Origin of the sequence: Mesorhizobium sp. IMUNJ 23033 (assembly GCF_044778005.1) — a bacterium.
Classification (GTDB): Bacteria; Pseudomonadota; Alphaproteobacteria; order Rhizobiales; family Rhizobiaceae; genus Mesorhizobium; species Mesorhizobium amorphae_A.
Genome location: NZ_JBJACT010000024.1, coordinates 1 through 57,671 on the forward strand (window position 1 = coordinate 1; position 57,671 = coordinate 57,671).

Sequence of the window (57,671 nt, forward strand, 5' to 3'; positions counted from 1 at the left end):
GATGCGCTGCCATTGCCGCTGGCTCAGTTCGTAGCGCGACACCATCCATTGTCCTCCAGATCGAATCTGGAAGCCTATGAATCATGCATCAACGCAATTTTGAATCCTGAATGTCGATTGGTCCTAGGACGAGGCGGCCAGTGCCGCGGCCTTCGCCATCGGTGAGGCTCACTTGCTTTCCCGACTTCTCGACCCGTTTGATAGCGTGGCGGATGGCTCCGTCGGTGAGGCTGGGCATGACGCGGGCTCTTGTAGATCTGGGGTCGGTAAGGCCTCGCGGATCGGGGGCAGTTAGGCCTCCGATCGGCGAGAACAGCCCCCAATATGCAAAATGCCGCTCCCAGCACGCAAGTCCAAAAAAGCCAGTGATTCAACAGCACTGGCCGTGATCCAGCGTGACTCTCAGGGGCCGAGTAGGATGGTTGTGGTCAAACCACTCAAGCCATATTCATAATATTTATCAATTGCTTGTGACCTTCTTGTAGAAAGGTGGTGCCGTTAATTGGGGCATGTGTCAAGTGACCATGTGTGATCTTTCACGCTTGGGCACGATCGCATTTGCTCAGTCCTCTGACGTACCGATCAACCACGGATTCCGAATGCTTATCTGTTCCAAGCCAGCGACCTCGGAACGACTGAAAGGCCTCTCTGCTACTCTGTTGGTGCTAACTTTCCTAGGGCAGTTCGGGTGTGGGTCTGCAGACAACGAGCACGGATTTGTTTCCAGCCGATCGCCTTTGGCGACATCAACCAATCGCGACGCTCGGACTGTCCAAATCGTTTTTAAGTGAAGTCCCCTGCTGCGCATTCACACAAGCCCGCTACCCGGACGCTCTCCCCTTGGACCCGATCAGTCGGGACCGAACCACGGCCAATTCTCGATACCGTAGTACGGTTCGTTTGAATCATTATTTACATTGAACAGACTCGCGATTGTCGCCAGTTCGCAGCCATTCTCCTCGCGAAGGGTGGGCAGGGCTGGCACGACCTCGTTGCGTGGCGGCGCCGGCCAAGGACCTCCCTCAGGATTTAGCTTCGCCTGCAACTTGACGCATTCCGCGATGGGTAGGGCAAAATCGCGTATGATGTCCGAGCGGGTGCTCGACAAGCTCCATCCCAAGGGCAACCCGAGCCGCACCGCCGGAACGACATCCATGTGGAAGCCGACGTTCAGGGTTGGCGTCTCGGTGCAGGGCAAAAGACTGCAAAAGCTTCCGCGCGCGTTGCGGATGGCTTCACTTCCCCGCGCCACGCGGGTGTTCAGCATCGTACGAAGGGGGTCGAACAGGAAGGATTGATCTGGTTCATCCTCAACGAAGTCGAATACCCCGGAAGAGTTCGTCACCGCTAGGTAGGTGAGATGGATGACCCGGTTGCATCCCCAGTCCACCGGTTCTGTAAAGGTCTTTGCGACAACAAGCTTGCAGCCGTCGTCAAATTTCAGGATGCCGCACTCTGGTCCTAGGTCGCCACAGTCCAAGGCAGCGGTCTGGAGACCGCGCAAGCCCTCGACGATATCCATCGCTGTCTCGGCTCCCGAATTCTCGTAGTACCCGCCATCGGCGACGGTCGTGGTGTCCTTCCCGTCTACCGTCCTGCCGGACGGTGTGATCCAGGGGAATCGCGCGCTGAGCGCGACGGCACTGCTCACACGGACACTGCTCTCGATGCTGGGTAAATACCACTCGATTGGCGCCAAATAGAGAGGAGAAAACATGAACCGTTCGCCCGTCGCGACGCGTGTGGAGACAAAAACTTGGGCGGGAACAAGATCCTTTGGGCGCCAGGAGTCTTCGATCGGCGTCCGGTAGAACGCCGCGGCCTGGTCTCCGCCGGACGCCTCGATCGCGGCTTCCATCGCGGTGGCTCTGTCGGCAGGAAAGACTTTGCCGGGCATTAGGGCATTCGGGATGTCGACATAAAGGAAGGTTCCGAGAACCGGCGCGAGATAGTCACCGGCATCAAATCGCGCCTCATCCCAGTTGGGAACGGGCCGGCAGGGTTGGACATCCACCCGCGCGTGCTCACCCCGGTACTTGGCGGCGAAGAGGGAGTTGCCCAGACTGCCGCCCGAGACGCCGACACTGGCGAAGACGTGCTGAGCAAAGCTGGGGCAGAGGTTCTCAAGCCCGGTCAGGACCGTATAGGCATGGGCGGCCGCGATGATGCCCCCGCCTTCGGCTGACGTTACGATTACCGGGTAAGGCTTTCTCGCTGTCTTGTAGGCTGCGAGATCGGGGCGTGATTCAAGCCACTCTTTCAAGGCCTGGTCCAAGTGCGGTTGAATATTCTCGCCATGGGGAACCTGGCGGACGAGGCTCCGCGCGGGATCCAGCCATAGGCTAAAAACCGCGATCGAGGCGGCTATCATGGCAAACCGGGGTCTCAGGGCAAGCGCCGCGGCGGCCACCGTGTATGATCCAAGGGCGAACACCAGAAGCGGCAGCGATCCGACCGCCCTCGTAAAGCCTACGGGGTAAATTGCCGTCAAGACGGCGCACAGGACAAAGCCAACCGTCACCGCGATCAAGCCCGTCCTGGCCCATCTTCGCGGGCTTCGCGCAATTGGGTTGGCCATGAGCCAGAGCGACGCGATCGCGATTACCGCACAGGAAAGGGCAAGGACCTTGGTGCCGGGTACGGCCTTCGCAAAACACAGGCAGACGGTGACGGCCGGAACGGACACCGCGGCGACATCTGGCAACCGGCTGGTGTTACCGCGCTGGGCCAGCAGCGCGTAGTGCGTTGCGCCGATGGTGATCAGAAGGCCGGTACTGGCCGCCACAAGGCGGAGAGGTGCGTCACCAGCCGCCAGCAAAACGTCGTCAAGCTGCCCTGGATAAATCCAATAGAGGAACGCGAAGCACAGGGCGAGCAGCAGGATCGGAAGCCGATGCAGCACCCTTGTGATTGACCTCACCGCCCCCACCCTCGCCTGTGGCGATCATCGCGCAGTTGACCATGAAAGCAAGGGACTTGTCGACGATGACCGTGCGACCTCATGCGCAAACTTGGGGAAGGTCGGCCCACTGCGTCGCGAGCGCGTGCGAGCAGAAACTGACCTGGCGGCGAACGGGCTCGATCGAGGGGCGCAGCTTAGTTTGGAAATGTTGATGTGGACATTCCAGGGTGCCGAAGATTGTGGTTCTCCCCGGATCGCGGACTTTCTCAGGAGTGCATACCAAAACGCCAAGGCGGTTGCATAGCCGAGATTGGCAAGTCAGAAAATCTTTATGATTCAAACGTGCTCAAGCATGACAAAGAACGCCGGTGGGGTATCGAGCGGGATCGTTGTGCAACTTCCTCGCGCTGCACGCTATCTTATTGAAAAATATTGTAAATATCACAATCGCCAAGAGTAAGGGGAGCGGCTTCTGGGGGCGTTATGGATGATCCTCCGTCAACAATCACGCTCACTCACCGGCGTCCATGGTGGATCGCGTTGACGCTCGGCACGCCACTGTATTCTTTTGATCCCACATTTCGAGCTCCTCAATTGGGTACAACACTGCTTTGCCAAGCTTGAGGTACGCCGGTCCAATCCTCTTGGCTCGCCAATTTCGCAGCGTTCCAAGAGAGATGCTGCCGCGATAACGATCCGACACTTCCTCAGCCGTCAAAAACTTCTTGTCATCCATCAGGCTCTCCAATGTCGGACGTCGGTAGCATGTGAGCAGACTCAAGCACGCTCTCAAACCGTGGATCATGCGGTTTCACGCCTATGAGTGGGTATGTGTGTAAGAAATGGAAGCCGCTGAACCAGGGAGTAGAAGCAGCGGATATGGCCGGATAGAAATCGGATCTACTGCCAACCAAATTCATAAGGTCGGTCGAGACAGGCTAGCTCGAAAATGGGGAGGGCGGTTTTCCGGCACCATTGCCTCGACCGACCATATGCGTCGCCTGCGGGTCTCAAATTCGCTAGGTGCGCCAACTCCATTGTTCGGTCTAGGCGACAATCGACTTCATAGCGGTTGACCGCATGCAACCCGTACGCCGAACCTACGGCCGTCTCTCGGGACTACGCCAAAAGACCTTGCAAGGAACTAGCCGAGCAGTTGTCGCAGAATCGCCGCTCTTGTGGGAAAGCGTACGCATGCTGCGTGACACAAAGGAACGATATGAGTTTCTCGGTTCGTAGCGGTCGCGCCCACCAACGCCGCTAAGGCCGGCCGGCACAACGGCCAGTCAGAACCTCAGCAGCGCTCCTCTGCTCTCTCCGCTCGGCTTTAAATGTCCTTCGGGAACGGCCGGTACTTTGCCGTTCGCAGCCCTTCGCGGTCGTCTTCGGTTATGTCGATGCCGGCCCAGTACCCGACCGTTAGATCAGTCTTCCAAACCGGCTGACCTGCCCGAGTGACTTTGACACGCTGGTTGGGATCGACGCCTCGCTTGATCAGTTCACGACACAAGACAGGCACGGGGTCTTTACGGGTGGTGATCTTGATTTCCTCGCCGGATAGGGTCGCGGCGGAAGTGTATGATCCGATTAGTTCGATGTGGTGCATGTTCTCCATTTTTGATTGGTAGAGGGGCGGGAGTGCCCGGATAGGGGATTGTGCCGGGGAGGGACGTGAAGCCGCTCCACGGTCAAACCGTTGGGTGTTCTGAGGGGGTTGCGAGGGGGCAGACCAGCAGTGGGTGGAAACGGCGTCGCCTGGGCCAGCTCAAGCAAGCTGCTGCAAACGGCCAAGTTGGGGTGGTGGAATGCTACCGTTCAAAAAGCCGTAGGCGACTGGTGTCGCGTTCCGCTTCGTCTATCTTCTAAGCCGAGCGCCTAAGCTCGCCAAAAGCGTCAAATATAAAATGGCTATTCCTGGCGCCAAAACTTGGTTATCGGCGAGGCCAGAACCTTGTAGCAGCGTAAAAATGATCGCAGTAAAGCAAAGAAACAGTGTCGCCGCAGCGAACGCATAAAGGCCAATAAGTCCCCAAAAATGCAACGGATTTCGGTCGCGATTAACAGGACCAATTCTCGTCTCGACATATCCAAGCTTATATGCGGCCATAACGTCACGCGTTCCTGACTTCATCCAATAGTAAGCGGCCCATGACAGGATAAGGAGCAAAAGCACGCTGGCCGTGGTGTCGGTCATGATTTTTGTTTCGGGTGACATGATATGTCTCGACTACGCTCGCAATTAATCAGGTTTGATTCCGGTGTGCAAAGGGTGGAAAGCGGTCGTCAGGCTACCAAGAAGCGCATCAAAACTCTTGCTCCTGCACGACCTCCCATGCCGACGATTGCCCCGACAATCCAGCCTGCCAAACCGAGCGCTATGGCCCCAGTGTATCCGGCGTTTTCGTAGCCAGTCATGCCGCCAAGCAACATCCCTGCCACGCAAAGCGCGACAATCCATACAGTGCGTAGGGTTTTCCCCAATTTGCTCATTCATCAAGACCCCTTGCTGATCTCGATCCGTACCTGGCGAACGTTACTGAGTACCTGATTGGAAGTGTCAATTTGGTCCAATTGCCGGACGTTGATCGTCGGCAAAGGGTCGAACTCGGTCGTTTAGAGCGATTGGGTTTTGATCCTAAAGGCCTTCCGATAGTGTTGGACCCAAGACGTCTTTGGAGCCGCATTAGCGGTCCCGAAGCGACAGAGGTGGTCGAGGTGCTGGCCTCCGCTCTCATCATCGTACCAGCCGAAGTCACGATTGGCGTCCCACATCGGGCCAATCCAAGCCAGCGCCTTGCGGCTCAGGTCCCCATATTCGCCGAGCGCGGGGTTGGCCTCACGCGACCAAGCAATGACACCGGCATTCCCCGCCAAGCCCTTCGCAGTCCTTATCGCCCGGTCCTCGGTTTGCTGCTCGGCTGGCCCGTAGACGGGTTGGAGGTCGCCGGTCTCATCTCGATCAACGCGGTGACGACGATCAGCTTAGAGGCCTTCTGCTGGGGAAGGATGTGGTCATGCCCTCCATGGGTTCAAGCCTCCGGTCCGACGTCGCCTATCCCAACTTCACACCCGCTAAGGCGATTCTATGGTTGACAAAGCCAAAGTGCGATAGGAATATATACCTGGCCAATTATCATCGCCCTTTGATAAATAATTCAAATAGAGTTCCAACTATTCCGAGAATAATAGCACCGTGAAACGCCACATAGGCATATAGATCACGTTTGCTCTCGACTGGTCTCCATTTGTTCGTCTTTTTATCCATAAGATTGAAATATATTAATATGGCAACCGAGGTCACGCCGAAGAAAAGCATCGAAACCGGCATAAGCCCCTCACGTCAATTGAAAGATACGTTCGGCGAGCTGAGGCGGGTGCATCTCCCAGGAGTACACTCGTCCGCCTACCGGATCCACAAAAGGTGGAGAAAATACGCCATCCCAATGCACATTCCTGTGAGCAATAAAGCAAGCAGGTAAAACACCCAGCGTTCATCTCCTTGGCGCGCAGGATCGTGCCAAAGCCTGCGCAACGTCCATAGCGCGTAAACCGAACAGCCGCTCGCGAGCAGGGAAATGGCAACCTTGAACGCAAAAGGATCGTAACGCTGCAGGATAATTCCGCCGACAGCCAGAGGAATAACGATCGCAAGGTGCTTCAACGTTTCCGGAACCTTTCCCGTTGGCCGGGCTGCGGGTGGCCGAACGAGAGACGGATAGGCGTGCAGCAGCTTCGTGTACGGATAGGCGTGCAGCAGCTTCGTGTATTGGGGAGGGATTTGCCGGAGAGCGCGGTCGTAGGCGTCTGGCCGAAGCAACACCCCGAACCTGCTTCTCAGCAACAGGTGGTCCATGAACGTGGGGTTCTTGCGCACTACTGCGATTGCCGGAAACGGCGAGGTGGCGCGATAGAGAATGCGATCAACGTCAGCCCAACGTGCCTCCTGCCATCCTAACACGCTCTTTGCGCGTATTCCGTCCAGTCTGACATCGATTTGATCAATGTTAAGCCTGATCCGCGCAAGCCCAATTCCAGCAAGCCCGCAGAAAAGGGCCAACGCTGCGTGAAAAGCAAATCGAGCCATCGGCGGCATAAGCGCCACCAGACGCGCTAGCGAGGAATGAGGATGCCAGTTCGGATCAAGCGAGGCGATGGCCATCCAAATACACCAAAGCGCGATAGCCAGCATCAGCAGCGCGCCCTTCATTATAGGATCGGATTTAAGCCAGTTCGCCACAATATTCTCCGCCATGCATGCCGAGGGGCGATACGACAGAACCGGCGAATATTCCGTTGTTCAGACGCTGAAGAATTTAAGGACTGCACAAGATCATAAAGGCGTCAGTGCCGCCCGTTTGTTCGCTGAGCGAACAGGTATCGTCGCCGATTGGATGCCGATACTTGGGTCATGCCCGACACTGGAGGAAGAGGGAAGCGCGGTGGCGCTTGGAAGCTCAGCAATGCCCACGAGGTCGGGCAGCGGGTGCTTGTCCGTTGCGGGCTCTGCAACGTCAAACGCTGGTGTTCGTATGCTTCAACACTTCTTTATTCGGCTGGAATAAATTTGACCGACGGCGGTTAAAAAGCTTCAACTGGCTGCCGGGCCGGCCGTCGCATCTCAAAGGCGACGGTGACGAAGGCGGCCACGACAGCCACCAGAGCGGCGCCGAGGGCCGGGTGCAAGCCCATGGCGCGAGATGCCTGTAGGACGGGCACGTGTGTGGCATAGAGCGGGTATGATAGCGCGCCGGCCCAAATAACCCACCTCATGCGAGGCAGCCCGAGCGAAGCTCTGATGATGAGGGGGCAGGCAACAAGCGCCATCATTTCGAGTGAGGCATTGATAGACGCCAGGCAGAGCATGAGCACGAAAGCGCCGATCGCCAAGATGGGTCTACCTCCTAGCGGTGCGTCGCCATACTGTCGAAACGTCCACATGCCCGCGAGGTAGCAGGACAACTCGCGCGGGATTAGCCATATGATCGCGGTGATCCCCGGCCCCCAATGCGTGAGACCTTTCGTGGAGCAGGCGACGAAGAGCAGGATGCTCGCCACGGCGGCTACCTTTAGCTGCATATTCGATAGTTTCGAGAAGAACGAGCCGTGGAGGGCATTGCAGACGATCTCGACGAACAGCGACCAGGCCGGCACGTTGAGGGGGAACGCTGCAGGACCAATCGAGGGCAGGAAGCACAGGACCAGCGCGTAGGACGCAAAGGCCTGCGCATAATGTCCATACACAGCCACGACCGACGCCAGACCGATGGTCGAGCCAATGGCCAGCGGTAGGAACAGACGCCGATATCGAAGGGTAATGAAGCCGCGGGTACTCAGATCGTTGCGCAATCGATCTTCGTAAGTCCTGGCCATCACGAAGCCGGACAGAATGAAGAACAGATCAACCGCGATTGAAGGGCCCAAGGGTAGCAGTGGAAAACCGTAGATGCTCACAAGATGATGTGCCGCGACAGCAATCGCCGCGACACCCCGCAACGCGTCGAGTCCGTAAAGCCTTCTGCTCAACGCAGTATCCCATCATTAGCGCTTCGCTCGGCGCCATCCCGCAGCCCGAGCCTCAGCTTCACTGCAAAACCACCGTTTGCCCTTCAGCAGGTGATTAGGGTCTCATCGCAATCTTCCTGCCCCGGAACGTGCTCGCCGAGGTTGTAGCTGATCTTTCCCTACCGCCGTGTAAATCCGGGGCGAGTCCCTATTCTGACGACGAGCAGCACCGAACCTGGCGCATATCGCGCCCTGCCATGCTGGAATGACATCATTGGGCGTTGGAGCCACCATATTCAGAGCGAACTCGCCGATCTGTAGCGGGTGATCAAACAGGAGCGAGGCCGGTTACTGGATCTGTTGGCGATGGCGACCGCCGCAAATCTGAACGCCGTGCTGGGCCGCTACAAGGGGCCAGTCTCAGCAGGCTTGGTCAGGCCGATGACATTGAGTCGTTTTTTTTCATTTTTGCGGCAATGTTTGTCACTTTTGCAGACAGGTTGGCGCGAGCAGCGTGCGTGGTTCCGAACACCCTAATGGCCAGCCGGCCGATGCTACTCAGGTTATGGTCAACTTCGGTTCGCTGATGGATCGGACAAATAGAGAAATAAAACCAAATAGTTATGCGAGTTTGTGTGCAAAAACTGCACACAAAAATTCTGCTTCTCTTCCATTTTCGTTTGCTCGATGGGACCGCAGTCCGGCGCCGCTAGGGACATTTTTTGACGCTGGATAGCGCCAGTCCCTGAACTTGCGCTCGTGCGTATCCATGTCCAGCAGAATGCCGCCTGGCAACATTCTAATGGATGCTGCTCGAGCCATGACCCCGGCGCGCTCACCTCATAGTCGCGAGCGCGAACGGTCTACTCAGTCGACTTTGAAGCACGCAAGGAACTCGTGCGATTGCGGATTCTGCAAACATTAGAAGTCCATACAAGTACCGAACACAAACCGGCCTTCGGATTGCTAGCTGGAGGACAGGTCGTACAGGCAAAGCGGGCGCTGTCCGTCGTCGGTGCCGACGGTGGAATTCGAGAGATTTCAGCGGTCCAAGAGATATGGTCAATGCTATGAGCCTACCCACCAATCTCGCTTGTTTTGATGAAGTGGCATCTGTAGTTGCGCAGCCCTCACTTCCTCCCATCGCGTGATGCCTTTGCTTTCGAGCGGGGGATGACCACACCACCTCCGACAGTTCCAACAAGTGGCTGAATTCCGCAAAAGGTCTTGCCTGGTTGGAGCCGGATGGTGTGGCGCTTAGGGTGTAAGATAGTAAGCAATTCCAGCATGGTATTGTACGCGCTGATATTTTCGATGTCATCCACGCGCTTATCAAGGTCAGCAGTCTCGTTAAGGCTGGTTATTTGAAATCGCACCGTCAAGAAGTCCAGTTTTTCTCATGGACAAGTTTCGAAATTAGAGATTAAAGTGAAAAATTGTCGCGCGAAGACGCGAATTTCGTATCGTCCCGGTGGGGGGGAACGATGGGGGTCGAGTTTTATCTGCGGCTACGCGCCGCTGCGTATTGGGTGCTATGCGCAGTGCTTCTCAGCGGCTGCGTCAGTAGCCAAGGTACGGCAGAATTCGAGTCCTATCGAGCAGCGACGCTAAAGTTATCTGAAACGTCGACTTTAATACTCGATCAACACGCCGTTCAGGAGCGAGCGTTGTTCCTGCAGCCTGAGGCAAAGCAGCTTTCCCTCAAGTTTGATCCTGAGCTTGCAAGTTACTACACGGATACAGTTGATCCGCCCGCCACGCGGGCGTTCCGGAACGCATTTCAGGCGGTTATTGCCTACAATGATTTGCTTTATGGCCTTTCCTCTGGGCAGACAGCTGACGCGTTAACCGCGAAGATCGGCACAATGAACGCGTCGCTGGCGAACTCGATTCAAAGCGCCGATTTTTTGACGAGTTCAACGCTGCCTCAGCGAGTCGCCATATCCGCAGGTCTCCAAACGGCATTCCTTCAAGTTCGGCCGCTCTTGAGAGCAGGATTGGGACTGAGATCAAGGCAGAGATTCCGTGAATACCTGATCGCATTTTACCCTGCGACGCGCAACCTTTTGGTCGGACTTCGGCAAAGTACCGGCAATATGTTTCTGATACTCAATGCCCCCGAATTGAACAGAATTCGTGCCAGTGCAACGGGTCAGCCAAGCAAGGAAGATCTGGATCACATTTTGACCTACCGGCGGCTCTTAGCCAACTGGGTCATTCTGATTGATGCAGCGATCGACGCTTTGGACGCCGCAAAGAAATCGATTGAAGCGCCCGCCAACCCGGTGGCCGTTGTTGAAGGCCTCACGATAGCGACTGATGAACTGAATGCCGCATCGCTCGCGGCTCGGCGGGATCTGGCTGCGCTGGCGACGAAATGATGCGCTTGAGTCCTCTAGGTTGAAAGAAGCAACACCTGGTCGGGTGCGTTGCAGTTGGTGGAGGAGTACGTGGACCAATTAATAGCGCAGATTGAGGAGGCTCGGGTGCGGCTTCGTGCAGCCTTCAGCGCTGCCGCTGGGAAGCAAGATGTCCAGCAAGGCATTCAGAAATCGCTACAAGATCTGGCTGACCTGCAAGGGCAGATCGAGCTCGCGGGGGTTATGAATGCTGCGGCAAACGTTAGTGCCCTCACAAGCATCCTCGACAAAGCGATAGCCGTCGTACGATACGACATTTCTGGCTTCCTGGTCGAGGACCTGAAAGCTTTGCGGCAGCGGGTTAGCGGTGTTTCAGTTCCGGCAGGCGAAGTTGTCCCGCCACAGCCGTTTCCGGACACCAACCCGCCTGCAGCCGGCGGAACGTTGCCAGCACCTGGCGGTAATGGCCCAGTCGCGGCGCCCGTTATTGTAACCACCCCCGGAGTTGGAACCCCTCAACCAGCGAACCCAGATAGGCCAGTGATTAGTCTGTCGCCGTCAGGACTTCGCCGCGTGAACGGTCCTGTGGTCATAGCCCTTCAGCTCGCACTGATACGCAATGGCCAGGCGATAGAACCCGATGGTGACTTTGGGGGGATTACGGCGGGAGCCGTGCAACGCTGGCAGGCGGCAAATGCTTTGGTCCAGACAAATGCGGTCACGGAAAGCGAGTGGGTTAAGCTGACGGGATGTCCTGTGCCCTCCCTCTTTGATCTGTGCCTTGGTGTGACGTCCGATTTTGAGGGCACAAAATTTGACAGGGTAGTGGGCAACTTCGACGATCAAGGGCTCACCTTTGGGCTCATTGGATTCACCCTCGTAAACGGTGAATTGAAAGCGCTCCTGACCAGGATTGAGGCACTCAAACCCGGTAGCGTGGCCATCGCTTTTGGGGCCCTCTATCCGGAATTGATGACGGTCCTCGACCTTCCAGGCGCACAGAAACAGCAGTGGGCGAATACGGTTTCGTTCGGTCCCAATCGTATGGAAGTGGCAGAACCCTGGAAAAAGGCCTTTCTTCGAATAGGCAGCTTTCCTCATGCACGACGGGCTCAGATGGAACGAGCTCGGTCAGTGTATTGGGAGAAAGCGCTCGGCGATCTCGATCGCTTTGTGCCTATGGGGAAGCCGCGAACCGACCTCGATGCGGCGTTCTGGTACGATACTTCGGTGCAAAACAGCCTCAGCGCGAATGAAACACAACTCCTAAGCACGGCGGGCGCCACAAGCCTCACCGGACCCGCGCTAAGGGAGCGCTTTTCGCAGGTTATCGCCAACGGAAGCCTTGGTAGGTGGCAGGATGACGTACTCAAGAGAAAACGCACGTTCGTTGGCGGGACGGGGACGGTTCATGGTTCCGCCTACGACTTGGCTGCCTGGGGCTTTGCAGATAGATCGGTATCGGCCGCGGATCTAGCCGCGCCATCCTCGATCATCGACCTTGTCTCGTCGGGAACGTCAGGGTGGAACGAGGGAACTTTAGGACCGGACGCGGAGGCTAGCGAGGGCCCGGCGGTAGAGGGTAGCTCTCCGGCGCCAGTGCTGGTGGGAAACAGCGCGCATGCTGGCTGGGCGCTCTACCCAAAGTTTGTCAGCTTTGTCGACGGACTGGGTCTAAGAAGCATCACTGCCGACGAACTTCTCTTCCTCGGAGCCCAAAACGAGTCCGGCTCGTGTCATGGCCTGAATACCTACCCGCCTGAGGAGCTGTGGCCAAACATAGCGCCGACCGCCGCTATCGTCGACAAATTGCGAAACGATCTGGCGCAGCCCGTCCATCTTTTAAGTATTTATCGCTCCCTGGCGTACAACTCCTGTATTCAGGGTAGCGCGGCCCATAGCCAGCACATGCAATACAGGGCCATCGATTTTGTCATGGATGGCGGGAATCCTATTTCATGGAGCACGAAGCTTAAAACTTATCGCGCTAGCGGAATGTTTAGAGGAGGCATCGGCGTATACAGAGGCTTTGTGCATGTGGATACTCGCGGTAGTGATGCCGATTGGACGGGCTAAACGGAAAATCCTAGGCGCTATATGATAATAGGATGAGATAGATGAGCAGATTCTCGAAAATAATCGGTTTCGGAATGTTCGTCATCTTCTTCGCGCTAATGATTCTAATTTACATTGTTGGCGAATGGAAGGTTACAGACTCTATCGCATTGCCGGCATTGGCCATAACCGGACTCATGGTGTTACTAGCGTCACTGGCGCTTGTGGCAGTTACATTTTCCTATATGGGCATTGGTGACAAAACACAGGCCTTGGCGTTGCCAGAAGGGTCTGTAAGGGCCGTCATTGCGCTGTGCTTGTTGGTTCTCTTTGCGATCCTGTCTATCTATCTCTATGGGAAGCTGGCTACTCCGTTGCCCATTCAGTCGTTTTCAGAGCTCTCAACGAACGACAAAGAGAACTTCATCAAGAGCCTCGCCACAGGTGAGTTGGTAGGGATCACTGGATCAGATGAAAAAGGATTCACTGTCTATGTGAGACAGTCTGTTCGTCCTGAGAGCATTGATTTTGCCAAGCAAATTCTTGTGATGTTAGGAACGCTCGTTGCGTCTATTTCAAGCTTCTATTTTGGATCCAGGACGGCCGAGTCGTCAGGCTTGAAGGGGTTTGGAACCCCCTCCGCGGGGACGGAGACCAATGTGAGTTCTGTTTCTCCTGCCATGATTGTGCGATCCACCACTGCGAAGTCGATGCTCATCTTTGGTCAAAATTTAGGGGGCGTTCAGAGCGTGAGCCTTGTGAACGGGACTAACGTGATCAGGGCTTCCGGCGTCACTGCGACACCTGCTGCCGTGACTTGTGATGTGAAAGTGGGGACGGACGCCCCCGCCGGCGTTTGGTCTGTTAGCTTGGCCGACGCAGCCGGCAAGACAATTACGGCGAGCCAGACGATTGCAGTGACCTAATTTCGAGAGCTGCAGCCGATGGCGTTTGCCAAAGCTTGCACAAAGGCTATCATCAGCGCTCATCGGTCAGGCTGCTTATACCGACAAGAAAACGATGCTGATCCGGCGAACCTAAATCGCGGAAGTAAGCGACCAATTAGGCCGGCGACGCCGATGCAGCAATTTCGTCTGCCACGCCAAATGCGAATACCGCGCTTGCCGCCGCAGCAACGTGAGAAACGACAAACGCCAGAATCGTGATCACCGGAAGCGGCTTGTCTGAGTTATTCAAAAGCAGCTGCAGCGCCAGCGACGATGTCATCGCGCCGAGAATGCCAGCCAGTATCATGGCCGGCCATAGCCTATCAAAAGACAGCTTTGCGCGGTGGGATAGCTTCCCTAGCCAGCTTTCAGGCACAATTGGGTCGACTGGTCGCCCACCGTCGTGCCTGGTTCTCCTGAAAATGAGGAATATGCCCACGGCCGTCATCGAGGGTAGCACGAGCAAAAGCGCTACCGGGGAAGAGTGGTCAGGTGTAAGTCCATACAGCCAGGCAAGCACAACGGCCGATCCGACATAACACGCTATCCACCATGTGTGTCTGTATGGGAGAGCGGATTTCCAAGTCCGATGCCTCAGTAAAGGATCAAAGGTGACGATCGACCACGCTGGCAGCAACAATCCAATGCCTGTGGGCGCGATTTGAAAGAAGGCCGCCTGCTGGCCGTCGAGGACGGTCCCCGACGGGAACCAGACTTTCGGAAGTAGCGCGACAATGGCCTGGATAATCGCTCCGAACAACAGGCCCGTCAAAGCAGCCGTTGCTGCACGGGCATACAAGGCCGAAGCCGATTTCATTGAACTGCCTGGGAGTGCGAAAGTCGGCACGACAAACAGCAACGGCCGCTACGAAGATTGCATACATCCAGGCCGATCCGGTAAGGGTAGGGTCTTGCGTTTCCTTGAGGATCGAGAATGCACCTGCCACTACCGTGGTAACAATCGTTGCAATCAAGTGATCGTCAGCTTCACCGTCTTGCTTCGAAAGCGCCGAAGTTGCGGCCACGACAACCAGGAGCCCAATCCCTATCGCTAGCAGTCCTGCTTGAACTTCCGACGCAGGGTTCCGATCATTCCCAGCCAAAAGATTGAAACCGCGCAAAACGATCTGTCCCAGTTGGAAGGCCTGGGAGCCAAAGAGCGCTCCGATAACGGGGAGAGCGATGACGCCTGCCCGCGCCTTACCTGACATTCAATCGTCCTTGTTGTTGTGGCTGCACTCTGTCCTCGATCAGTCAGTTTGGAAGACCCTCTTGAAACGAGGCCAGAAGAGCCTGGAATAGTCGAAGCCCGTTCGCTTCGGACACCGCTGCAGAGAACTTGATCTGCGCCCCAAGATGCTCGTCTATTTGAACGAACTGCGCCCCAGACAGCTTAAGGTCTAAGCCCGCCACGGACGGAAGCCTTCGACGAAGCCCATCAGGATCAATCGCATGTCGCAGCGCGTCCGCGGCCTTCGCATTGATGTCGATACCCGCCAAGGAAAGTACGCCATTCGAGATCGAAGCATATTGACCCTCAAGATTGATGGTTGGCGACCCCAACTCGAGCTGGATGGCTTGTTCGCCATCAGTGGTGAGATTGATCGGAAGCGACGCATCGAAAGGTTGAGAGCCAATGATTGTCTTTATTGGATCACCAGGCCCCATGTCGACAACAACCGGAACCTTGGTTTTTATGCCGAATCCTATGTCTTTGATCTGCATGTCTACCTTTGTCTTGTGCACTGGGTTCTCGATGCAGGCCCAAAGAACAACAGTTCCTCCTAGCGCCAACAGCGCCTGTCCTGATTGATAGCTTAGGCTTGACCTGTCGAGCGATACGACCGGATTGTTACCGCTGTAGGAGCGACAATTGTCGCGTGGGAGGGGGATAGCCAGGATCCTATCTGTCTTGGCAGCAACGTCGTCCAAGTCAGAAACTATCGTGACGTCGATCTGGATCTTGTCCAACGCCGCAACTTGATTGACCGTCGCTCTGTACGGAACAATGACATCTACGCCATTGACCACCTCAGTGCGAAGGAAAGGCCCCAAGCGGATCGCTTGCGGTTGATCCTCTGCCCGCGCCGCCGAAACCAACAAGGCGAGCACGACTGTTTGGACAATGTAGCGCATGTCGTATTCCTACAAGCTCTTGGGCGCTCAAGTGTCAGGGGTTGGGCCTGACACTACTCTGGCCTTCGATGGGTCTTTCAGGTCTAGGATTGATCGCTGAAATCAGGCGGTCCAGGATCGAAAAAAGCAGGTCGATGCTGTAGCCGGCCAGGAAGGCGATAGCGAATGGCGTGGGTGTAAGGTTGGCTACTCGCTCAACTCCATCCGCCCCAGTCGGGGTCCAAAACCAGCCGATCGCCAAGCCCGATATTCCGCCGAGACCCAAGCGAAGGAAGGCGCCGCCAGCCTGCGATAGCTGCATAGTCTTTGCTTGATCCGACGAGAACCGGGTTCTAAGCAGATACACGGCAGAGCCCAAGATGCCATAGAGCAACGGCAAAATCGATCCACCCAAGATGGACTTTGTGTTTTCAGCCCAACGCCAAATTCGGTAAAGCGAGGTATTGGTCTCCGCACTGTTGAACGTCAGCCCGAGAGTGTTGGCGAAGTCCGAGATGTTATCCATCATGCGTCGAGCCGCGGTGGCTTGCGGTGGGGCATATTGTTGCGAGCTAGTAGTAGGAGGCGGCTGTGCCGGAGGCGGTGGTGCGACCGCAACTTCCTCTGCTTCAGTTAGCGTAGCGACAACAGCCATTGCGGAAGGCAACGCCATCTCGGTAGAGGTTCGCCAACTCGATGTGACATTTGGGTCTGCGACCTCGCTCGGGATGGCACTTTCGGCGGGAGATTGAGGCTCAGCCTGTTGGACGGTCGTTGAGCAAAGGGAGTTCAGGTCTGATACCACCCAGCTCCACCAATTGCGCCCCTGTTGCGAATAGAGGCAGAATTCATTGATGGATGAAACCGAAGCCACAAGGCGACCGTCAAGATCGCGAGCCGTTTTCAATGCGTTCCGTGCTTCAGGGGTTAGTTGCCAATTGCCTTTTTGATCGATCGCAGATTCCAACAAGACCCTTGTATTCTCGATGCCGTCGAAATAGTCGCTAGATGTCGCTTCCTTAATATCAGAGACGGCTAACGTCAGCTTATTAAAATCTGTCGTAATGCGGATAATGAGCAAGATCAGCAAAAAAGAAAAGATACTTAAAGCCGCCGCTGCGGACGGCAATCTCATGCGCTCGTAGAACGCTCGACGCCGTTCCTCGCTTCGCAATGCGCTCAAGTTACTCTCTGATGCAAATTTATTTATGCGCATCAGTTCACCAATACTTGATTCGAACTTCAATTCGTCGCCAAGAGTAACATCCGCGCCCTTCCCAGAAAGAGCAACGAGCTGATCAAGCAATGGTTGCGGGACAGCTACACCGTTCCGAACGGCCCTAGCGAGTAACAGTCTTGCATCCGAATACGAGCGATCAAAGGTACTCATCGGACATCCGTCCCCACCAGATCGGTAAAAATTACAACGCCATCGCACTTGTCGAAACGCAAAATATCACAGTTGTGCTTGCGATCTCGGCCCATAAAACCTGGAATAGAGATAGTCGCACGTAGCGGTAGCTAATGACAAGGTGCGAATGGCGTCTGAGAGAAGCACATATTGGCGTTCACTTGGACAAAAACCCTTGGCCCAGAAGCATGGCCATGGTTCAAATAGCGCCGGAATAGGAGGATAGCCAAATGTGTGACTGGTATGGCGGATTGCGCGTAGTTTCGATGCGCACAGGCATAATCGCGTCAGCGCTTCTCGCCCAAGCTTGGCTTCCGACTGAGGCAGCTGGAGAAACATTCGACAGCTATGCAGATTTCGCCCAGTCGAGCGTTCCGCAGGAAATTCTATGGAAGGTTCTGGCCCGTAACGGGAAGTCGAAAACCTACACGCAAGTTTTTGCGCTAGACGGCGGTACCGTCGGCATCGCTAATTTCGCAGTAGGGGGTCTGGCTAGCCTCTACAAACTCATGGACACGCAAAAATACTTTGGGCGATCAAGAGAGGATATGGTCGATAACTTCTCCAGCAAATGCAGGCCCGGGAAGCACAGAGGGAATGATACTGGATGGGGATGTTACTCCCAAAAGTGGTGGCGCCAGGGCATGATTCGATTCGTTCGCAGTCCCGAGTCTCGCGATATCCAGAACCAGGCATGGCTCGCCCAAATGAGGCCCACAATTGAACTGGCCTTGGAACATGGCTGGACAAACAGCAGAAGCCTCGCAATCGCTACAGGAGTAGCGAACTCTGTAGGTGGTGGCGGTTTCAAAGAGCTTGCAAAAAGATATGGCTGGCGACCTGAGCAGGTTTTGTCAGGATACGTCGGGAATAACGCTCATCGAGAGAGGCGTCGGGATGCAATCGATGTCGCATTTCCTCATTGAAAAGAACGGCCCAGCCGACGATGTCCGCACCTAAGAATTTCAACATGATGGACGGGGTATATAAGTAAAGAAATCAAATAGTTATGGGAGATCGTGTGCAAAACCTGCACACGAAAATTCTACTTCTCTTCCATTTTCGGTCTTGCGACATCGTGACCCGACAAGTCTCTTGGGACGCCTGTTGAATAGCGGCGCTGACCTATCCTGCGAGGTCGGTCGCCAGTGTGTCCGCAATCTGCCGGCTTCCGACGCCATTCGAGTCGGTCGACCAAGATCAGGCCGAGCGCGCTGACCTTGACGCGGCAATTGCCTCGGTGCGTGAATACGCAACATTCAACCAAAAGGGGCACCATGACGAAACGAAAAATCCTCATCGTGACGGGGGCCGGATCCACCATCGATTTCGGCATGCCTTCTGTTTGGCAAGTCGGCGAGGTCATTAAGGCCGAAATGCAGAAGGTGTTTCCCCTTGCAAACCGTCCGAATGCAAACCTGTACGGTTTTGTAGAATCATCGATCCGACGTCATTGGAATAACGTTCCGTCATATCTACGTCGAGATCCGAACTTTGAAGATGTTCTCTACGCAGTCTTTGCCGCGTCGGGATTGCTATCGGCCAGCGCATCCGCTTCGGGGCTAGGAGCTCTCGTCAAAACAAAGAAGCTGCCGGACTTCAGGTTCTTTGATCGCGAGCCCAAATCCGTGGACCGCTTTGAGCTCTACAATCTGGGAAGTTTTGCAGTCGACGCCATCCTGGCGGACGTTCGTGAACGGTGCAGAATCGCAGAACGGGACCGGTCGGCGCAATTCGGCGAGCTTCAGTCCTTTGTCTCTGAACTCCAAAAGACATTCGACGTTGCTGTTGTCACTCTGAACTATGACAATGTTCTGTACCGCGCTCTGCCAAACATCGAAATTGGCTTCGACCCGCGTACTGGCAGATTCCAGGACGAACGCCTTTTCTTCCGAGTGGATTGGCCTTGCATGCTCCACCTGCATGGGTCGGTGCATTTCGACATGCCAACCCCGAGCAAGGCGGACATGCATGAAATATTCTGGCAGCCCGATATCGATGCTTCATTCGCACAAAATTCGTCTGGTCGAAGCAGGCATCCCAATCCAGAGGGGACGGAATTTCCTACATCGGCGATCGTCGCCGGCTATGGCAAATCCATGCAGCTCGTTCGCAGACCCTTTAGAAGCTACTATGCGGAATTGGATCGGCTTGTTGCAAGCTGTGATGCGCTGTTGCTTGCGGGCTACGGTTTCGGTGATCAACATCTCAATGTTGCCTTCGAAAGGTTTCGCGATGCGCGCCGGCGACCGGTGGTAATACTCGACTACGCCAAACGCGGTTCGTCGACTTTGGGCGGGTTCGAAGACCAGGCTTTGGCAACTGCCGTGGTGCATACTTTTCAGACCGACTTGCACTCGATGCGTTGGTTGGGGCACAGCGTGCCAGGTGAGGTCGACGCATTGATCGACGCTGCAGATTTCGAGACCAGCAACGATCCAGCCACGCCGCTAAGTGTATGGTATGGCGGCATGACTGAAGCTTGCAGGCTACCAGACAAGTTGATCGCTAGGCTTAAGTAGCCGCCCCACGGATCGTGGCGCCATCTGAGGGGATTGTCATCAGCAGCCTTGCGGGTGGCCACTCCACAGCCTACTGAAGGAGGCAGTGTACCAGTATATCCTCGATGCGGCTCGAGTTCAGCTTGACGGATAGCAAAGACCGGAAATTGGGCGGCGACGCCAAGAGGACGCAAGCGGCGATTTTGGAAACCACAGCGCGCGCATGCGTGAGCCAGTTCATGTTCGGCTATTCGTCAATATGTAGCCTATGGGCCCTTCATCCACAGCATACGGATCGCCGTCATAAATCGGCCCAGATGAGCGCGCCGAACTCGTCCTGATCAATAGACCGAACATGCCGTGCTACACGCACCATCTCCTGGAACGAATTCTCTTTAGGCGATCCAGGATCGTAATGGCGATATCGCCAAAAGCGCCATAGAGACGTTCTAATCGCCGCGTACTCGGTGAACGTCTGAAGGGCGCCCCTTTCAGTCGCCAACAGCTGCCGGCGGGATTCGTACCCCGCTACCAAACTCCTGACCTTGGACATCTCGATTGCGCCGTCCACTCGGCACACACCGACTGCGGCCATTGCTAGATCGAACACGTAATAGTAATTGCACGCCAGTTCGAAATCGATGATGGCAACTAGCCTTTCGCCGTCGAAGAGAACGTTGTCGCAGAAGACATCTCCGTGGATCAGACCGCGTGGCAGGCCCGCATAAGACTGTGCTTGAATGCGATCCAGAGAGGCTTTGGTCCAGCCCTCGTAATCGGCATCAACTCCAAGACCAAGAGCGTTGGAGAACTGATAGTGCTCATAGTAGATGCTGGTGGGCAGAAAGCCCGGACAGGGCAATTGGTGAAGAGACGCGATTGATCTGCCAATTTGGTTCAGCTGCCCACTGCTCAAATTCCACACGACTTTTCCCTCTAGAAACTCGCGCAAAAACGCAGGCTTTTGATCGAGTACCAGAATGCGCTCGTTCCCAGGTGCATAGACGAGACCCGAGGTGAAATACCCGTTGGCTCTCAACCACTCGAGCGTGCTGACCATTCGGCCAACTTCCTCCAGCGATTGCTCCTCAATCACGCAGAGGACAAAATTGCCTCGATCGGAGCGAATTAGGTAGTTTGAATTTCCCGAGCCTGCGCCAAGTGACTCCACCCAATTCGCTGTGATGTTGTACGCGGTCTCTATGTGCTTGATTGAGCTGTGGCTAAGCATCCAGCGCCTGACGTTTTCGCCGGTGAAAGAAATCATATCCTCATGGCGCTAGGGCTTGAAGCAAATCCAGCGACAAATCATCAAATCCTTCGATGCCGGCGGACATTCGAATGAGTTGATGAGAAACGTCAACGTTTCGCCGTTGCTCGGCGACCAAGCTCCTGAAAGAAGTCGAAGCTTGAAATGGCGAGTTAAGGGTAGTCGTTGCCTCTCCCATGCTGTTGGCAGGGACAACTAACTTGAGCCTGTTTTGAAAGGCGGTCACATCGATTCTTGGATCAAGTTCAAAGCTTAACACCCCCCCGAAACCTGCCATTTGACGTTTCGCCACCTCATGGCTTGGGTGGCTTGTGAGGCCCGGATAGTGGACTGCCGTCACGCTGGGGTGTTCGTTGAGAAGAACCGCCAGTTTCATCGCGTTTTCGTTGACCTTAGCCATCCTGATTGCCAGCGTGAGCAGACTGCGCTCAAGCAGATGGCACGTCTGTGGATTGAGACACCCCCCGAAGTCGTTGACATACTCAATCATCGGCAAGATGTGGCTCTCAGATCCTATCGCAACACCGGCCGTTATGTCGCCGTGGCCGCCGAGGAATTTCGTCGCGCTGTGAAGAACGATATCTATCCCGTACCTAATTGGTGTCTGATTGATGGGAGTTGCGATGGTATTGTCTATGAAAGTAGTGAGCCCGTGCAGGGCTGCTACTTCGGCGATCATCTCGATGTCAAGGACCTCGAGCAAAGGGTTTGTTGGAGTCTCGATATAGATGGCGCGAGTGTTCGGCCGCATCTGCGAAAGAAAGTCATCACGCTTTGATCCCGCAACGAGAGACACCTCTACCCCGATTTTGGGAAGGTGATTTGCTGCGAATCTAAACGTACCCGAATATATCCCTTTCTGCATTATTAGGTGATCGCCATGGCGCAAGTGCGAAAGCAGCGCGGTTGAGATGGCTGCCATCCCCGAGCTGAATACTAGCGCCTTCTCACCCTGCTCCAAATCGCGAAGCTTCTCTGCCACCGCTCTCTGATTGGCGACGTTCGAGTGCCTTGGGTAAAGGTCTTCTTGCGCCACGAGATGCTTGTGGGAGTTGGACGGAAAGAGAGGCGATCGAGTGCCCCACGTCAAACGGTCGTCAATCGTACCGCTGTGAACACATAGCGTCTCTAGAGAGTATCTCATTTTGTCCGGTTACCTTGATTGGCGCGCGTTCGGGGCGGGGTCTTTCGTTGCCTTCGGCGGATCTACAGCGCAAGAGCCAGTTCAATGAACCGGACGGGATCGAGGCCTATCGAGGGTCAGGGTTCAAGCCTGGGCTCCAAGGGTTTGGCGACCATCGGGGTGAAGTCAACCAAGACCACGTCCCGAAATCCCATTCTTACGTGAGCTTCGGCATAAACCGGCTTCACTTGGTGCCAAACTTGGTCGTCAACGATGCCGATGGTGTCGAGAGGGGAGTTGAGTATAGCTTCGCAGAGGACATTCGCTTGTTCGTTGTCCGTGACGATGTTTTCACCGCCAGTGACACCGCTTCGGTTGATTAGGTGGATCCACGTGAACGGCTCGCCATCCTTATGCAGCCGATTGGGAACCGCTATTCCAGGCTTGTCCGGCTCAGCCTGAAGCCGGATAAAGTGGAGACCTACTTCAAAGGGTAACGAGAGAGAGTGCTCATCGAAGGGCGAATTCTGAAAGTCGTGCACAATCAGTGCACGAATGAGATCGCTGGAAAGGAAGCGTCCAGGGATGGCCTCAAACTGACGCGCCAGGTCGGGCGCCTCATCGTTAAAGGCCGCGTGTTGACGATAAGTTGGCGTGCGTTCAGGGCGTGGGATTAATAACCCCGCGAACGGGATAAGCAGATACCGGCTGAACTGTCGGTAGCGATTTGATGCTTGACCGTAGGGGTCCCGTGGAAGGACAGCGAAATGGTCCTGAACCTTTGCGAGTTCGGCCTTCTCCTCGTTGGTTAGAATAAACTCATCGCCTTTCAAGTAGCAAAAGCCTGAATGCACCATCCCTGGCCGGGCCTCCTTCCCGCACTTGAGGGGCCTAACCGTGTCCCCCACGAATGATATCGGTTGGGCCGTTTCGTCCACCATGGCGATCTCCACAAATAGGCATATCGAAATGGCAGGGCGCACAACCTACATTGCACTTAGATATTACAAGTCCCATTGAGATATTGACGTACGTAAGGCCCGCCCACTCGACCAACATCACTACCGTCGCACGATAGATCGTGTATAACAAGCAACGTCCAAATCGGGAGGGAGAGGATGGCGTTCGCAGAATGGCTCGGTAGGGCAATCGACGATGTGCGACGAGAACGGACGATAGACTTCACCGTCACATCTGCACTTACACAGCGGGGTAATACCCAAACTCCGACTTCGCTTGTGGCGGGCGATAGCTACTTGTCCATTAAGGTGAAGTGCCTTCGCCTCCCAAACAGCCGAGAATTCACTAGCCGCTACTACGGCGTCGTACACTCGTTTGCCAATGTTGCTCGCCGCGGTCGTGCCGCGGCGGAGTTTGTGAGCGCCACCACACCAGCAGCTCTATCGACGCTTGATCCCCGAAATGTGTCGCGTGTCATTTCGATTGATCGACAAGTAGTCGGTCCGACGCCATGGGATGGCGGCGATCTTCGGTTGCAGATCGGACTTTTCTCAGTGGTCGAGCAGGAACTGGCTGGCCCGTTTCTTCAGACGATAACGGCGCTGTCGGATAGAGCCGGAGTGGCCCTCTCATCGGCTGCCGCTCCGTTCGTCGACATCATCAGCGGTGCGGTTAGTGCGCTGGCCGCAAAGGTGGGTTCAGTGCGACTGGAGATCGGAATGGACCGCACTGGCGTACCCGTGCCAGGCCATTATGCTGTGATTGCTGCCCCCAAGGCAGAGGTCGCCGGAGCAAAGCTTGAGCTCGATGAGGCCGACGGCAAACTCCTGCTCAACGGCATAGAATTCAAGGATCACGCCTATCTTGTCTACACTGTCGAATCGACATCAAGGCAGGATCGTTGGGGAGAAATCGAGGAGCTTAGATCAGCGTATCAGCACATTGAGGGGGCAATGCGTGAGCGATCGCGAGAACGCGTGCGGTCAACGCTCCAGGATTTTAAGATTGCGGCGACAATGTGCTCAGACTTGACACCAAAGGATGCCAAACGCCTCGTGGGCGAGGTTGAACAGTCATTGCAGGGCATATTGGGTGAAGCTGAGGTTAGTGCGAAGGCCGGTACCGACCAATTACCGCCCTTTGGCTCACTGAAACTCTACCCGTCGTAAGCCCGGCCGCCACCGTGAGGCGAGCGATGGGACCGATTACCCGATCCGTCAAAGTCGTCGCGAAACTTGCGCTGTTCGGCGTGCTCACGCTGGTACTGATACCGGTTCAAGGGGTGATGCTAGCGATGCGGGCAGAAGGGGCAGCGCGCTGGATGAGCAAATGCTACCATCAATTCTTGGCTTTACTACTCGGAATTCGACTGACTACCAAGGGGACGCCGGGGCAGGCGCCCCTAGTCGTGCTCGCAAATCACGCTTCTTGGATTGACGTTATAGCCATCGCGAGCATTGTGCCAGTCGCCTTCGTAGCAAAGCAGGAAGTCGGCGCGTGGCCTATTATAGGCTCGCTCGCGCGCCTGCAGAGATCTGTATTCGTGAACCGGGACCGCCACATCACGGTCCAGGCGGCCCGAAGGGACATCGCCTCGCGCATACGCGCCGGCTACCCTGTGGTGATATTTCCAGAAGGAACTTCCACGGACGGTACGGTGGTGCTCCCATTTAGGCCGGCCCTAGTTGAATCGGCGCGAGACGTCCTTGCGCTGAACGGGGCAATTGAAGCGGTATGGGTACAGCCCCTTGCGATCACGTACGCTGGTCAAGGCGAGCGCGTAGCTGTGTGGGAGCGCGACGACCCCACTCCATTCTTGTTGCACCTTGTTAGGTTCCTCGCATCGCAAGGGGTGAGGGTGCTGGTTGAATGGGGCGACCCGATAGCCTTTGTCAGGACGTCTAATAGAAAGATCGTTTGCAGGACCGCCGAGGACGCTACGAGGCGGCTGCTCGCGGGATTGCGCCAGGAAGCAGCAGAACTGCGATGATGACTGAGCAAGCTCTGTCTCCGCCGGTTTGCGGACACCAATGGATTGAGATTCCCGCGGGCTTTTCGTGTCTCGGTAGCGATGACACGGACCCCTATGCTGGCGAGAAGGAACGACCACTACGGGAAGTCTTCATTCCCACATTCCTAATTTCCAAATTTCCGACGACCAACGAGCAGATAGCAGCGTTCTATGCAGCAACCGGATGGGAACCGCACCCTGAGTGGTCCGCCTGGTGGCGCCGCTTGAGAGAAGACGAGCGCGCTGAGCATCGCCGGTTTCCGGCTACGCACGTCTCGTGGGATATCGCCGCAGCCTATAGCGCCTGGCTGGGTGAGGAGCACGACAAAGCGATAGGGCTGCCGACAGAGGCGGAATGGGAAAAGGCAGCCCGTGGCGGGGACGCGCGCATATGGCCGTGGGGCGATGTCTTCGATCCCAGCAGATGTTGCTGCGCCGAGTTGGGTAACAACGATTTTTGCAGCGTAGATGATTTTGCATCGGGCTGTTCTCCTTTCGGGGTCGCCCATATGTCCGGTCTCGTTTGGGAATGGTGTATCGATCACCACCATGCGGACAATCACGCAAGCGCTGAGACATTCGCGCCAGCAAATTTCACACCGGCACGGCAGAGGGTTGTGAAGGGAGGATCAGCCTTCTGCACCAAGGAGATTGTGCGGATCGCATGCCGAGACTGGACGAACCAAATAAACCAAGGCGGCGGCGACGACGGCTTCCGTGTGGTGTGGCATGTCCGCTAGCTCGGAGCTCAGCCGAGCGGATGCGGCGCGTCTCCGCGACTCCGTCGTGATGGTGCGTGCCGGAGATTCAATTGGGACCGCGTTCTTTGTAGGGCCAGGAACCCTCCTGACCTGCCGGCACGTGGTGGGAGAGACGCCGGCCAAAGAGGTCAACGTCCTCTGGAGAAATGGGGCCATCGATGTCACGGAAATTCGATATCCCTCTGACGACCGCGGGCCAGACTTGGCCATCCTAAGTGTGGGCGTAACCGACCACCCTATAATGGGCACGGTGCCTGCGAAACTAGCAACTGGCCCGGTTTTCTCGGTTGGTTTTCAATTCGTCGACCGCGGCTACAGCGGTTACCCCGCATTTGGGACACTGGCTGGTGCCACGCACGAGATAGAGTCGGGTCAGGAACTCCTTCAGATCGTTGACGCCCTGATCACGTCGGGTCTTAGTGGGGCGCCTCTATACTCGATCTCGGAGGGTGGAGTCGTTGGCGTTGTCAAGCGGAGCCGACCCGAAGGCGGAGGCTACGCAGTACCGATTGAGGCAATCTCTACGATACTCCCGAACTTCCGTCACAATGCGACGGACGCGCGACATCAGTCCGCCTTAGAGCGGTATTTCAGGGGCCTTTCCGCCGAACACGAGTTCGTAGCACTGGCAGACCTGAATCGGGCTGTGCGGGTTGAGGACATCTTCGTATCTCTCACGATGAAAAACGGCGGAGCGGCCGGGCAGCGTTTTACCGTCGGAACGGGGGGAGAGATCGGAGTGGTGACGGCTGGTGGGGTCTCGATTAGGTCTGTACGAAGGGATCGTGGAGGACCGCAAGCCGCGCGGGGAGAGCAGACGGTAGCGATGCTGGAGGTCTTAGCCCAACAAAAGGCGATTATCGTTGGGGAACCAGGATGTGGCAAGACGACACTTTTGCGACATATCGTTCGCCGGATATCCAAGGGTGAGCTTTTGCGCGAGCGTACGCCGCTCATCATTCCCCTGGCGAGCCTTGTAGTAGGACTGGGATGCATTGAGGCGTGGGTCAAGATTGCCCATTCCGGGGTCGCTGAATTCCTCCTAAAGGCTTTGGAAGGTGGGAACGCGGTTCTCTTGCTGGATGGCCTCGACGAACTGTCGCGCGCACATCATGCGTTGCTCGTAGACGAGCTCAAACGGCTCGCGTCTTTTGGAAACCAAGTATTCATCACCTGTCGCACCGTCTCGCTCCCTCGCGGTCTGTTTCCTAGTGATTTCCGCCAATTCGAGTGCATCGGCTTCAGCGTGGCGCAGCAGCGACGCTTCCTCTCACAATGGTTTGCCTCTCTTCCAGAGCGAGCATCCAGCCTCGAACAACAAATCAACGCCCATAGAGGGGTTCTGGGCTTTGCACGCAATCCGTTGCTCCTGTCGCTTATGGCCGTCGTTGCCGAGAACGAACCATCGTTCATGCTTCCAGTGGCAAGAACAGCGCTCTACGAGAAGTCGATCAGTGCACTGCTGCACCGCCGGAGGACCTCCTCTCAGGCCAAACTTACGCCGGGAGTCAAGCTGCGCCTCCTAAAGCGCTTGGCGGTCGATAATTTCCTCGACTCGCGGGAGGTACTCTCAGAAGCTGAACTGCTGCTTCAAATTGAGAACTTCTTCTCGGGTAGCCGATCAAGTATTGAATCGGACGATGTGATCCATGAACTTGTCGAAGTCGACGGAATCCTAGTGCGACAGGGTGTCGGTCACTATCGATTTCTGCACTTAACCTTCCAAGAATACTTGACCGCAGTCGCAGTGGTCGAGACAGGGCGGTACACGGCCATCTTTGAGCAAATGCTGCTCGTGCCGCGGTGGGAAGAGGTGATCAGGCTCGTGTGCGGTCTACTCCCTCGGGATGTCGCGGCGCAGCAAATCGGCATGATTTGGGGCGGCGCCGAGAACAAAGCGATTTTGGCAAGGCTGCTTCTGGCTGCCCGCGCGGCAAGTGATTGTCCCGCCCTTCCAAATGTGATGCTGCAGCAGTTGGCCCACGCGTTGGTGACGGCTCGGTCGGGCCGTCAAAGGCCAAATCAAGCCTTTGAGGTTGACGAGGCATTGGCTGCATTGTGTCGCACGCACGAAGGTTTGATGGAGGAGGTCGTCTCGTTTGGGAGCTCTCTTTCCCCTAATCCAAAAGTCGAGCAGCCCATGAGTCTACCAACAGTGGTGCGTCTTTTTGGATTGTGTGGCGACCGGTTCTCTGGCCAGAATCTGCGGGCGATTTGGGATCAGTTCGCCTCGGCGCCAATATCGGATACCGTGCTGAGCACGATGGGATCAGTCATCGAAGCGACGGCGCAAGCAGGGTTTCCGGCTACACATATCGTCAAGATGCTCTCGTCACCTTCTTGCTATCTGCGTAGCGCGGCAGCTCGGGCTTTGATCGACCTACAGCCTGTTGGGGCAAAGAGCGAGTTAAAGTTGAACATGGAGGCCGCGGTCAATAGCGACCAGCTTAACCTCACCATGGCTGTTCTAGGCAGCTTCCAGGATAGTCGGCTGGTCGAGCAGGTTTTTGAGTACGCCTTCAGGCGGGATGATCCGACGTTGCAGAATTGCTTCGTGTTTCACTACAATCGCGGCGAGACCGAACTCGACCTGAACCTATTCCGTGACACCTTAGATGCGGCTGCGGATGACAGTAAGCGCGCACGTCTGCTGAGCATGCATCGCTGTTTCCTTGATCCAAGTCTATTCTCAAGGCTGCAGCAGATTGCGAGTAGCGGCGATACCTTCGGCGCGAGCCGCGCGGCGGCGGTCGCGACGCTAGTTAAACTTGATTCAGAGAGCACCATTCCCCTGCTGCGAGCCGTGACCGTGACGGGGGCTTGGAAAGAGTCTCTTCGTGCGATCCTCAGCGTAACGACCGCTCAAAGTGCCGAAGCCGTAGGTCGAGTTCTCCTTAGCGATCTTGCGGTGGATAGGCGCACTGCGCTTTCTTCGGAGATATTGCGCTTCGCGATGAGGCATCGTGTCAGTGTTCTCGTGGACTGGATCGAGAGCCTTTTGGTCAATCCCGACATTCCCGCCGCGGTGTTTAGACATTCTCTATTGGCACTCGCCGCACTCGGTAGTCCTGCGTTTCTCCAATATGCGAACCAATTTCTTGCAGAAAGAAATCCTTCGGATCCTTCCGGCCGCATCCTTGCGTATCGTGGCTTGGGTCTTTTACAAACGACAGCTGCCAGAACCCTTCTCATGCAGTGGCTCGATGGCGAACGCGACCGGGCTGCAGCCGCCGAAGCGATCCGTGCGCTCGGACAATATGGCGATCCGGACAGCGTGCTAACACTAATCCGCCTTCTCGATCTACAAAATTGGCCGATAGGTTGGCCGGCGCCCGAGGGGCCGCGCCGCCAAGGTGACCAACGTCCAAGCGACCTTCGGCGTCTGACAGTGATCGTCGCTCTCGATCGCCTTGGTGCAGCAGCCGCACTTCCCGAGTTGCTGCGCCTTGCCGATGATCCACAAGAGGGTGACGAGGTGCGCGATGCCGCGATGGTAGCCTCGCAGAATATTATGTGGGGTCAAGATGCCTAGTGCACCGAACTCACCTTGCGAATGTGAGACCTCCGCAGATGAGGGACGCCACTCGCTCCGCCTGATCACCGTTCGCTCGGCTGCCGAGTTTCGCTCAGTCGCGGCCTTTCGATACAAAGTGTTCGTGGAAGAGCTACGGTTCCGGCATCCTGAGGCCGACCATCAACGTCGTGAGATATCCGACGATTTGGACCAATGGAGCACGATATACGCGATCATTGACCAACACGAGGAAGTGTTGGGCACGCTTCGGTGCACGGTTCTCGGTGATGTCCCGAACCAAGATGAGATTCTCGAAAGGCGGCAACTGCGTCCGTTTGCAGAGAGGTTTGGCGTTGTATCGATCGCTACGACCAGCCGATTCATGCTCGACCGCCGAATACGAAAATCGAGCGCGATCCGCAGGTTCATTGACGTCGGCGTGGATCTGGCCCTTGCTCGCGGAGTGCGGTTCAACTTCGGGGAGACCAATTCAATTTGGCTTCGATATTTTGAGCGACTTGGGTATCGTCGCTTCACGGAAGGGGTCAACGACCCGGTATTCGGATATCACCTCCCGATCGTAATGCTCGTGCGAGACATGTCGTATTTGCGGCGAGCCAAGTCGCCACTCCTGCGGTTGTTCGCGGAACATGAGCATGATCGAGAAGCCGCGGATTGGTTCGCCAGGTATGCGTCTGACTACCGGGCATTGTCGGCTCTTGAGGTAGGCGGCTCGGCGCATGACCGCCTTTTGGCGATAGGGGTAGCGCCCGCCAGCTTGGCTGCTTGGGAGCGGAGCCTTCCTTCACTTCTCTATGACGATCTTATTCTTCATACTGATGTCCTCATCCTACGCGACGGGGACATACTTACGACCGCTGGAGAAGTGGACCAGACGGCATTTGTTTGCCTCAAGGGTGCGCTCAGGAGGGAAGACGAGCACGGGCGCGATTGCGGGACCGTGACCGTAGGGCAAGGATTCGCGGAGGCTGAGTTTTTCAGCGGTGGGATCCGCCGCGAGACAACAGTCGCGCTTGCAGACACCGTGGTGCTGATCCTTACTGCTTCGCACATGCGCCGAATTGGACGCTATCCCGGCGTGGCTGAGGCGCTATTCAGCAAGCGGCCCAAGGATGAGGGGGGGCAATGCTAGTCGTCGAGACTCTGCGCATGCCTGACCATTGTGATTGGGCGCGACGACCCTTCCGGCACATTTCCGACCTTTGTTGCGTCAGGCTCAACAATAGAGCCGACGAGGTCTCCGAGCGTTTGGGATCGCGTTCGCGCCCAAACAGCAACCCCGCTTGGGATTGCATCTGCTGAATTCCAGCGTATCCTGCTGCCGCGCATGTGAGCACAGGTGGCGCCTGGCGCCTCGACCAGCCACCATTTTGAGAACCAGCGTCGGCATGGCGGCCGAAAATGCTGAGGCAAGAGACCGCCATTCCAAAAGGAAATTCTTTCATGGATTCCCATGCCGTTATTGCGTCCCTGCCAGTCGGCGGGGCCGATCGCTCTGTACTTATTGATGCCGCCAACTCAGCGTTCGAGGCTGTCCTTGAGCGGATCGAACCGAACAACGAGGCGCTAACCAGAAGCCTTTGGGATGCTGGTGACTACGTCGACAATCAACTGTTCACTGATCTGATCACCCCTGACAAGTTGCCAATGCCACGCGACGAGGTTGCGTACTACATCGACGTATTCCTGGTGCATCATGTCATTGGATTGGCAACCGAAGCGGACAGAGAGGCCGCCGAATCCAGGCCTTGAGCCTCGCCGTCCGCAGCAAGTTTTGATTTCCGCGGCGTTCTAGGGCGCAGCGCGATCAATATCGTGACCTTTGCCGCCACCTCTTCAAGGGTGGCGGTAAGGCGGTTTATCTGCGAGGCGGTTGCCGCCAGTTCAGGGCCGCAACGGGTGACGAGATATTCCCGGTTATGGCTGAGGGACTGAAGATGCGTGGCGGTTTTCGTGCGAAGGCGCAGCCCGGATTCCAGCGCGTGTTCTGTACGCGCCGACAGGTCGTGCTGCATTTTGCGGATCTGATTGGGATTGTGCCCACGGTGGAGCAAGAGCGCGGTCAGATAGAGTTCGATCGCATGGATTGCCGACAATCTGAACGGCGCGCGTGTCAACGGTTTGCCGGGTCGGCCTTGTTGAAGGAGCAAGTGTGCCGCCTTGCGGTATTCTTCCGCCAGCTCGTGAAGCTGCTGCGGGGATGCAAGCTCACCGGGATATTTGCGTTCTTCGATCGTCATTTGCGCGATTTGAAAATGCTAAGGTGCAAACTTCGTAGAGTAAGATCCATGGCGTCGCGCGTCTCTTCACTTCGCTATTTCAAATCGCTCCCTGCGATGTTCGTCTACAGCCGGGCAGTCGGTCAGAAAGGCGTCGGTCGACTTACTATAGCGACGGCTCGTTGAGATGCGTTAAAATTTGACCAGACCGCACTGGATCGATCCTGTCTGCCTCTGCGAGTGCCCAACGTTGCCATGCTTCCAGTACCGAGGAATCGATATCAGCCGAACCTTCATCGATCGCGCGACGGACGCGCTCAACAAGCGCGCGAATATCTTCAGCTTGACGAAGTAGCTCTCCGCTGTTCCGCAGGTTTTGCAGGCGCTTTTGGTTGAGTTGGGCCAAGTGTTCCTGGCGGCGTTTTTCCTTTTCAATCCGCTCCCGCTCTGCACGCTCCTCGGCTTCCCGCAGGCTAAGTCGGAACTTCTTCTCGCCCGCCACGATGATCGAAGCCACAATCTCAGCGATCTTTGACTCAAGCTTGGCGTCACCGTCATCCTGCCAAGAAACCGTATTCTTGCGGTCGAAACCCGAATCGACCCGCAGAGCGAGCGGGGTTGATGCTGGCAGGTCTGGCGCCGGCCGCAGGTAGCCCTGATGGCGCACGGTCCGGTGGCTGCCGACTATTTGTATGTCCAGACCCACGTGGGTGTCGCCGATGATTGCTCGCGCATGGATTTCGCCATCGTGCTCGTAGGCGTCACCGTCATGGCCGCGTTTGCTGAGCGCCAAAAACAGCGCATTGAAGATTTTCAGCCGCCGCTTGCCTAACGGATTGTCGAACTTGGGTTCGTCCCAGGTCCACTCGCGCTCCGCGTTTTTGTCACGGCGACGCTGCTCCTGCTTGAGCATTTGAACGAGCCCTTTGTGAGGCCTGTCCAACGTCTGTGGGACGGAAACTTTGCCAATCGCCTTCAACTCCTGTGCGTGGAGTTCGTCGAGATCTTCTGGAACCAACGCGAATGCAAATGGACCATTGGATGCGAGAGGGGCTGCAATCGACAGCACCTTTTTGAAGCGAGCGTCGACACTTGCTCGGCCCAGTTAACCGGGGCGCCGCGGTGGCGCCTTGGGTAGTGCTGGCACCCTCTTTCCGGCACGGATTTTGTTCCAATATCCCTGCGGCGGGGACGCGACTCCGCATCGCGTCAGCAGCTTCTTTAGACCGACATCAGACAGATCGAGCTTCGCTGCCAAGTCCTGCATCGGCGCCGACCAGGCGAACGCAATCAGATCGTCGGGCAACACAAGAATGTCATTCTGCCACACGCGTGCTCTCCTCTATTTGCTCAGCGAGGTTGCTTCTGACACGTCATCGCAGTGTCGATATGACAGGCCATTCAATCTCGTCTAGGCTCAAGCTTGGCAATTTTACCGTGCCCGCGATCGTGCCAACAACGCGCTTCCACCATCAAAGCGGCTGCAGATCGGCCGCAGCTGAGACTTTGCGCCAGCTAGGCATCAGTCGTGTGTTTTAGAAAGCATCTGCCTCTCCTAGTAGATCCTCGGGCAACAGGGGGCTGCCGGATTGTACCTCGCGGCTGAGCGAGGGTTGGTGCTATCGAGGAAGGGCCGCGAAATGCGACTGAAAACCGATTGCCGCCCGTAATCGGGGCGGGCGCTTGGTCGAGCGGCAAAGCTGTGCGTCGGCCGCGGGTCAACTGGCGGCCGTCGGCGACTCGGCGTCAAAATCTGCGCCTGTGAAGCAACGCAGGAGGCGAACGAGGAATTTTTTTGTGGGCTGGACGTGGCGATGGACGAGACCGCGGTGTGCGTCGTCGACGATCATGGCACGGTGCATCTTGAGACGACGGCGGTGACGGATCCCGACGCGCTGTTTGCGGTGTTGAAATCGTTTCTGTCGCGCCTGCGGCGCGTCGGCCACGAGGCGGGATCGCTGTCGCCCCGGCTGCATCCCGAACTCAAGAAACTCGGTCTGCCGGCCATCTGCCTGGAGACACAGCACGTGCGCGCCGCGATGTCGGCACAGCGCAACAAGACCGACAAGGCCGATGCACTCGGCATCGCCCACATCATGCGCACCGGCTGGTTCCGGCAGGCCTATATCAAGTCGCAAAGCTGCTACCGGACGCGGCTTTTGCTGACCCACCGGCGCAATCTGAAGGCCAAGTTCCTCGACCTGGAAAACGCCGTCCGCCATTCGCTGAAGGCGTTCGGCATCCGCTTGGGCAAGGTCGGCCGCGGGGCCTTCGAGCAGGCGGTGCGCCAGGCTGTGGTGGACGATCCGCTGTCGTCCGAGCTGATGGACGCCATGCTGTCGGCGCGCGCGGCGTTGTGGCGAGAATATTGCCGGCTGCACGATCTCGTGGTGAAGATCGTCGCACGCAGCGAGCCGTGCCGGCGCTTCATGGCGATCCCCGGCGTCGGCCCGGTGACGGCGCTCTCCTTCATGACCGCGATCGACGATCCGTCGCGCTTCCGCCGCTCGCGTGACGTCGCCGCCTACTTCGGGCTGACCTCGCGGCGCTGGCAATCCGGAACATCGATCGTCCAGGGACGCATCTCCAAAGCTGGCGACGCGGACGTGCGGCGCTCGCTCTACGAGGCAGCCTCGGCGCTGATGAGGCGCTTCCGCGGCACGGACAAGGTCAAAAGCTGGGGCCGGGAAATCGCCAAGCGCTCCTGCCATCGCAAGGCGTGCGTGGCGGTGGCGCGCAAGCTGGCGGTGATCATGCACGCCATGTGGAGCGACGGAACGTTCTACGTCGGCGATCCGGCGGCGAGCCGAACCGACGCTGCCCAGCGCGCTCATCTTAAGGACCGCAAGCTGCTCGGAGCCCATCGATGAGCAGGGGATCATCAAATGAAACGCAGGGCGTCAGCGACCTGAACGACGCCAACTGAACACGGAGATCCGCCTTGGCGGATGAGGACCGATGCAGACCAGGAACGACGGAACGCACGTTATCTTGCCTGCGGCCGCGCCGATCGACAGACGGCCGGACCGCGCTCGATTGCCTGTGACGATGCTCCGTCAGTCCGATGGAAAAGTGCGCCACGACGGTTCGAGCGCTGCAAATAAGCAGCGAAACTATCCCGTCGCAGAGCGCGGAAGACTGCACGGCGCATCGGAACTCGACGCCCAAAAGCGGAATCGTAGCGCGGAGAATAGATTCGTATATTATCGCACAAAAAGAAAGGAACGACGATGGGCACGAAGTATCGCCAAATACGACCGATTAAGACGGCAGGATAAAAGGCAGCAATGTGCTGCCCTTCTGCGGTCGTTTCGTTTCAATTGGTTACGCTTTGATTTTGCAATGTGTGCGGGTTGCGCGCACCTTGCGGCGATAGGAATTTTTCATTTGTTTCAGCGGCTTAGTACAGGGTGCGGTGCTTCGGTCTGATCGGAAGATGCTGGTGCCGGGAAGGGGCGCGTTGCGGACGCGGCGCCAGGATCGACGAGCGACTCGATGCGACGAGTTTTCGGCGGAGCGCCACTGAGTTGTGAGGTCCATGGCGCAGAACATGCCCGTGCTTTGCTCGCTGTGGCTGGCGTTAGCGTTGGCGCAGCGACCCTTCTGCGACCGGGTGGCGCCAAGCCGCCAGCGTCGGCCGTCGGATGGCGGCCGAGCGCTGGCTTGTCGGTTGCGGACATCCCTCTCGCAGAGAAGGTTTCCGAGTTTCTTTGTCCAAGTTAAGGCGTACCGTTCGCGGCAAAGGCTGCCGTAGGTCTGATCTTGCGACCTCGACGACGAGCGCATGACAAGCGTACCAACGGTGCGGACGCCCTCGCCGCATCGGCCCACGCTGGATAACTGTAGGGTCGTCGCGAGCCGTCCATCCTGACATGAATGGGCGAACCGTCGTGTTACGGTGCTATTGATGTTCACAGCATCCGATCCGGCCAGTCGTGAAGTGAAGAGGAGAGTTACCACGTCCAGGATCAGTCGCCGCGCCTTGCTTTTCCATTCCGGCTGCGCAGTCGCCGCCTCGACCGTTGCTGCAAACGCTCTCGGCACAAAGCCGCTGAGCCGAGATCGGCAGCCGTCCAACAACCTGCAAGGGCTGATTGAGGCGCACAAGACAGCGTACATATCATTCGGCAGGGCCGTCCACGAAAAGGGCAACCGCAGCCGCGACCACATCAAGGCTGGCCTAAAGGAGGAGAGGGCACTACTGGCCATCGGCGCCTATCCTGCGGTCAGGGAAGTCGATCGCCTGGCCAAGGCCCGATACCTTTTGGAGATCGAGGCGCGCGGCGAACTCGACCTGCCAGAACACATGCAGGCTCTTCTCCGCTCTACGATGTGAAAGGCATGATAGGACCGGGCGCGTAGACGGTCAGACCCAGGAATGTCTGCCATGCGCCGCAAGTCGGTCAGTTGACAGGTTAGCACGAGCGCCTGAAAGCAGACGTCGTTTTACATTGAATGTGGCGTCTGAGATGGCGGACTTTTCCCTCCAGTCAGTTTTTGGGGGCCACCTAAAGGCTTACCTGCCATTTCGCTTAAGTATTGAATCTTACACCGCTAAGGGCGATGTGCTGCAATCACCCATCTAGCAGGCAGTGCTAAGCCGACGTCACCATGGCGGTTTGTCCCCAGTGATTTGTTCTTCTTCGCTGTTGGTGTACAAATTCATTGCACCGATCGGGCGGCGGGGGCTGTCATGGAATCGCAGTGTTGGATCAATCTCGGGGCAGATGGAACCTTCGCTGCGAGCGGTCGGCTTGCGAGCACACCCGACGATGTCGTACATCTGCTAGGGGATGCGCTGGGCGGCTCGACGCGACTGGTACTGTTTTTCCATGGCGGCCTCGTTAACGAAGCCTCGGGTCTCGCAAGCGCTGAGCGGATGGCAGGCAATTATGGCGCGACCGCCGCATCGCTCGGCCTCGTTTGGGAAACCGGCCTCGGTGAGACTGTCCGCGACAATCTGCTCGGGATCGTCGAATCCGAACTGTTCAAAAAGGCGTTGTCGTGGGTGCTGGCAAAGGCTGGGGTCGGCGATGACGAAGGCGCCAAAGGCGCAGCCGGCGGTAAGCTTACTGCGGCCGAGATCGAAGCGATGCTCAACACGCCGGAAGGCGCAGCAGCGCTCCATGAGGCTGAAAGCTGATGCCTATCGATCGGGCAAGCTGTGCTTGCGATACGTCCGACTGAACACGAACGATCGCAATCTGCCTGCCGACATGCTTGTCAGCGGGATGGGGGCTTGTAGGTTTAGGCTTTTCCCATACCGTAACAGGAGGAGGCGGTTTCGATTCCGACAAGGCCTCTCGCTGTTGCATCTGTCACTCCCGGAATGTGAGTCTGTCACGGTGCGCCGCCAGGAACTCAGCAAATTTCCGAACGCTTGGTGAGTTACAGAACTGCGAAACGCATCAACGCCTTCAACCCAGCTCTCTCTGCCGGCTAATCCGGACAATATCGTCGATGGCCGAGCGGATTTGGGGCCAGGGAAACTCGGCATCGTCTTCAGACGACTGACCTTCCTTAAGCACTGCATCAAGCTTGGCTCCTACGCCGGCAAGGGTAGTGGCAGGCGTTTCAGACAATTCTTCGAGCAAAGCCTCTACTCGGTTGGCCGCCTCGTGCTCAGCAAGCATCGCGGCGGAGTACCCTATTTCCCTGTCGGCAGCATCCCAGTGAGCCTGATGGGCCGCGAAGTCGGCTTCAGCCTTCGCGCGAACCGCTGCGTCAACGGGGTCGACGCTTAGTGATCCACGAATTTCCTTCAGTGAATGCAGTGTCACGCTCTCACCATTCGAGAGTATCGTCGCACTCGGAAAGCCAATAGTTTCGGCGAGCTTTCGCTCTAAGCGTTGTTGCTCACGGCACAGCCGCTCGGTCAATTTGAAGGCGTCCTGCCATTCGCGCCACACCGTTACAGCGGGATCGTCCGATTGGTCCTCTTCCAGAGTCTTGCGAGCAAACTCGGTTGGCCGCGATCCCATCATTGCATTTGTTGTTCGGGCAGCTACGGTCCTGCCCGTGACGAGGGGCAAAGTCGTGGTATGCTCTCCAGCAACAGATTGCCGGGGAAGTAGGTTTCAATGCCCTCCCAAGCCTTGACAGCGCTATTAAAAAAGGCCTCATCGGTAATGTATCCATCTGCACTTCCGTCCGAATTGGTTCCAGTTGATAGGTCATTTACGATTGCATCGAGCGCAGCGTCGGCGACTTTCTGTGAAAGATGATATATTCCAGTGTACTCTGGGTCGGCGTCGCTGCCCGGACCAAATACGACCTGGAGGATTCGATTTGATGCGAGAGCCACCCCTCCGACCGGACCGGAGAACGTCGCGATTCGGGACTGCAGCGATGCTTCACCGCTGTCCATCATGGCGTTGTAAGCCATGTAGAACCCACCCCGGTTGTGAGCATCTGCCAAGCCCGAGAGCACCGCGACCTCGCGATCAGTCAGCCCTGCTTCTCCATTCGGCGCAACGTACGTCTCAGACATCTTTTCCCTCCATCAAGGCCTGATTGCGTCAATACGCGTAATATGCTCGGTATGCCTGTCCAGAAATTCAATAACTGGCTGGCAGTATTTCTTGTCACTATCGTAGTAATGCTTCTTTGGGACAAGAACACTAACCAACCAACCCTTGTAACTCAACGAAACCTCGCATCTTACATTTCGCACATCAGGATCACATCGAGACCGTTTTAGTGCTAGTGAGGTGCGGAGAAGATCATCCAATTCGTCGTTTCGTAGACATCGCGGGTTGTCCGACAGAGCTTTCCCTGCGCGTCCATTCGTGGGTATGATGAAAAATCTTTCTGTGAGATCTGCAGCAGGGTCGGCCAGGATTGCCGGCGAAAATTCTCTCGCCGCGGGATCAAGCAAGGCGAAAAGATGGGCGGCATGAAACGATCTCTCACCCCTGCGCCCTCCAATAGCGTCATTGGAACCTACTTCCGTCGATAGGAACGCTTTCGATACGGTAAGCTTCCATTCCGCTATTTCTGCGGTTCGACCCTTCTCTCCCGTACCGCCTTGCAGCGTAGAAGCGTCAAATTTGAAAACAAATTCATGGGGCTCCATACTTCTCGATGCGGAAGTAGGCATTCCAGGTAAGATCGACCTGGACAATCGGGTGAATCCTCCGACCGCCCAATAGCCAAGGCCAAGTAACACGGCCAAGACAACCATAGACGCCAGCAAAGTTGCCGATCTTGTCATGGATAGTTCGCCCCAAAGCCCCAGAACCGCACTAACCGCTTCGGCTACTAAGCTTGGAGTATCCTAGCCCAGTATGAGATTTTTAATATTAGTTACTTCTTATGTATTAATCGCCGCCGCTAGTCTAGAATCAATTTTTTATTGGAAAAGGCAACAGTCATGTTGTGGGCATTGATAAATATTTTGTCTGCCGGTTCGTACATTTTTAGACTTGTTTTTGCTACTCACTTTCTCCTATTTGCCCTGAACAGCAGCCCGCGGCGCCACCACGACCTCTGGGGCGGTTGCGTGCGACGTCAGCTTTCAGGAAACAGCAGAGCTGATCTGTTCGGCCGAGATGCGGCGCAAAGTCCGACAATGGCGTCGGCACCAGCGATGTCCGCTTCTGGAAGATAGACAGGAGGGCGGGAATGGCCGAGATGCGGCGCATGGCCGCCGTTCAGTAGAACTATTGGGGGGCGTGCTGACGTTCACGACCAGGGAGGCACGCGTCCCAGAAAGTCGATGCCTCCTCAAATTCTTCCTAGAACCGAATCTAACGTCCCAATTTGTCCCACAAGCACACGCAATTCGGGTTGAGGCGCGACCCAGAAAGTTCGAAAAGCTTCCAGGAAGCCCAGGCGAATTGGACGCCGCATCGGACAATAAGGGTACGGATATCGCAGCGAACGTCCGCAATGGGACGGTCAATATCGTCGGCAAAAGAGCGTCCGAATAGGGCTGTCGACGGCTCCGTCGTGGGAACGAAAAAAGAAGAGAAGCAGAACTTTCGTGTGCGATTTTTGCGCACGGTCTCCCGCAACTACCTGATATTACTTATCTATCTGCCCCATCCATCATAGGTCAATCGGCACCGCCTTCCGTCGAGGGTGCGCTGACCTGGACATCCACGACCTTCATTTTCATGATTTGCGGCACGAAGGAACGAGCCGGCTCTTCGAAGCTGGGTTCACAATTGAACAGGTAAAGGTGAGGCGGCACTTGAGCGTGCGATTGCAGAGGCAAGACGCGGCGGCGCCACGGTCGTCATCATCACCCATCGTATGTCGATTGCGGCGACCTGCGATCGCGCCCTGAAGCTTCGCAACGGCGTCATCGAGTCTTTTGGAAAAGTGCGCCACGACGGCTCGAGCGCTGCAACCATGCAGCCCAAACACCCCGTCGCAGAGCGCGGAAGATTGCACGGCGCATCGGAACTCGACGTTCAAAAGCGGAATCGTAGCAAAGAGAATAGATTCGTATACTATCGTAGCCGGAAGGAGTAACGACGATGGGAAAACAGTATAGCCAAACACAACCGATTAAGATGGCAAGATAAAAGGCCGCGAGGTTTCGCGTCGTCCGGTCGTTGTTTTTCAATGGGTTATGCAGCGATTTCGCAATGTGTGGATGTTCCCCGCACATTGCAGTGATGACGATTTCTCAGTGGTTTCCGTGGCTTAGTGCGATGTGCGGTGCCCTGGGGCCGTGACTGGCAAGGAGCCAGAGCCGGGAAGGGGGGCGCGTCCGGGGGCGACGGCTGGCGAACAGGTGACCAAATTGCTGGCTAGGGCTTCCCGCGCACATTCTTCGAATCAACATGTGCCAGGCGGCGGCACTTGGCTCGACCGGCAACTACCTTCCGGCAACGGGAGGCCGCTCGTCTGAGGTGGGGTTCAGTTGGGAGGTCATTCAGTTGCTGAAAATCGACAATGGCGGAGCCTCGTTGACGCGGTTCCTTTGACTCTCCGGCAGGCACGGTCCGTGCGCGTCGGCCCGACCTCCGATGACGGGCCTCGATCGCCAGCGTCGGCCGTCGGATGGCGGCCGAGCGTGTCTGCTGCGAATGTTCCCAACGCGCAGCGGATAGTCAAAGATGCATCGGTCCCTCCAGAAGCGCTCCTTCGCGGCAAGCGTGCCAATACGTCCAGGCTCTATCGCGGCGCTTGTCGAGTGCAGCACCGAAGAGGAGAATCACCACGTTCAAGATCAACCGCCGCGCCTTGCTTCTCCACTCCGGCAGAGCCGCCGCCGCCTCGATGGTTGCGGCAACGGCTCTCGCGACAGAGCCACCGCGCCTAGACCGAGAACCGTCCTACGAACTGCGGGCGCTGATTAGAGTGCACAAGACGGCCGCGGCGTTCGGCAAAGCCGTCCACGAAATCGGCGGTAGCAACTGCGACTATGAAAGAGCCAACCGAGCCGAGGAAAGCGCGCTCTGCTGGCCATCTGCGCTTATCCTGCGGTCAGGGAATGGGACCGCTTGGCCAAGGCCCGATATCTCTTGGAGATCGAGGCGCGCGGCGAACTCGACCTGGCAGAGCACATGCAGGCTCTCCTCCGCTCGACGATGTGGAAGGGATAGGACCGACCGCCGCGAGGCCAGTCAGCCTCCATCAGATCGCTCGAAGCTCACCGGCTGACGCCTTTCCGGAACGGTTATCCCGCACCAACTCGTAACTGATCTTCTGACCATCTTTGTGGCCCTAGCAGGTCGGAGATCTACCCGACCCTGGTCGAGACCGACACCGAAAACGAGTTCTCGCTCATCTGGTCTCGCCGTGCCGCAGAGTGATCCGACCTAACACGAAGCCCCGCCGCAAGGCTTCGTCATGTTCAGGTTCGCCACTGCCTGACACCTCTGGTCAGGTGGCAGCACGCTACGCTTTGGCGGATGCCTTGCGCGCCTTCTTCATCGGCGACTTGACTGCCACTGGGGTTGTTGCCGCTGCTGCCGCGCGAACAGCTCGTCTTGGGCTTTCTGCCGCGGCCGGCGTGGGCGCGGTCGCCTTGCGCCCGAGCCCTATTGATTTCGCCATGGCCGAGCGGGTGGCTGCGTAGTTCGGCGCCACCATCGGATAGTCGGAGGGCAGGTTCCATTTCTGGCGGTATTCCTCGGGGCTCAGATTGTAGTGGACTCCGATATGGCGCTTCAGGGATTTAAACTTCTTTCCGTCTTCCAGGCAGATGATGTAATCCGGCGTCACCGACTTTCTGATCGAGACTGCCGGTTCCTGCTTGACCACAGGTTCGGTCGCCGGCGTGCCGATCCCTTGCAGAGCGGCATGGATATCGCCGATCAACTTCGGCAGTTCGCCGACCGGCAGTGGATTGTTCGACACATAGGCGGCGACAATGTCAGCGGCGATCGATACGATATCCGTTTGGCCGTCTTGTTCGGGAGAAATCGTCATAGAGTTTTCCTCTTGTCTTATCGGACGCACTAAAGATGTGTGATTTGCCCATTCCGCCAATGAGGGAAATAGTGCGTTTCCTTTCTACAATCCACATCTCTCGCCAATATAATAAAGGTAAGCTTCGCTGTCATCGTTCTGATCGGCTGCGGATAACTACCGGACAAGCCGCTGTCGACTAATGCCAAGAGAGGCCCGGCGCCCGGCCGCGTTCGCCACTGCGATTCGTTCCACTTTAGTGCCGCTACACGGCATGGACCACGTCACCAGGTAAATGGAAGTCCGAACTCGGCCATTGCTGCAGCCCGCTGCGCGCCATGGCTAGGAGGGTTAAATTTGGCCGCAAACCCAGCTTTCACCGTAGCAGCGTCGCGAGGCGCTAGCCAGATTGGCAGCAGGGGAAGGGTCGGCGGGAGGTCGCTCAGCATTACAATGTTAGCGACAACACGATTTCGCCGTTGCATCCGTAGAGTTGCTGCGGCCAGCAGCTCCCTCGGCATGAGGCTTACCACCCTGTTTGTGATGTGAGCGATCGTTCCGGGATGGCCTATACGTATATTATTTACTACTAAAATATTGATCACGAAGAGTTGTTCTTACGTTTGTGTTTTTTCAATTTTTGCTGATTGCTTGAGCGACACTCTACAGTGGATAAAGGAAAACAAGCAACAAAGTGTTGTTTGGTGGGGAAACAGTTGGGCGCAGTTACACCGATAGTTGTCGGATTGGATAGCGGCGTCGTCTGCTTGACGCTGCTGACGCAGTATTTGCGCCAGCCGGCCGATCCAGATGCCATTCGCCACGACCTTGGGCTTGGCGAGCGGGTGGCAGATCGCGTCGATATTGTCAGGGCCGCGAAGCGGCTGAAACTCAAGGCACGGATCGTGCAGCCTTCGCTGAGGCGGCTGGATCGATTGCCGCTGCCGGCCATTATCCAGAAGAAGGACGGCGGCTTTGCGCTGCTGGCTGCGATTTCTGCCGGCAACGTGCTGCTGCAGGATCCGGAGATTGGCGCACCGCAGGAGCTTTCTCGCGCCGATTTCGAGGCGTTGTGGAGCGGCTATGTCATTCTCATCACCAGCCGTGCCTTCGCGCAGGGCTTTACCAAGCGCTTCGATTTCTCCTGGTTCATTCCCGAGATCATTCGCTACCGCTGGATTTTCGCAGAAGTGCTGCTGGCCTCGTTCTTCGTGCAGCTGCTCGGTCTGATCTCGCCGATCTTCTTCCAACTGGTGATCGACAAGGTACTGGTCCACAACGGCATGACGACGCTCGAGGTGCTGGTAATCGGCCTGTCGGCGGTGTCTATGTTCGAGGTGCTGCTGACCGGTCTGCGCACCTACACCACCATACACACCACTAGCCGCATCGACGTGGCGCTGGGCGCCAAGCTGTTCCACCATCTGCTCGGCCTGCCGATCGCCTATTTCGAGGCAAGGCAGACCGGCCAGACCGTGGCGCGCGTGCATGAGCTGGAGAACATCCGCTCTTTCCTCACCGGCTCGGCACTCACCGTGCTGCTCGACGTGCTATTTCTCTTCGTCTTCCTCGCCGTCATGTATCTCTACAGTCCGTGGCTGACGCTGATCGTCATCTGCTCGATCCCGGCCTATGTCGCGTTGTCGATGGCGGTGACGCCGGAGTTCCGGCGCCGCATCGAGGAAAAATTCAACCGCGGCGCCGAGAACCAGACTTTCCTGGTCGAATCGATCGTCGGCGTCGAGACGCTGAAGGCAATGGCGGTCGAGCCGCAGATGCAGCGGCGCTGGGAAGACCAGCTTGCCGGCTATGTCGCGGCGGGTTTCCGCACTGCCAGGCTCGCCAATTTTGCGTCGAACGCCGCGCAGTTCATCTCCAAGGCAGTGATCGTCGCCACCATGTGGTTCGGCGCCAGGGCGGTGGTCGCCGGCGACATGATGGTTGGCCAACTGGTTGCCTTCAACATCATGGCCGGCCGCGTCGCCGGGCCGGTGCTGCGGCTGGCTCAACTCTGGCAGGATCTGCAGCAGGTGCGCATCTCCGTCGACCGGCTGGGCGACATCCTCAACGCGCCGGTCGAGATATCGGGTGGCGGCGGGCAGGGCTCGTTGCGCAAGATATCGGGCCATGCCGCTTTCGATCACGTCACCTTCCGCTACCGCCCGGGCGAGCGCGAGATCCTGAGCGACGTCTCGTTCCAGACGACGCCCGGCGAGATCATCGGCATTGTCGGCCCGTCCGGCTCGGGCAAGAGCACGGTGGCCAAGCTGTTGCAGCGGCTGCACGTGCCGGAGCGCGGCCGCGTGCTGATCGACGGCGTCGACCTGGCGCTGATCGATCCGCGGAGCCTGCGCCGCCAGATCGGCGTGGTGCTGCAGGAAAACATCCTGTTTCGCCGCACGGTGCGCGAGAATATCGCGCTCGCTGACCCGGCGCTGCCGCTGGAGCGCGTCATTGAAGCGGCGAAGCTTTCCGGCGCGCATGATTTCATCGTGCAGCTCAAATCCGGCTATGACACGGTGCTGGAAGAACGCGGCGCCAACCTCTCCGGCGGCCAGCGCCAGCGCATCGCCATTGCCCGTGCGCTGGTCACCAATCCACGCATCCTGATCTTCGACGAGGCGACCAGCGCGCTCGACTACGAATCCGAATATGTCATCCAGCAGAACATGCGGCAGATGGCCAAGGGGCGCACGGTGTTCATCATTGCCCACCGGCTGGCCGCCTTGCGCGACGCCACCCGCATTCTCACCATCGAGGCCGGCCGCATCACCGAGCAGGGCACGCATGAAGAGCTGTTGCGGCAAGGCGGCCGCTACGCCCAGCTTCACCGTCTGCAGGCCGATCAGCGGCCGGCGGATCTCTCCCAGCAGGCGGCGGAGTGACTATGGGCCGTTACTGGAGCGCCGTGAAGGAGGGCGTGGCGCAGGAAGCGCACGTCAAGCGCCCGTCGCTCAAGCGCCACGAGCGCGAGTTCCAGGCCGCGGCGATCGAGATTCTGGAGACCCCGGCCTCGCCGGCCGCCCGCATCTTCGCGGCTTTGATCATGGTGTTCGCGACGGGTGCGCTTGCCTGGTCGTGGTTCGGCCGCATCGACACCTACGCCGCCGCGCAGGGCAAGCTGATCCCGATCGGCAAGGTGCAGGTCATCGAGCCGCTGATCACCGGCACTGTGAAGGCGCTGCATGCTAGGCTCGGCGCCCATGTCGAGGCGGGCGACGTACTGGTCGAGCTCGACCCGTCGGAATACACCGCCGAGCGGCAGAAGCTGGCCGGCAATCTTGAAGCCGCCCAGGTCTCCGAAGCGCGGCTCGAAGCGCTGGTCGCCGCGGTGGCGCAGGACATCCCCTCGGCCGATGCTGATTTCGCAGCACCCGCCGGCGCGCCAAAATCCCTCGTCGACCTGCAGCGCCAGCAGATGCGCCAATCACTTGCCGCCTATCAGGCCGAGCAGGCTAGCCTTGAAGCAGCGATCGCGCAGAAGCGCGTCGAGATTGAGCGCGGCAATCGCACCTTGGTCGAGCGCCGCAAGCTGGTGACGCTGGCGGGCGACAGGCTGGATGTCTACGAGCAGCTGGAAAGGCGCAAGGTCGGGATTAAGACGAGCACGATCGAGGCGCGCCAGGGCGAGCAGGACCAGCTGATGGCGGCCGTCGACGGCGAAGGCCAGATCGCTGAACTGGAAGCCACCGTGCAGACTTTGGTCGCGCAGAAGCGCGAGCGCCGCGAGGCCTATCTCGACAAGGTCAACACCGAGCTGATCGAGGACGACCGCTCGATCGGTGAGTTGAGCCAGGACTTCGCTAAGGCCGAGCTGTTCGAGCGCTCCAGCGTGCTGAAATCGCCGGTCGCCGGCCGCGTGCAGCAGCTGGAGGTCAACACGCTGGGCGAAGTGGTGCAGACTGCGCAGAAGCTGATGGTGATCGTGCCGGACGGCACGAAACTTGAGATCGAAGCGATGCTGCCTAACCGCGATAAGGGTTTTGTCCACGAAGGGCAGGAGGCGCGCGTCAAGCTCGAGGCATTTCCGTTTACGCGCTATGGGACTTTGAGCGGCAAGGTGCTGACGGTCTCCAACGATGCGATCCCGGCGGGGCAACAGCAACAGCCGCCGGCGGCGAGGCAAGAGACGGCGCGCGATGCGGACGGGCCGCTGGTGTTCCCGTTGCGGATTGCGCTCAATGAGACAGCGATCAGGGTCGACGGGTCGAATGTGCTGCTGACCCCCGGCATGTCGGTTACGGCAGAGGTGAAGACCGGAGATCGGCGAGTGTTGGGATTCCTGCTCGATCCACTAATGGAGATGACGGATGAGGCGTTTCATGAGCGGTGAGTCGGCGGTTTCGCAGCATCTTGGAAATGGTGCGCGACAGAGGACTAAGCAGAGAAACCCGTGCGTCCGCCTGTCTGAAGCTTTTAGCTAGCTTTTAGCTGCTGAGTGAGAGAATCTTGATGAATTTTCTTAATGATGAAGCACAGGTAAACGAGCATGGCAGACTTGGTTGATAGTAAGCTTGCGTCAGACTTTCTGAAATCGCTTCAGCCGACGCAGGTCGGGGCTGCCCTTTCCCAACTCGTTGCCGCAAGTATCGGTAACCTGGTGATGGTTTTCTCACGATCCCCTTCCCACAAGCACTATTCTTTCGCCGATGTCGAGTGGATGGTGATGCCCGCCGTGTCTGCGGGGCAGTTCTACATCGTCGAGGCCACGGACAAGACGAGCGGCTTTCGTGCCCCGATCGCCGCCGTGACATGGGCATTCGTATCGGAGGAGGTTGACCGGCTGCTTCAGACGCAGGCTGTCCCATTGCGTCGTTTGCGTCCGGACCAGTGGACAGGTGGTACGATCGCCTGGCTGATTGACGCAGCAGGGGATGCCGAGGGCATTCGGGCAGCGTTACGATGGCTGGCATCCGGCCCCTTCAAGGAGCAGCCCATCAAACTGATCACGCGCGACGCAAGCGGCACAACCACGGTGACGACGCTCGAGGCGTCGTTGGCCGAGCGTGAAGCGAAGACTCCGACGTCATGAGGACACGGTGGAAGTCTTTCCTATTGCTTGCAGTCGGGGCAGGCTTGGCGGCCTTTGTGGTTGCACGCTACTACTTCAGAACAGAAAGCTACCGCTACAAGTTAACCTTCGCGGTAAATACGTCCGAAGGCGTCAAGCGCGGTTCGAGCGTGACTGAAGTGACGTTCTGGGAAGTCTCGCTCCCTGAGCACGGGGTCATGCACAAGCTTCATGGGGAAGCTCTGTATCTCGATCTCGGTCCTGGCAGAAGGCCGCTGATAGCGCTGCTGACCAGTCAGCTTCACCCGATACATGCAAAGAATCAGCTAGAATATCAGAAGGCGATACGCTGGTCGCTTGATGCGGGACCGGGCGGGAATATGCTCTCGGAACTGTACGGCCCGCCTTTGGAAGATCGTCTGGATGAAGTATCTCGCCTCGCGCGTATGCGCGGCGCGCACAGGATCACCCCCAATGATCTACCAGATCTCGTAACTCTTGCCGACATCAATGATCCAAAGACCGTGATCGACGTCGATCCGAAGGATCTTAAAGCAACGCTCGGTCCCGATGTCTCATGGAATGAGATTACGCTTGAGAGCACCGACGAGCCGATCACCGAAGGCATCAAGAATAAGTTGGTCTGGTTACCCGCGCATTATTCCGGGATGCTCGACGGCTCCCCCTACCGCGACAAACATACGCTCGCCAATAGCCTGAGTGCGGCCGACTTCGATCAAAACTGGTGATTAGCAAAGGGACAATTAGCAATGGCAACGCAGACTGATCTGTTTCTCGCTATTCTGGCACTCGATGCCTACAACCGGGGTTACAATCCCGGCATGACCTTCGCAGGAAGTTCGGCTGCGCCCGGCACAGCGATAGGTGATGCCACCATCGCAGTTGCTCTGCCTAACGCGAGTACGGGCTTCTATGCTGTCGCCTATCAATGGGACGGCGAAACCGTCATTTCCTACCGTGGTACGACCTTCGACGGTCTCCCAAACTGGCGTGACGTCCTCTTCGGCTGGACGCTCAGCGCGGGGCTCGGGCAGGCTAGTCAGGCGCAGCAGGCCCTGAACTTCTACGCCTACGTTGAACAGAACTTTGCCGGCGGCGTTGGCGGACAGGATATTCAGCTCACAGGCCATTCCCTTGGCGGGGGCCTGGCGGGATTTGTGAGCGATATTGTGGGCGCTTCCGCAGACGTCTTTAACAACATGCCATTTGGAACAGGCGTGGTCGCTCAAATCGTATCGCTCGACCGCGCTCAGGGAATGACGTCGCCTGCTTTTGTGTTTTCCGGACATGACCCTATGACTGGGAACAACTATGAAGCGCTGCCGAGTTCGTCCGCGGGGGTCCGGCAATTCATTACATACGGCGAGGTCGCGACAGGGCCTCGCGCCTCCACTGGCCAATTGTCCCTCCAGGCGTTTCTTGCTCAAGGGCTTGATCCACTGACTGCAGCCGCATTGGCTGCCCGTGGCGTCGTGTTAGACAATTCCACCGGAATCTCGCAGACCCTGTCGTCAAACGTGGGTTCCCCAGTATCCCCCACGAACTTGCACAGTCAGTCGTTGATGGTGCTGCTGCTTTACGCCGACGTGAATCAGGAAACAGCTTGGGCAAGCATCGGACTGCAGCTCTACAGCGCTCTATTCAATGACACCATTGCGAACCAAGTACAGCTCTCGGGGACAGCAAGAGGGTGGTATACTTCGAGCGCGGAAATGATGGCTGAAATAGCCTATTCGGCACTGGAGAGCGGCTATATGCCATTCGGTGACACTGGCATTCGTTCCCTCTTCGCCGACGCGGACAAGCTGGGAAGTTTGGTCAGTGCGGGACTGCTCACAGGCATCCTTGGCGGATACGATGTCCAAAACGCGCTTGCCGAAATTTTGGTGCAATATGCCGGCGACCAGGCGGCCAGTGGTCAAACAAACAGCAGCTTCTTAAGTGGTGCGTTTTCAACCGGTGGCGGGATTCTCAGCGTCGATCTTGATCCGTCAAAATGGACCGCCACCAACTCGCAGGCATCGCCTAAGATCGCTGGTGCGATCGATTTCGCTGATGCAGTTTCCCAAGAGGCCGTTGTAGATTTGGTGGCAGCTGGCGCGGATGCCGTAGAATTCATGTTCCTTCAGTCTCAAATGGACACGATCGAACAGATCGCCTCGGACGCCACCAAAATTCTTATAGCGCTTACATCCGCTGGCAGCGTAGATGGTTCAGACGTGCCGAACGATCGTGATGGCGATACCGGTGGAGCCATTCTTATCGGTGGGAACGACGGTGGATCCGTTACCGCAGGCGATGGAGATAATCTGATCATCGGAGGTTCGTTGATCGACGTTGGTGATGGCGATAATATTGTCATCGGTCAAGTCGGCGACGAGACAATCTCACTTGGTGGAGGCAATAATATCGTTGTCGGTGGCACGGGTGATGTCACGGTGGACTACACAAAATTCGACCTAGCGGACGACCCACATACATTTGAGCTCAAGGCAGGCACTTTTGGACAAAATGAAGTGCTTATTGTGAAGTCATTGCCTGCTGACCCTGGCACCGAGCCACCGCCCCAGGACGACCTTTATGACGTGAGCAGCATAAAATTTGGCGCCAATGCTGATGTGAAGATTGATGATATTAGCATCAAGGTAGATCTTCAAGCACCAGATGGCGGAACTCTCGATTTTTCGAACGTAGGAAGTGCAATAAAAAGCACAACAAAATACGAAAATGGCGAGATAAAAGGCTCAGACATAACATTCTCGCATAACGATAAGGGTAACGAAGCAAGTTCCGATATAACAGTTTCTGGATTTGACAAACTCATCGGAACTAAAACAGCTGATACGATTACTATAGACGTGCCCGCCGGCTCCACCAATTCGTCTATTAGCAAGATCGATGGCAACAGCGGTGGCGACACGTTTAACGTCAACTACAGTAGGGGAAGCAGCGCGCCGTTGTTGATCGAGAGCGGGGGCGATGGCGATTTTGAGCTTAATAACAGCGATGAAGCGTCGTTTACGGTGCTTTGGGGCGGTAGCGGCGGTAACGTCTACAATTTCAATGGCAGCACGGCGGATAGCAGCACCGCGGTGATGTGCATCACAATGACCGGGCTGACTGAGCAGAATTTCCTACAACTGGATACGAGTAAACTGAAAGCGTATCTTGACAGCGCATATCCGCGATATGCGGAGAACGATGTCGGTGGTTTAGATAATCTCGCAGGTCAAAATCTGATTGTAATAGTGAATCCAAATCAAGATGACATACTTGAGTACAACGGCACAAAAATCAACCCCGTCGATACGGATACCACGAACATCTATGACTACGGCTCCGTCGATTTCAGCGTTCATAGCATGATGTCCGGGCCATACGCCGTCGATGCCTTCTGGCAGTATGTGGATCAGTACGGCTTCGAAAGCGGCGATATGCAGGACGGCGCTGGTAGTTATGAAGGTCTGTTGGTTCACAATGCGGATTGGCTAGACTGGGTTTGGCCTGCGCATATCCTCCCACACACAGGGTTATTTGTCGGTGGATTTGGCCAGGGAACATTTGGAGTCAATACTGAAATCCCTGGTGCGTCGACGTATGATCCTATTTTCGGAAATTACGGTGAAGTTGGGGTATTTGGCAATGCAAACTCTCCCACGTTAGACGCGTCTGCCTACCTGCCTGCAAACAACGGACCTATCGATCCTACGGTCGCCGAGTTTCTCGCAAATCAAGCGAGCCTCGACGCGTCAGGACAGGGCATCCTAATTTCCGATACAGCTTCGAACATAGCATCCGCTCTAGATGTTCTGAGTTCTGATCCGAACATTGTGGTCATTGAACTAACCGATGCGGGGACGCCAACCTTGGCGCTGGCCTCGCCGGAGATCGAGCAATACCTGGGCACATTGGAGAAGATATCGGACCAGGACTATGCCATCACGTTGACGGATGGCGGGACTCCGACGCTCGATCTTACCGCGGCTCAAGTATCGTCCGGGATCGGAGTCCTTCGCAACATCACGAGCTCGTTCCGCATCAATGTGACTGATGCGCAGACGCCAACGCTCACTTTGACCGCAGCGCAATTTCTCTCTGGCGCCGGCGTGCTGTCGGCGATCGTCAATTCGAATATATCCGTCAATGTCGTGGATTCGGCGCTAAACGTTTCATCGCAATTTGATGCACTGAACTCGTCGTCAGGCATCAGTGCCATCATTTTGACAGATACAGGCACCCCGACGCTTTCGCTCGATGCGTCCCAGGTAACCAATGACAGTACTGCCCTAGCCCTGATCGCAAACGCCGGCTATGACATTACTGTTCACGACTATTCGTGGAATGTATCCAACTATCTGGACGCTTTGAATGCCAATTCGAATATTTCGTCAATTACGCTGATCGATTCCGATCCGTATCTGTATGTCGCCGCTAATCAAGCCAATAGCGATATCGCCGTTTTGTCAAATATCGTCTCGAATTATACGCTTGAAATTGACAATGCGAGCGTCAGTGATGCGATTGGTGTTGTCGCTGCGACGAGTACGCTAACCACAGCAACAGTATCAGTGTACATCGACGACACGTGGTCCAATATCGCGGGAAATTTCGATCAGCTAGCCTCTCTTCCAGGGATTGACGGCGTGTCATTTTCCGATTCTCAGGTCTTGAGCCTGACCGCGAGCCAGGTTCTATCTGGAATGTCGCTTTTGAACGCAATGCACTACGATAGCTTTACCATTTCCTTGATCGATCCCAGCCCGCCTACATTCTACCTAAGTTCATCTCAACTGGCGGCTGACGTTGATATCTTTGCACGGATGGCATCGGGGTCATATTCTATCACGCTCACGGACGCCTTGCCGGTGATGCTTACCGCGACGCAAGCCTTGACTGACGGGAGCGTCCTCGCTGCGGTTACAAATCCGAATTATGTGCTTGGGGTTTCTGACAATGCGTCAAACATTACGTCGAACCTTGCGGCACTGAATGCAGATTCTTCCGTGCAAGCGATATTCGTGAACGATCAGAATTTCCTGACGCTTTCCACAGCTCAGATAGTGCAGGACGCAGCGGTAATCGAAAAGATATCGAACGCGGCATTTTCTATCGTTGTCGCGGACAGCGCCGCGAATGTCGCCACGAATTTCGATGCCCTAAACGCTACAGGCCGGATCTCGACAATCGTCTTTACCGACTCAGGGATGCCGATGCTTGGACTGAGCTCAGCCCAGCTCATTGACGGTCTGGATTTGCTCGCAGTGGTCAAAAGCCCATCCTACGCCATCCAGTTGACGGATCAGGTAGCGCCTACTTTTTCGTTGTCCGCGTCGGCATTGTCTGCAAATTTCGAGACTTTCGCAGCGATAGCCAATTCGTCCTATCTGCTCGACCTGACCGACTCCGGCGTGCCGGTTCTTGAGATAAACGCATATCAAGCCCTCAATACACCGCAAGTCTTCAACGCGATCGCGAACGAATCTTATTCGCTTGCGATCCACGACAGTGCGGCCAATATTGCCGCACAAATCGATGCGTTGAATGGGGACGTCCGGGTAGGTCCGATCACGCTGACAGATGCCGGTCATGTTCCTGTTCTCAAGCTTTCGTCTCAGCAGCTCAACGATAATATTTCGTTGGTTCAGCGTATAAGCAATGCGAGCTATGCCATCCAACTAACCGACACAGGCATCGCGAACTTGCAGTTGAGCGCCGCGCAGCTGTCAATGTATGCGGACGTCCTTGACAAGGTCAGCACGCCAATCCACCTGACCTTGGTAGACTCCGGTAGCCCTGTTGTCGCTTTCGATGCAGCTCAGGCGGCCCGCGGTTTCGACATCACAAATCCGAGTTACACTGTCGCAGTGACAGACAGCGCCGCGAATGTATCGGCCGTTTTTGATACCTTGAACTCGAATTCCCGGATTTCTTCAATTGCATTGACGGATACCGGTGTGCCGGTACTCAACCTCACGGCTGCACAGGCGCGCTACGATATCACGGCTCGAGCCAGAATAACGAACAGTGCCTATTCGATCGCTGTAGTCGATTTCGCTGCGGCGGTGTCTGCAAATTTCGATGCCATCGCAACCGATAGTCAAATCGAATCGATTACGCTTTCCAGCGGAGGTCCGCTCTTTTTATCGGCACAACAGGCAGCCGACGATGCGGCCACCCTGAATTTGATCACGGATACCAGCTATACAATTTCCGTGTTCGACAACACAGCATCCGTGTCGAGCAATATCGATGGACTTAATACGAATGGAAATGTGTCGGCTATAACGCTGATCGACGGTGCTTTGGCGCCGATGTCACTCACCGCTAGGCAAGCACTGGAGAGCACGCAGGCGTTAGGAAAAATCACAAATTCGAATTTTTCGATAGCTATCCAAGATACTGCCGACAGCGTGTCGCAAAACATAGATGCATTGAATGCGGATACGAAAATCAGCTCGATCACACTCATAGATTCCGGCGTGCCGACTGTTGTGGTCACTGCGCGGCAGGACATCGAGGACGCGTCTGTATTCGGAGAAATTACCAACTTGTCTTACGGCGTGGAGATTGTAGATACAGCGGCTGCTATCGCCTCAAATATCGATCAGCTCAATGAACAGGGAGCGTTTAGCTCGATATACCTATCTGACACTGGAACACCGATCTTGAATTTGAATGCCGCGCAGGTTGCGGATGATGTATTCGTTCTTTCGGCGATTACCAATACAAACTATGGCATCGTTGTATCGGATACAGCAGAAAATATCTTCGCGAATATCGCGGCGCTAAGCGCAAATACCGCGATTTCGTCGATATCGCTGGTTGGCAATGATGCAGATTTTACGCTGTCGGTCCAGCAGGCCCTCGCCAGCTCAGAGGTCTTCGCCAAAATTGCCAGCTCCTACACGCTTGCAATCGTGGACGGTGCGGCAGCCTTAGGAGGGCTTACCGCCGCACAAATTTCGGTGTTGGCAAACGAAGGAATGACGTCAATTTCCTGTTCGGACAACAGCCTCGGTTTGACAATTGGAGCGGCAGTGGGTTTGCATGAGGCCGGTTGCGACCCAGTCTTGCCATCCGGCGGTGTGGTCAATGTCCAGGATTCGGCGGCCGCTATTGCTGCTATTACGCAGGGACAGGCCGACGCGCTGGCAACCGCCGGCTACACCGGGATTACGTCGACGACTGGTAACGTGACATTGAGTGCGGCTGCGGCTCAGATCTTGTTCAATGATGGCATCAGCATCGTCGGATCGTCCAACACTGTCGACTTTGGCTCGGTACAGAGCTCGTCTGCGGTCTTTGGCTTCTCAGGCGGAGGATGGGCGGTCATAGTAGGAGGTGAGACAAGTATACTGCGCAATGTTGAGCGTGTTCAGTTCACGGATCAGGCGTTCGAACTGGTTGATCAGTTCGGTGCGGGTATCGGCGGGTATCAGTCCGTGCAGATGGCGGTAGATCAGTCCGTGAATGGCGAAACACTCCTGATTGCTCCCGGGCACTATCTAGGCGCTACAGTGAAGACCGAAGATCTCACCGTCATACCGATGGGAGGCTCGTCGGGTCTTGCTCTGACTTTAGGCAGCGGCGTTAGCGCCCTAGCTTTAGGCGACTATGCGGCTGGACAGGGAGCTACCGTGATCGTCAATGGCAACGCGAGCGGCAACACCATCACTGCGAACAGCGGTAACGACGTTCTAACCGGTGGTGGTGGATATGATGTTTACAAGATCGGCGCCACCTTCGGACAGACCGTCATCGACAACTTTGCATCCGATGGAACTTCGGCCCCACAGGGAGAGGTCGATTTCGGGGCCGGTATCACCGATGAGCGGCTTTGGCTCGCGCAGAGCGGTAACGATCTGCAGATCGATCTGCTTGGTTCGTCTGACCACTTGACTGTCAAGGACTGGTTCGCCGGAAACGACCGAGCCCAGGTACAGTCATTTCGGACGGCCGACGGCCTAAACTTGGATTCTCAAGTTGCTCAGCTCGTTCAGGCGATGGCGACATATGCGTCAAACAATCCTAGTTTCGACCCGACGGCCTTGAGTACGACGCTGCTTCCCAACGATCCCACACTACAGAATGTGGTCGCGTCTGCATGGCATGCATAGCGGATAGGGGCAAGCCGCGGTGTCCTTGCCTCGGGAAATAGGTCAACGTGAAGGGTAACCAGAGTGTCTGGAACCACCAGTAACGCCGCAGCTCTAGTGAAGACGTTGTCCGAAGTGAAGGACTATATACGGGTCAGGTCCTTGCCCAAGCTGCTTGGTCGATCATCGCACGGGAGGAGCCACGCAAACAGACGTAGGTGCGCTCGCGTCGTTCCGCGGATATCAGCCTTCACATCAGGGAGGAATGAGCCCGGCCGAATCGTTAATAATTTCGGGTGCTGCAGACTGAAAGTCTGCAACGCTCCATGAGCATGCGCCTCAGGGCATTAAAATGACAGCGCGACGGCCGGTGAGGCGGTGCCGGCTCAACGCAAGACGGCTTGATGAGAGAGGATATTGCCTGGGCGAGACGAAGGGGCGCAGCGGGTCTGGCCAAGAGGCGGGGCCTAAGAAGCACGCGTAGATTCGTTTTGGCGCCTATGGTGAAGCTTTGCCCCCGCCGGTGCTAGCGACGAGGATGCCAGCGAGGAAAAGCAATCGTTAGCTCATGCAGCTTCCTTGAGCGCGGCTTTACGCTTCTTCTTCGTCAGAAGCTCGCGGACAAACTTGTCCCATCGGGCCATGGCAGCGCGCTTTTCCGGCATGTAATTCCAGCGATCGTAGCTCTTGGAACTGACGTCCTGCAGAGTGTGGTTCTGCAATCGATCTCGGATCTCTTTCGAGAGACCTGCCTTGCCGGCAAGCGTCTTCCAAGTTCGCCTGAGATCGCGGTTTGTCACGACGGGGATGACCTCCCGATCGCGCTGGCGCCACATGAACGAATAGAGCGTTCCATGGCTGACAGGCTTGGACGGGTCGGTTGCGGATGGGAAAAACCAACCAAATTCATTCGGCTTGATCGACCCTATAAGCTCGGCCGCGATCTTGGGCACAGGGATGGCATGAGGCTTTCCATTCTTGGTCTTGGACCAGTCGATGATGCTCTCGGCCGCATCCCATTGATCGACATGTAGCCGAGCGATCTCCTCGACGCGTTGGCCGGTCAGCATCAGAATTCTTACGGCACGCGTGTAAGGGGGGTGGACCGGCGCATCGGGAGATTCGAGCCAGCGATAGAGACGGACAAATTCCTCCTCGTCCAACCAACGCGTTCCAACTTTCTTTGGTTCGGTCGGAATACCAGCAGCCGGATTGTAGATGAGACGAAAGCGACGTACCGAGGTTGAGCGGTAGTCATGCTCGGATTTCAGCCCCCAACTGTAGGCCGATCGAACATAGCTACGAACATGATCGGCCATGGACCGTTTGCCTCGCTGATAAATCGGGCGAATGATGTCCCTGATTTCATCAGGCTCGATGTCGCGGGCAGGGCGGCTGCGACCGAGCGAATCGGCGATCTTGTTCAACCCCTTTTCGGCCTCCTTCCAGGACGGTTTTCCATCTGCCTTAAGCGACGCGACGTAAGCCTCGAACAGATCGGCGACCGTGCCGGGTCGCGTGTCGCCCGCAATCTTGATGCTGCGTCCCTTCTGGATCATGTCGGCGAAGTCGCGTCTGAAAATCTCGCGGGCCTGGCTGAGGCCCATTGACGGATACGAGCCGAGCTTTTTCTTGAGACGCTTTTGGTCTCGCCATTGCTGGGCCATCCAGTCCGCCGTTACGCGGGTCGGCATTGGCTTTATCACAAGAACGAGGCGGCCTGTTCCGTGGCCCTCGCCATCGACAAGGTTCTGCTGCTTTTCAGTCTCCTCGACCTGCTTCAAAGCGCGGCGAATCTCTTCATCGGTAAGGCTTGGCAATGGCGTCTCCCGTAGGCTTTCGAGTGGGATCGGCTGACGGGTAGTAGGGGTCTGTGGTTGGGCTCAAAACGGGCTTAGATCCCGTAAAACCGACCCCAATATGCCACAATGTCCGACTGTACGACAAGCCGGAAAATCGTTATTCTTCAATGTGCTAGATCGTGATCGAGCGTGATCTAAAAGGCGTGAGTGGGATGATTGTGCACCAGGATGATGGCGCTGGCCGAGAGTTCCAGTGCTCGCTTGACCACCTCGCGCGGATAGACCGGCGTGTGGTCGACGGTGCCGATCTGTTGCACCTCGTCGGCGATCAGCACGTTCTTCTTGTCGAGGAAGAGGATGCGGAACTGCTCGCGGTTCTCGAAGGCCATGGCTGAGCGGCAATAGTCGAGAAGCTGGGTCCAGTTGGACAGGACCTCGCGGCCGCGGATTTCGCTGCGCGCCATGCGCTGCGCGGCGGCAGTAATCACCTTCAGATCGACTGCCACCGATGGGCCAATGCCCTTCACCTCCTGAAGCAGCGCCACCGGCGCGCCAAGCACCTCGGCCAGCGTGCCGAAGCGCGAAAGCAGCGCCTTGGCGATCGGCTTGGTGTCGACGCGTGGGATCAGGCGAAAGAGCAGGAGTTCGAGAAGCTCGTAGTCGGGCAGGGCGTCGGGCCCAGCCGCCGTGAACCGTTCACGCAG

The 57,671-nt window shown here is 56.7% G+C and carries 41 protein-coding genes and 2 pseudogenes (1 of these 43 running past the window's edge); 20 read left to right on the forward strand and 23 right to left on the reverse strand.

Annotation, left to right across the window (positions count from 1 at the left end; genetic code table 11):
* Nucleotides 1–88: 88 nt before the first annotated feature.
* The 8 genes and pseudogenes from ACFX5Q_RS23410 to ACFX5Q_RS23445 all read right to left on the reverse strand — a co-directional run bounded on the left by ACFX5Q_RS23410 (nucleotide 89) and on the right by ACFX5Q_RS23445 (nucleotide 8,425).
* A complete protein-coding gene (locus ACFX5Q_RS23410) occupies nucleotides 89–238 on the reverse strand; it encodes a hypothetical protein (RefSeq protein WP_404282009.1) in 150 nt (49 codons plus the stop codon).
* Between the two features lie 612 nt (nucleotides 239–850).
* Entirely contained in the window at nucleotides 851–2,902 is a 2,052-nt protein-coding gene (locus tag ACFX5Q_RS23415; protein ID WP_404281835.1) for a hypothetical protein, read from the reverse strand.
* Nucleotides 2,903–3,413: 511 nt separating this feature from the next.
* Complete coding sequence (locus ACFX5Q_RS23420; RefSeq protein WP_404281837.1) at nucleotides 3,414–3,638, reverse strand: helix-turn-helix domain-containing protein; 225 nt, start codon at nucleotides 3,636–3,638, stop codon at nucleotides 3,414–3,416.
* A 591-nt stretch (nucleotides 3,639–4,229) separates the two neighbouring features.
* Nucleotides 4,230–4,508, reverse strand: coding sequence for a hypothetical protein (locus tag ACFX5Q_RS23425; protein WP_404281839.1), 279 nt, complete (start codon nucleotides 4,506–4,508; stop codon nucleotides 4,230–4,232).
* A gap of 249 nt (nucleotides 4,509–4,757) precedes the next feature.
* On the reverse strand, nucleotides 4,758–5,096 hold the full coding sequence (locus ACFX5Q_RS23430) for a hypothetical protein (protein ID WP_404281841.1): 339 nt from the start codon (nucleotides 5,094–5,096) through the stop codon (nucleotides 4,758–4,760).
* Between the two features lie 611 nt (nucleotides 5,097–5,707).
* Nucleotides 5,708–5,910, reverse strand: a pseudogene (locus ACFX5Q_RS23435) (hypothetical protein); the annotation flags it as partial.
* 395 nt (nucleotides 5,911–6,305) lie between these two features.
* Nucleotides 6,306–7,139, reverse strand: coding sequence for a hypothetical protein (locus ACFX5Q_RS23440; RefSeq protein WP_404281843.1), 834 nt, complete (start codon nucleotides 7,137–7,139; stop codon nucleotides 6,306–6,308).
* Between the two features lie 341 nt (nucleotides 7,140–7,480).
* The gene (locus tag ACFX5Q_RS23445) at nucleotides 7,481–8,425 is read right to left on the reverse strand and encodes an acyltransferase family protein (RefSeq protein ID WP_404281845.1); all 945 of its coding nucleotides are present in this window, start codon (nucleotides 8,423–8,425) and stop codon (nucleotides 7,481–7,483) included.
* Between the two features lie 1,646 nt (nucleotides 8,426–10,071).
* On the opposite strand from ACFX5Q_RS23445, the gene ACFX5Q_RS23450 reads away from it, so the two are divergent.
* The 3 genes from ACFX5Q_RS23450 (at nucleotide 10,072) to ACFX5Q_RS23460 (ending at nucleotide 13,745) form a co-directional block, all read left to right on the forward strand.
* Complete coding sequence (locus ACFX5Q_RS23450) at nucleotides 10,072–10,785, forward strand: hypothetical protein (protein WP_404281847.1); 714 nt, start codon at nucleotides 10,072–10,074, stop codon at nucleotides 10,783–10,785.
* Nucleotides 10,786–10,854: 69 nt separating this feature from the next.
* Nucleotides 10,855–12,840, forward strand: a complete 1,986-nt coding sequence (locus tag ACFX5Q_RS23455; protein WP_404281849.1) for a D-Ala-D-Ala carboxypeptidase family metallohydrolase — start codon at nucleotides 10,855–10,857, stop codon at nucleotides 12,838–12,840.
* Between the two features lie 41 nt (nucleotides 12,841–12,881).
* Nucleotides 12,882–13,745 (forward strand): hypothetical protein, encoded by an 864-nt coding sequence (locus ACFX5Q_RS23460; RefSeq protein WP_404281851.1) that lies wholly within the window; start codon nucleotides 12,882–12,884, stop codon nucleotides 13,743–13,745.
* Between the two features lie 136 nt (nucleotides 13,746–13,881).
* Here the strand turns inward: ACFX5Q_RS23460 and ACFX5Q_RS23465 are convergent, their stop codons facing one another.
* The 4 genes from ACFX5Q_RS23465 to ACFX5Q_RS23480 form a co-directional block, all read right to left on the reverse strand.
* Nucleotides 13,882–14,073 carry a hypothetical protein gene (locus ACFX5Q_RS23465; RefSeq protein WP_404281853.1) on the reverse strand — a complete coding sequence of 64 codons (192 nt, stop codon included), beginning with the start codon at nucleotides 14,071–14,073 and terminating at the stop codon, nucleotides 13,882–13,884.
* Between the two features lie 298 nt (nucleotides 14,074–14,371).
* Complete coding sequence (locus ACFX5Q_RS23470) at nucleotides 14,372–14,977, reverse strand: hypothetical protein (RefSeq protein ID WP_404281855.1); 606 nt, start codon at nucleotides 14,975–14,977, stop codon at nucleotides 14,372–14,374.
* A 43-nt stretch (nucleotides 14,978–15,020) separates the two neighbouring features.
* Nucleotides 15,021–15,902, reverse strand: coding sequence for a hypothetical protein (locus tag ACFX5Q_RS23475; RefSeq protein ID WP_404281857.1), 882 nt, complete (start codon nucleotides 15,900–15,902; stop codon nucleotides 15,021–15,023).
* Nucleotides 15,903–15,936: 34 nt separating this feature from the next.
* Nucleotides 15,937–17,271, reverse strand: coding sequence for a hypothetical protein (locus ACFX5Q_RS23480; RefSeq protein ID WP_404281858.1), 1,335 nt, complete (start codon nucleotides 17,269–17,271; stop codon nucleotides 15,937–15,939).
* Nucleotides 17,272–17,522: 251 nt separating this feature from the next.
* On the opposite strand from ACFX5Q_RS23480, the gene ACFX5Q_RS23485 reads away from it, so the two are divergent.
* Together ACFX5Q_RS23485 and ACFX5Q_RS23490 are read left to right on the forward strand one after the other, a co-directional pair.
* Entirely contained in the window at nucleotides 17,523–18,218 is a 696-nt protein-coding gene (locus tag ACFX5Q_RS23485; RefSeq protein WP_404281859.1) for a hypothetical protein, read from the forward strand.
* A gap of 351 nt (nucleotides 18,219–18,569) precedes the next feature.
* A complete protein-coding gene (locus ACFX5Q_RS23490; RefSeq protein WP_404281860.1) occupies nucleotides 18,570–19,814 on the forward strand; it encodes an SIR2 family protein in 1,245 nt (414 codons plus the stop codon).
* 280 nt (nucleotides 19,815–20,094) lie between these two features.
* Here ACFX5Q_RS23490 and ACFX5Q_RS23495 read toward each other — a convergent pair whose 3' ends face one another.
* From ACFX5Q_RS23495 to ACFX5Q_RS23505, 3 genes are all read right to left on the reverse strand, one after another.
* Nucleotides 20,095–21,060 carry a homoserine kinase gene (locus tag ACFX5Q_RS23495; protein WP_404281862.1) on the reverse strand — a complete coding sequence of 322 codons (966 nt, stop codon included), beginning with the start codon at nucleotides 21,058–21,060 and terminating at the stop codon, nucleotides 20,095–20,097.
* Nucleotides 21,061–21,064: 4 nt separating this feature from the next.
* Nucleotides 21,065–22,207, reverse strand: a complete 1,143-nt coding sequence (locus tag ACFX5Q_RS23500; RefSeq protein ID WP_404281864.1) for a trans-sulfuration enzyme family protein — start codon at nucleotides 22,205–22,207, stop codon at nucleotides 21,065–21,067.
* 116 nt (nucleotides 22,208–22,323) lie between these two features.
* Complete coding sequence (locus ACFX5Q_RS23505; RefSeq protein ID WP_404281865.1) at nucleotides 22,324–23,043, reverse strand: 2OG-Fe dioxygenase family protein; 720 nt, start codon at nucleotides 23,041–23,043, stop codon at nucleotides 22,324–22,326.
* Nucleotides 23,044–23,304: 261 nt separating this feature from the next.
* Here ACFX5Q_RS23505 and ACFX5Q_RS23510 point away from each other — a divergent pair, with 261 nt between their 5' ends.
* The 7 genes and pseudogenes from ACFX5Q_RS23510 (at nucleotide 23,305) to ACFX5Q_RS23540 (ending at nucleotide 31,205) form a co-directional block, all read left to right on the forward strand.
* A complete protein-coding gene (locus ACFX5Q_RS23510; protein WP_404281867.1) occupies nucleotides 23,305–24,315 on the forward strand; it encodes a hypothetical protein in 1,011 nt (336 codons plus the stop codon).
* A gap of 26 nt (nucleotides 24,316–24,341) precedes the next feature.
* The gene (locus tag ACFX5Q_RS23515; RefSeq protein ID WP_404281869.1) at nucleotides 24,342–25,136 is read left to right on the forward strand and encodes a lysophospholipid acyltransferase family protein; all 795 of its coding nucleotides are present in this window, start codon (nucleotides 24,342–24,344) and stop codon (nucleotides 25,134–25,136) included.
* Complete coding sequence (locus tag ACFX5Q_RS23520) at nucleotides 25,133–25,897, forward strand: formylglycine-generating enzyme family protein (protein ID WP_404281871.1); 765 nt, start codon at nucleotides 25,133–25,135, stop codon at nucleotides 25,895–25,897. Before ACFX5Q_RS23515 ends, ACFX5Q_RS23520 begins: the two co-directional genes overlap by 4 nt.
* A gap of 49 nt (nucleotides 25,898–25,946) precedes the next feature.
* Nucleotides 25,947–26,372, forward strand: a pseudogene (locus ACFX5Q_RS23525) (serine protease); the annotation flags it as partial.
* Nucleotides 26,373–26,744: 372 nt separating this feature from the next.
* Nucleotides 26,745–29,450 (forward strand): HEAT repeat domain-containing protein, encoded by a 2,706-nt coding sequence (locus ACFX5Q_RS23530; RefSeq protein ID WP_404282003.1) that lies wholly within the window; start codon nucleotides 26,745–26,747, stop codon nucleotides 29,448–29,450.
* Nucleotides 29,451–29,568: 118 nt separating this feature from the next.
* On the forward strand, nucleotides 29,569–30,585 hold the full coding sequence (locus ACFX5Q_RS23535) for a cyclic nucleotide-binding domain-containing protein (protein WP_404281873.1): 1,017 nt from the start codon (nucleotides 29,569–29,571) through the stop codon (nucleotides 30,583–30,585).
* Nucleotides 30,586–30,896: 311 nt separating this feature from the next.
* Nucleotides 30,897–31,205, forward strand: coding sequence for a hypothetical protein (locus tag ACFX5Q_RS23540; RefSeq protein WP_404281875.1), 309 nt, complete (start codon nucleotides 30,897–30,899; stop codon nucleotides 31,203–31,205).
* Here ACFX5Q_RS23540 and ACFX5Q_RS23545 read toward each other — a convergent pair.
* The 3 genes from ACFX5Q_RS23545 to ACFX5Q_RS23555 form a co-directional block, all read right to left on the reverse strand.
* Nucleotides 31,148–31,693: a hypothetical protein gene (locus ACFX5Q_RS23545; RefSeq protein ID WP_404281877.1), complete on the reverse strand. Its 546-nt coding sequence runs from the start codon at nucleotides 31,691–31,693 to the stop codon at nucleotides 31,148–31,150. The two genes, ACFX5Q_RS23540 and ACFX5Q_RS23545, sit on opposite strands and share 58 nt — an antisense overlap.
* Before the next feature lie 145 nt (nucleotides 31,694–31,838).
* Nucleotides 31,839–32,585, reverse strand: coding sequence for a hypothetical protein (locus ACFX5Q_RS23550; RefSeq protein ID WP_404281879.1), 747 nt, complete (start codon nucleotides 32,583–32,585; stop codon nucleotides 31,839–31,841).
* A 192-nt stretch (nucleotides 32,586–32,777) separates the two neighbouring features.
* Nucleotides 32,778–33,002 (reverse strand): hypothetical protein, encoded by a 225-nt coding sequence (locus ACFX5Q_RS23555; protein WP_404281881.1) that lies wholly within the window; start codon nucleotides 33,000–33,002, stop codon nucleotides 32,778–32,780.
* A gap of 484 nt (nucleotides 33,003–33,486) precedes the next feature.
* Here ACFX5Q_RS23555 and ACFX5Q_RS23560 point away from each other — a divergent pair, with 484 nt between their 5' ends.
* The 3 genes from ACFX5Q_RS23560 to ACFX5Q_RS23570 all read left to right on the forward strand — a co-directional run bounded on the left by ACFX5Q_RS23560 (nucleotide 33,487) and on the right by ACFX5Q_RS23570 (nucleotide 36,815).
* Nucleotides 33,487–34,542 carry an IS110 family transposase gene (locus ACFX5Q_RS23560; RefSeq protein ID WP_404281882.1) on the forward strand — a complete coding sequence of 352 codons (1,056 nt, stop codon included), beginning with the start codon at nucleotides 33,487–33,489 and terminating at the stop codon, nucleotides 34,540–34,542.
* 1,037 nt (nucleotides 34,543–35,579) lie between these two features.
* Nucleotides 35,580–36,008 (forward strand): hypothetical protein, encoded by a 429-nt coding sequence (locus tag ACFX5Q_RS23565; protein ID WP_404281884.1) that lies wholly within the window; start codon nucleotides 35,580–35,582, stop codon nucleotides 36,006–36,008.
* Nucleotides 36,009–36,305: 297 nt separating this feature from the next.
* Nucleotides 36,306–36,815, forward strand: coding sequence for a hypothetical protein (locus ACFX5Q_RS23570; protein ID WP_404281886.1), 510 nt, complete (start codon nucleotides 36,306–36,308; stop codon nucleotides 36,813–36,815).
* A gap of 274 nt (nucleotides 36,816–37,089) precedes the next feature.
* On the opposite strand, the gene ACFX5Q_RS23575 is transcribed toward ACFX5Q_RS23570, so the two are convergent.
* The 3 genes from ACFX5Q_RS23575 to ACFX5Q_RS23585 all read right to left on the reverse strand — a co-directional run bounded on the left by ACFX5Q_RS23575 (nucleotide 37,090) and on the right by ACFX5Q_RS23585 (nucleotide 42,058).
* A complete protein-coding gene (locus ACFX5Q_RS23575) occupies nucleotides 37,090–37,656 on the reverse strand; it encodes a hypothetical protein (protein WP_404281888.1) in 567 nt (188 codons plus the stop codon).
* Nucleotides 37,657–37,676: 20 nt separating this feature from the next.
* On the reverse strand, nucleotides 37,677–38,162 hold the full coding sequence (locus ACFX5Q_RS23580; protein WP_404281890.1) for a hypothetical protein: 486 nt from the start codon (nucleotides 38,160–38,162) through the stop codon (nucleotides 37,677–37,679).
* Nucleotides 38,163–41,524: 3,362 nt separating this feature from the next.
* Nucleotides 41,525–42,058 carry a MucR family transcriptional regulator gene (locus ACFX5Q_RS23585; RefSeq protein WP_404282004.1) on the reverse strand — a complete coding sequence of 178 codons (534 nt, stop codon included), beginning with the start codon at nucleotides 42,056–42,058 and terminating at the stop codon, nucleotides 41,525–41,527.
* A gap of 695 nt (nucleotides 42,059–42,753) precedes the next feature.
* Between ACFX5Q_RS23585 and ACFX5Q_RS23590 the strand changes: the two genes are divergently transcribed.
* From ACFX5Q_RS23590 to ACFX5Q_RS23610, 5 genes are all read left to right on the forward strand, one after another.
* Nucleotides 42,754–44,922, forward strand: a complete 2,169-nt coding sequence (locus tag ACFX5Q_RS23590) for a type I secretion system permease/ATPase (protein WP_404281892.1) — start codon at nucleotides 42,754–42,756, stop codon at nucleotides 44,920–44,922.
* A gap of 2 nt (nucleotides 44,923–44,924) precedes the next feature.
* A complete protein-coding gene (locus ACFX5Q_RS23595; RefSeq protein ID WP_404281894.1) occupies nucleotides 44,925–46,370 on the forward strand; it encodes an HlyD family type I secretion periplasmic adaptor subunit in 1,446 nt (481 codons plus the stop codon).
* 156 nt (nucleotides 46,371–46,526) lie between these two features.
* Nucleotides 46,527–47,069: a toxin-activating lysine-acyltransferase gene (locus tag ACFX5Q_RS23600; protein ID WP_404281896.1), complete on the forward strand. Its 543-nt coding sequence runs from the start codon at nucleotides 46,527–46,529 to the stop codon at nucleotides 47,067–47,069.
* 44 nt (nucleotides 47,070–47,113) lie between these two features.
* Nucleotides 47,114–47,797 carry a hypothetical protein gene (locus ACFX5Q_RS23605; RefSeq protein ID WP_404281898.1) on the forward strand — a complete coding sequence of 228 codons (684 nt, stop codon included), beginning with the start codon at nucleotides 47,114–47,116 and terminating at the stop codon, nucleotides 47,795–47,797.
* Between the two features lie 21 nt (nucleotides 47,798–47,818).
* A complete protein-coding gene (locus ACFX5Q_RS23610; RefSeq protein ID WP_404281900.1) occupies nucleotides 47,819–55,186 on the forward strand; it encodes a calcium-binding protein in 7,368 nt (2,455 codons plus the stop codon).
* A 545-nt stretch (nucleotides 55,187–55,731) separates the two neighbouring features.
* Here the strand turns inward: ACFX5Q_RS23610 and ACFX5Q_RS23615 are convergent.
* Nucleotides 55,732–56,985: a tyrosine-type recombinase/integrase gene (locus ACFX5Q_RS23615; protein WP_404281902.1), complete on the reverse strand. Its 1,254-nt coding sequence runs from the start codon at nucleotides 56,983–56,985 to the stop codon at nucleotides 55,732–55,734.
* 176 nt (nucleotides 56,986–57,161) lie between these two features.
* A protein-coding gene (locus tag ACFX5Q_RS23620; RefSeq protein ID WP_404281904.1) for a RadC family protein crosses the window boundary here: on the reverse strand, nucleotides 57,162–57,671 show its 3' portion. Its footprint extends 111 nt past the window's final position; only the last 510 of its 621 coding nucleotides appear in the window; its start codon lies off the right edge, out of view — the gene reads right to left on this strand; the stop codon is at nucleotides 57,162–57,164.

Bases quoted from the DNA above. Each gene is read 5' to 3' on its own strand.
- ACFX5Q_RS23410 (WP_404282009.1), bottom strand. From the start codon at position 238: ATGCCCAGCCTCACCGACGGAGCCATCCGCCACGCTATCAAACGGGTC.
- ACFX5Q_RS23420 (WP_404281837.1), bottom strand. From the start codon at position 3,638: ATGGATGACAAGAAGTTTTTGACGGCTGAGGAAGTGTCGGATCGTTAT.
- ACFX5Q_RS23425 (WP_404281839.1), bottom strand. From the start codon at position 4,508: ATGCACCACATCGAACTAATCGGATCATACACTTCCGCCGCGACCCTA.
- ACFX5Q_RS23430 (WP_404281841.1), bottom strand. From the start codon at position 5,096: ATGACCGACACCACGGCCAGCGTGCTTTTGCTCCTTATCCTGTCATGG.
- ACFX5Q_RS23460 (WP_404281851.1), top strand. From the start codon at position 12,882: ATGAGCAGATTCTCGAAAATAATCGGTTTCGGAATGTTCGTCATCTTC.
- ACFX5Q_RS23465 (WP_404281853.1), bottom strand. From the start codon at position 14,073: ATGATACTGGCTGGCATTCTCGGCGCGATGACATCGTCGCTGGCGCTG.
- ACFX5Q_RS23470 (WP_404281855.1), bottom strand. From the start codon at position 14,977: ATGTCAGGTAAGGCGCGGGCAGGCGTCATCGCTCTCCCCGTTATCGGA.
- ACFX5Q_RS23475 (WP_404281857.1), bottom strand. From the start codon at position 15,902: ATGCGCTACATTGTCCAAACAGTCGTGCTCGCCTTGTTGGTTTCGGCG.
- ACFX5Q_RS23480 (WP_404281858.1), bottom strand. From the start codon at position 17,271: ATGAGTACCTTTGATCGCTCGTATTCGGATGCAAGACTGTTACTCGCT.
- ACFX5Q_RS23485 (WP_404281859.1), top strand. From the start codon at position 17,523: ATGTGTGACTGGTATGGCGGATTGCGCGTAGTTTCGATGCGCACAGGC.
- ACFX5Q_RS23490 (WP_404281860.1), top strand. From the start codon at position 18,570: ATGACGAAACGAAAAATCCTCATCGTGACGGGGGCCGGATCCACCATC.
- ACFX5Q_RS23495 (WP_404281862.1), bottom strand. From the start codon at position 21,060: ATGATTTCTTTCACCGGCGAAAACGTCAGGCGCTGGATGCTTAGCCAC.
- ACFX5Q_RS23500 (WP_404281864.1), bottom strand. From the start codon at position 22,207: ATGAGATACTCTCTAGAGACGCTATGTGTTCACAGCGGTACGATTGAC.
- ACFX5Q_RS23505 (WP_404281865.1), bottom strand. From the start codon at position 23,043: ATGGTGCATTCAGGCTTTTGCTACTTGAAAGGCGATGAGTTTATTCTA.
- ACFX5Q_RS23510 (WP_404281867.1), top strand. From the start codon at position 23,305: ATGGCGTTCGCAGAATGGCTCGGTAGGGCAATCGACGATGTGCGACGA.
- ACFX5Q_RS23515 (WP_404281869.1), top strand. From the start codon at position 24,342: ATGGGACCGATTACCCGATCCGTCAAAGTCGTCGCGAAACTTGCGCTG.
- ACFX5Q_RS23520 (WP_404281871.1), top strand. From the start codon at position 25,133: ATGATGACTGAGCAAGCTCTGTCTCCGCCGGTTTGCGGACACCAATGG.
- ACFX5Q_RS23530 (WP_404282003.1), top strand. From the start codon at position 26,745: ATGCTGGAGGTCTTAGCCCAACAAAAGGCGATTATCGTTGGGGAACCA.
- ACFX5Q_RS23540 (WP_404281875.1), top strand. From the start codon at position 30,897: ATGGATTCCCATGCCGTTATTGCGTCCCTGCCAGTCGGCGGGGCCGAT.
- ACFX5Q_RS23545 (WP_404281877.1), bottom strand. From the start codon at position 31,693: ATGACGATCGAAGAACGCAAATATCCCGGTGAGCTTGCATCCCCGCAG.
- ACFX5Q_RS23550 (WP_404281879.1), bottom strand. From the start codon at position 32,585: ATGCTCAAGCAGGAGCAGCGTCGCCGTGACAAAAACGCGGAGCGCGAG.
- ACFX5Q_RS23560 (WP_404281882.1), top strand. From the start codon at position 33,487: ATGGACGAGACCGCGGTGTGCGTCGTCGACGATCATGGCACGGTGCAT.
- ACFX5Q_RS23565 (WP_404281884.1), top strand. From the start codon at position 35,580: ATGTTCACAGCATCCGATCCGGCCAGTCGTGAAGTGAAGAGGAGAGTT.
- ACFX5Q_RS23575 (WP_404281888.1), bottom strand. From the start codon at position 37,656: ATGATGGGATCGCGGCCAACCGAGTTTGCTCGCAAGACTCTGGAAGAG.
- ACFX5Q_RS23580 (WP_404281890.1), bottom strand. From the start codon at position 38,162: ATGTCTGAGACGTACGTTGCGCCGAATGGAGAAGCAGGGCTGACTGAT.
- ACFX5Q_RS23585 (WP_404282004.1), bottom strand. From the start codon at position 42,058: ATGACGATTTCTCCCGAACAAGACGGCCAAACGGATATCGTATCGATC.
- ACFX5Q_RS23595 (WP_404281894.1), top strand. From the start codon at position 44,925: ATGGGCCGTTACTGGAGCGCCGTGAAGGAGGGCGTGGCGCAGGAAGCG.
- ACFX5Q_RS23600 (WP_404281896.1), top strand. From the start codon at position 46,527: ATGGCAGACTTGGTTGATAGTAAGCTTGCGTCAGACTTTCTGAAATCG.
- ACFX5Q_RS23610 (WP_404281900.1), top strand. From the start codon at position 47,819: ATGGCAACGCAGACTGATCTGTTTCTCGCTATTCTGGCACTCGATGCC.